Source organism: Helicobacter labetoulli (assembly GCF_003670275.1).
Lineage (GTDB): Bacteria > Campylobacterota > Campylobacteria > Campylobacterales > Helicobacteraceae > Helicobacter_C > Helicobacter_C labetoulli.
Genome location: NZ_QXJF01000018.1, coordinates 1 through 41,592, shown reverse-complemented (window position 1 = coordinate 41,592; position 41,592 = coordinate 1). Strand labels below are relative to the sequence as shown.

At 38.5% G+C, this 41,592-nt stretch carries 40 protein-coding genes, 3 tRNA genes and 2 pseudogenes; 22 read left to right on the top strand and 23 right to left on the bottom strand.

What is annotated here, in order from left to right; all coding sequences use genetic code 11:
- Nucleotides 1–179: 179 nt before the first annotated feature.
- Both EBF12_RS09530 and htpG read right to left on the bottom strand, forming a co-directional pair.
- Entirely contained in the window at nucleotides 180–584 is a 405-nt protein-coding gene (locus EBF12_RS09530) for a hypothetical protein (RefSeq protein ID WP_121727436.1), read from the bottom strand.
- A 276-nt stretch (nucleotides 585–860) separates the two neighbouring features.
- A complete protein-coding gene (htpG, locus tag EBF12_RS09525) occupies nucleotides 861–2,732 on the bottom strand; it encodes a molecular chaperone HtpG (protein ID WP_121727435.1) in 1,872 nt (623 codons plus the stop codon).
- A gap of 319 nt (nucleotides 2,733–3,051) precedes the next feature.
- Here htpG and EBF12_RS09520 point away from each other — a divergent pair, with 319 nt between their 5' ends.
- The 16 genes from EBF12_RS09520 to EBF12_RS09445 all read left to right on the top strand — a co-directional run bounded on the left by EBF12_RS09520 (nucleotide 3,052) and on the right by EBF12_RS09445 (nucleotide 17,338).
- On the top strand, nucleotides 3,052–4,311 hold the full coding sequence (locus EBF12_RS09520) for a patatin-like phospholipase family protein (protein ID WP_121727434.1): 1,260 nt from the start codon (nucleotides 3,052–3,054) through the stop codon (nucleotides 4,309–4,311).
- Nucleotides 4,308–5,264 (top strand): radical SAM/SPASM domain-containing protein, encoded by a 957-nt coding sequence (locus EBF12_RS09515; protein ID WP_121727433.1) that lies wholly within the window; start codon nucleotides 4,308–4,310, stop codon nucleotides 5,262–5,264. Before EBF12_RS09520 ends, EBF12_RS09515 begins: the two co-directional genes overlap by 4 nt.
- 97 nt (nucleotides 5,265–5,361) lie before the next feature.
- Nucleotides 5,362–6,498: an Opr family porin gene (locus EBF12_RS09510; RefSeq protein ID WP_121727432.1), complete on the top strand. Its 1,137-nt coding sequence runs from the start codon at nucleotides 5,362–5,364 to the stop codon at nucleotides 6,496–6,498.
- 19 nt (nucleotides 6,499–6,517) lie between these two features.
- Nucleotides 6,518–7,777 (top strand): hypothetical protein, encoded by a 1,260-nt coding sequence (locus EBF12_RS09505; protein ID WP_121727431.1) that lies wholly within the window; start codon nucleotides 6,518–6,520, stop codon nucleotides 7,775–7,777.
- A 163-nt stretch (nucleotides 7,778–7,940) separates the two neighbouring features.
- Nucleotides 7,941–8,144: a 50S ribosomal protein L31 gene (gene rpmE, locus EBF12_RS09500; RefSeq protein ID WP_002956610.1), complete on the top strand. Its 204-nt coding sequence runs from the start codon at nucleotides 7,941–7,943 to the stop codon at nucleotides 8,142–8,144.
- 4 nt (nucleotides 8,145–8,148) lie between these two features.
- Complete coding sequence (gene rsmI, locus EBF12_RS09495) at nucleotides 8,149–9,015, top strand: 16S rRNA (cytidine(1402)-2'-O)-methyltransferase (protein WP_121727430.1); 867 nt, start codon at nucleotides 8,149–8,151, stop codon at nucleotides 9,013–9,015.
- Nucleotides 9,016–9,018: 3 nt separating this feature from the next.
- Nucleotides 9,019–9,711 (top strand): 23S rRNA (guanosine(2251)-2'-O)-methyltransferase RlmB, encoded by a 693-nt coding sequence (gene rlmB, locus EBF12_RS09490; protein ID WP_121727429.1) that lies wholly within the window; start codon nucleotides 9,019–9,021, stop codon nucleotides 9,709–9,711.
- Complete coding sequence (locus EBF12_RS09485) at nucleotides 9,695–10,819, top strand: hypothetical protein (protein WP_121727428.1); 1,125 nt, start codon at nucleotides 9,695–9,697, stop codon at nucleotides 10,817–10,819. Before rlmB ends, EBF12_RS09485 begins: the two co-directional genes overlap by 17 nt.
- Nucleotides 10,813–11,625 (top strand): hypothetical protein, encoded by an 813-nt coding sequence (locus EBF12_RS09480; RefSeq protein WP_121727427.1) that lies wholly within the window; start codon nucleotides 10,813–10,815, stop codon nucleotides 11,623–11,625. The genes EBF12_RS09485 and EBF12_RS09480 overlap by 7 nt, the downstream gene beginning before the upstream one ends.
- 29 nt (nucleotides 11,626–11,654) lie before the next feature.
- Nucleotides 11,655–12,863 (top strand): LL-diaminopimelate aminotransferase, encoded by a 1,209-nt coding sequence (locus EBF12_RS09475; RefSeq protein ID WP_121727426.1) that lies wholly within the window; start codon nucleotides 11,655–11,657, stop codon nucleotides 12,861–12,863.
- A 26-nt stretch (nucleotides 12,864–12,889) separates the two neighbouring features.
- Nucleotides 12,890–14,206, top strand: a complete 1,317-nt coding sequence (locus tag EBF12_RS09470) for a homoserine dehydrogenase (protein ID WP_208630978.1) — start codon at nucleotides 12,890–12,892, stop codon at nucleotides 14,204–14,206.
- Nucleotides 14,199–14,540: a YraN family protein gene (locus EBF12_RS09465; RefSeq protein ID WP_121727439.1), complete on the top strand. Its 342-nt coding sequence runs from the start codon at nucleotides 14,199–14,201 to the stop codon at nucleotides 14,538–14,540. The genes EBF12_RS09470 and EBF12_RS09465 overlap by 8 nt, the downstream gene beginning before the upstream one ends.
- 149 nt (nucleotides 14,541–14,689) lie before the next feature.
- On the top strand, nucleotides 14,690–16,972 hold the full coding sequence (feoB, locus tag EBF12_RS09460) for a ferrous iron transport protein B (RefSeq protein WP_121727424.1): 2,283 nt from the start codon (nucleotides 14,690–14,692) through the stop codon (nucleotides 16,970–16,972).
- A gap of 99 nt (nucleotides 16,973–17,071) precedes the next feature.
- Nucleotides 17,072–17,149 (top strand) — tRNA-Pro (locus EBF12_RS09455).
- 19 nt (nucleotides 17,150–17,168) lie between these two features.
- A tRNA-His gene (locus EBF12_RS09450) sits at nucleotides 17,169–17,245 on the top strand.
- 16 nt (nucleotides 17,246–17,261) lie between these two features.
- Nucleotides 17,262–17,338: transfer RNA gene (locus tag EBF12_RS09445), tRNA-Arg, on the top strand.
- A gap of 27 nt (nucleotides 17,339–17,365) precedes the next feature.
- Here the strand turns inward: EBF12_RS09445 and EBF12_RS09440 are convergent.
- From EBF12_RS09440 to EBF12_RS09415, 6 genes are all read right to left on the bottom strand, one after another.
- The gene (locus tag EBF12_RS09440; protein ID WP_244196500.1) at nucleotides 17,366–18,184 is read right to left on the bottom strand and encodes a glycosyltransferase family 61 protein; all 819 of its coding nucleotides are present in this window, start codon (nucleotides 18,182–18,184) and stop codon (nucleotides 17,366–17,368) included.
- A gap of 354 nt (nucleotides 18,185–18,538) precedes the next feature.
- Nucleotides 18,539–19,981, bottom strand: a complete 1,443-nt coding sequence (locus EBF12_RS09435; RefSeq protein ID WP_121727422.1) for a hypothetical protein — start codon at nucleotides 19,979–19,981, stop codon at nucleotides 18,539–18,541.
- 74 nt (nucleotides 19,982–20,055) lie between these two features.
- Entirely contained in the window at nucleotides 20,056–20,844 is a 789-nt protein-coding gene (locus tag EBF12_RS09430; RefSeq protein WP_208630979.1) for an oxidoreductase, read from the bottom strand.
- A gap of 171 nt (nucleotides 20,845–21,015) precedes the next feature.
- Entirely contained in the window at nucleotides 21,016–22,383 is a 1,368-nt protein-coding gene (locus tag EBF12_RS09425) for an MATE family efflux transporter (RefSeq protein ID WP_121727420.1), read from the bottom strand.
- On the bottom strand, nucleotides 22,373–23,026 hold the full coding sequence (locus tag EBF12_RS09420) for a class I SAM-dependent methyltransferase (protein ID WP_121727419.1): 654 nt from the start codon (nucleotides 23,024–23,026) through the stop codon (nucleotides 22,373–22,375). Before EBF12_RS09420 ends, EBF12_RS09425 begins: the two co-directional genes overlap by 11 nt.
- A 29-nt stretch (nucleotides 23,027–23,055) precedes the next feature.
- Entirely contained in the window at nucleotides 23,056–23,397 is a 342-nt protein-coding gene (locus EBF12_RS09415; protein ID WP_121727418.1) for a histidine triad nucleotide-binding protein, read from the bottom strand.
- A gap of 210 nt (nucleotides 23,398–23,607) precedes the next feature.
- Between EBF12_RS09415 and pheS the strand changes: the two genes are divergently transcribed.
- From pheS to EBF12_RS09395, 4 genes are read left to right on the top strand one after another with little or no spacing between them, the layout of a single operon-like run.
- Entirely contained in the window at nucleotides 23,608–24,597 is a 990-nt protein-coding gene (pheS, locus tag EBF12_RS09410) for a phenylalanine--tRNA ligase subunit alpha (protein ID WP_167444802.1), read from the top strand.
- Entirely contained in the window at nucleotides 24,597–26,984 is a 2,388-nt protein-coding gene (gene pheT, locus EBF12_RS09405) for a phenylalanine--tRNA ligase subunit beta (RefSeq protein ID WP_121727416.1), read from the top strand. Before pheS ends, pheT begins: the two co-directional genes overlap by 1 nt.
- A 37-nt stretch (nucleotides 26,985–27,021) precedes the next feature.
- Nucleotides 27,022–29,001 (top strand): transketolase, encoded by a 1,980-nt coding sequence (gene tkt / locus EBF12_RS09400; RefSeq protein WP_121727415.1) that lies wholly within the window; start codon nucleotides 27,022–27,024, stop codon nucleotides 28,999–29,001.
- On the top strand, nucleotides 28,998–31,283 hold the full coding sequence (locus tag EBF12_RS09395; protein WP_244196499.1) for a RecB family exonuclease: 2,286 nt from the start codon (nucleotides 28,998–29,000) through the stop codon (nucleotides 31,281–31,283). Before tkt ends, EBF12_RS09395 begins: the two co-directional genes overlap by 4 nt.
- Before the next feature lie 242 nt (nucleotides 31,284–31,525).
- Here EBF12_RS09395 and lpxB read toward each other — a convergent pair whose 3' ends face one another.
- From lpxB to hypA, 3 genes are read right to left on the bottom strand one after another with little or no spacing between them, the layout of a single operon-like run.
- Nucleotides 31,526–32,665, bottom strand: coding sequence for a lipid-A-disaccharide synthase (gene lpxB, locus EBF12_RS09385; protein ID WP_121727414.1), 1,140 nt, complete (start codon nucleotides 32,663–32,665; stop codon nucleotides 31,526–31,528).
- Nucleotides 32,666–32,667: 2 nt separating this feature from the next.
- Entirely contained in the window at nucleotides 32,668–33,096 is a 429-nt protein-coding gene (locus tag EBF12_RS09380; protein ID WP_121727413.1) for a hypothetical protein, read from the bottom strand.
- 21 nt (nucleotides 33,097–33,117) lie between these two features.
- Complete coding sequence (hypA, locus tag EBF12_RS09375) at nucleotides 33,118–33,474, bottom strand: hydrogenase/urease nickel incorporation protein HypA (protein ID WP_121727412.1); 357 nt, start codon at nucleotides 33,472–33,474, stop codon at nucleotides 33,118–33,120.
- Nucleotides 33,475–33,557: 83 nt separating this feature from the next.
- On the opposite strand from hypA, the gene ispG reads away from it, so the two are divergent.
- Nucleotides 33,558–34,628, top strand: coding sequence for a flavodoxin-dependent (E)-4-hydroxy-3-methylbut-2-enyl-diphosphate synthase (ispG, locus tag EBF12_RS09370; RefSeq protein ID WP_244196498.1), 1,071 nt, complete (start codon nucleotides 33,558–33,560; stop codon nucleotides 34,626–34,628).
- Between the two features lie 219 nt (nucleotides 34,629–34,847).
- Nucleotides 34,848–36,089: a glutamate-5-semialdehyde dehydrogenase gene (locus EBF12_RS09360; protein ID WP_121727409.1), complete on the top strand. Its 1,242-nt coding sequence runs from the start codon at nucleotides 34,848–34,850 to the stop codon at nucleotides 36,087–36,089.
- Between the two features lie 116 nt (nucleotides 36,090–36,205).
- On the opposite strand, the gene EBF12_RS09355 is transcribed toward EBF12_RS09360, so the two are convergent.
- From EBF12_RS09355 to EBF12_RS09300, 12 genes and pseudogenes are all read right to left on the bottom strand, one after another.
- Complete coding sequence (locus EBF12_RS09355) at nucleotides 36,206–37,780, bottom strand: pentapeptide repeat-containing protein (RefSeq protein ID WP_244196497.1); 1,575 nt, start codon at nucleotides 37,778–37,780, stop codon at nucleotides 36,206–36,208.
- A pseudogene (locus tag EBF12_RS12285) lies at nucleotides 37,781–37,870 on the bottom strand (type II restriction endonuclease); the annotation flags it as partial. It lies immediately after the preceding gene.
- A 322-nt stretch (nucleotides 37,871–38,192) separates the two neighbouring features.
- Nucleotides 38,193–38,465, bottom strand: coding sequence for a type II toxin-antitoxin system YafQ family toxin (locus EBF12_RS09345; protein WP_121727408.1), 273 nt, complete (start codon nucleotides 38,463–38,465; stop codon nucleotides 38,193–38,195).
- Nucleotides 38,465–38,686 carry a hypothetical protein gene (locus EBF12_RS09340; RefSeq protein ID WP_121727407.1) on the bottom strand — a complete coding sequence of 74 codons (222 nt, stop codon included), beginning with the start codon at nucleotides 38,684–38,686 and terminating at the stop codon, nucleotides 38,465–38,467. Before EBF12_RS09340 ends, EBF12_RS09345 begins: the two co-directional genes overlap by 1 nt.
- 48 nt (nucleotides 38,687–38,734) lie before the next feature.
- Nucleotides 38,735–38,827, bottom strand: a pseudogene (locus EBF12_RS12355) (type II restriction endonuclease); the annotation flags it as partial.
- A gap of 45 nt (nucleotides 38,828–38,872) precedes the next feature.
- Nucleotides 38,873–39,130, bottom strand: a complete 258-nt coding sequence (locus EBF12_RS09330; RefSeq protein WP_121727406.1) for a type II toxin-antitoxin system RelE family toxin — start codon at nucleotides 39,128–39,130, stop codon at nucleotides 38,873–38,875.
- A 2-nt stretch (nucleotides 39,131–39,132) separates the two neighbouring features.
- Complete coding sequence (locus EBF12_RS09325) at nucleotides 39,133–39,357, bottom strand: DUF6290 family protein (protein ID WP_121727405.1); 225 nt, start codon at nucleotides 39,355–39,357, stop codon at nucleotides 39,133–39,135.
- 90 nt (nucleotides 39,358–39,447) lie between these two features.
- A complete protein-coding gene (locus tag EBF12_RS11315) occupies nucleotides 39,448–39,642 on the bottom strand; it encodes a hypothetical protein (protein ID WP_167444801.1) in 195 nt (64 codons plus the stop codon).
- Nucleotides 39,643–39,735: 93 nt separating this feature from the next.
- Nucleotides 39,736–40,110 carry a GIY-YIG nuclease family protein gene (locus EBF12_RS09315; protein WP_121727437.1) on the bottom strand — a complete coding sequence of 125 codons (375 nt, stop codon included), beginning with the start codon at nucleotides 40,108–40,110 and terminating at the stop codon, nucleotides 39,736–39,738.
- 53 nt (nucleotides 40,111–40,163) lie between these two features.
- Nucleotides 40,164–40,436 carry a hypothetical protein gene (locus EBF12_RS09310; protein WP_121727403.1) on the bottom strand — a complete coding sequence of 91 codons (273 nt, stop codon included), beginning with the start codon at nucleotides 40,434–40,436 and terminating at the stop codon, nucleotides 40,164–40,166.
- On the bottom strand, nucleotides 40,433–41,107 hold the full coding sequence (locus EBF12_RS09305; protein ID WP_121727402.1) for a recombinase family protein: 675 nt from the start codon (nucleotides 41,105–41,107) through the stop codon (nucleotides 40,433–40,435). The genes EBF12_RS09310 and EBF12_RS09305 overlap by 4 nt, the downstream gene beginning before the upstream one ends.
- The coding region (locus EBF12_RS09300; RefSeq protein WP_279629431.1) for an SGNH/GDSL hydrolase family protein at nucleotides 41,107–41,592 on the bottom strand (486 nt) is incomplete at its 5' end. The genes EBF12_RS09305 and EBF12_RS09300, both read right to left, overlap by 1 nt.

The following is a 41,592-nucleotide window of genomic DNA, read 5'->3' as shown; positions in this document are numbered from 1 at the left end:
ATCTTGAGCGATAATCTTTAAAGGATTAGGAGCATCTTTTCTTTGATGATTAAGGTATTTAAAAAATTCAAAGAGAGTTTGGGAGATAGCAGATAGAGGCTTTACAAGGGTAAATTTAATAAAAAGTGAAATGATAAATACAATACTTATAAAACTCGCTAAAACAGATACGAGCATACTTATTGTGATTTTTCGTAGTGGTACATAGACTGAAGTTTGCGGCGCAGAGACAAGCACGCTCCAAAATGATCCATTATTACGCCATACTTCAAAAGTGGAAACTCCGCCAATTGTCTCTTCACATCAATGGTTTTATTATCAAGTGTGATTCCTGCTTTAAGAAAATTATTAATAACACCTTGTGTATTCTCTAAAAGCGCGAAGCTTTCATCAAAGATTGGGGCAATATTATTTGCGTGCCGCTTGGCAACATTATAGAGCATAGTTTTAGCTTCTTTATCAAGCGTAGAGCGAGATTGCACAAGAATGATAAGAGCTATAATCCCAATACAAACTAAAACAACAAGGGCAATGACAAGATTCATCTTAGTGCCAAATTTGAGTTTTTTAAATGATGCAAACATACTAATCTCCAACTTACTTCAAAAATATGAGAAATAATTGCGGAATTCTAGCTGAAACAAAAAAAGATTAATGTTTTTTGCTCGTGTTGTTTTTAGGTATTTTGTTACTAAATTATACAATGAAATAAAGCTAGTGTAAAAATGAGCGTGTAAGTTTAAAAAGATGTAATTCATCACAAGAAATGTAGAATATGAGCGGTTAGAATAATGTGCTTAAGGCTATTAAGAGTGAGTAAAAGATATTTACAAATGACAAGCAAATAAGCTCCCAAAGCCTTAAAGGCTTTGGAGTAAAAGGGAGTGGAGTTCAGTATTGAAAGCTTTAGCATTTTCAAGGTTGTTGCCTTCAAGCACCACAGCTGCACCAAAAAGCAAAGTAGCACTTTGAGCGATTTTTTCCGCACTTGCATTTTTGAGCTTTTCAAAAAGCGGATGGGTGATATTAAGCTCTAAGATAGGCTTAGATTCAGGGAGTTTCTGCCCCATTTGTGCCATAAGATTTGCCATCATTGGATTAGAGTCTTCTTTAATCAGCGTGATTGGAGAATCGCCTAGTTGTGAAAGTTTCACTTCAGCAATTTGCTCTCCCAACGCTTCTTTAAAGGCTTTCATAAGTGGCTCGTATGCTTTTTGTGTCGCTTCATCAATACTTTGCTCACCAAGCTCTTCTAGCGCTTCTTTGCTGTTAATACTTTTTAGCGGCGTTTTATCATATTCTCCCACCATCGGCATAACAATAGAGTCAATCTCATCGCTCAAAAGCAAGACATCAAAGCCCTTTTGTGTGTATTTTTCAAGTAATGGTGCGTTTTTAATTGCCTCTTTATTTTCACCCAGCATATAATAAATACTCTTTTGCTCGCTACTCATCGCTTCTTTATAGGCTTTAAGCGAGATAGATTCAGCCTTTACGCTCTCAAATCGCAAAAGTTCTAGAATCTTGTCTTTGTTTTCATAGTCCCCATATAAGCCTTCTTTCAGCACTTTGCCAAATTGTTCGTAGAATTTTTTATAATCCTCATCATTTTTTGCGATATTGGCAATTTCGCCTAGAATCTTCTTTGTGGAGGCGGATTTGATATTGGCTAGAATCTTATTTTGTTGTAAGATTTCACGGCTCACATTCAAAGGTAAATCTTCGCTGTCAATCACCCCACGCACAAAGCGTAAATATGGCGGCAATAGCTCCTTATCATCATCAGTGATAAATACTCGTTTGACATAGAGCTTCACACCTGATTGATAATCCACGCGGAATAAGTCAAATGGTGCTTTGCTAGGGATATAAAAAAGTGTGGTGTATTCTAAATTGCCTTCAACCTTTGTGTGAATCCACCGCATAGGCTCGTTATTATCGTGTGAGAGTGTGGCGTAAAACTCTTTGTAATCTTCATCTTTAAGCTCGGATTTTGGAATCTTCCATAGGGCTTTAGCGGTGTTGATTTGGGATTGCTTGTTTTCTTTGCTCTCTTTTGTAGAATCTCCTTTTTTAGAATCTTCTGTGTTTTCACTCTTGGTCTCTGTGTAATGGAGATAAATAGGGAATGCGATATGCTGGGAATATTTATGGATAATGTTTTCAATCTCCCAACGAGACGCAAAGTGTGCATCTTCCTCTCGCAAATACAGCGTGATTTGTGTGCCTTGAGATTCTTTAATACACTCGCCAATCTCATATTCGCCCTTGCCTTCACTTACCCACGCATAGGCTTTTTCTTCACCTGCTTTCTTGCTTTGCACCACGACACGATGTGCTACCATAAATGCCGAGTAAAAGCCTACGCCAAACTGCCCAATAAGTGCTGAATCTTTCTTTTTATCCCCGCTAAGTTGGCTAAGGAAGCTCTTTGTGCCAGACTTTGCGATAATGCCTAAATGTTCTTTCATATCAGATTCACTCATACCAATGCCATTGTCCTCTATGGTGAGTGTTTTTTTCTGCTCATCAAAGGATATGTCAATGCGTGGCTCAAAGCTTAGGGATTTGAGATTATCCTGTGTGAGCGTGAGATATGAGAGCTTATCAAGTGCGTCAGATGCGTTACTTACAAGCTCTCGCAAGAATATCTCTTTATTGGAATACAAGGAATGTATCATTAGGTCTAAAAGTTGTGTAATTTCTGTTTGAAATTGATGTTTTGTTGCCATTTTTTCTCCTTAAAATTCAAATTGAAGTGGCAATCATAGCAGAAAATATTAAATTATGTGTAAAGTTTATAATGATTCTATAAACTTTAATGAGTGAGTTTATATAATAAAAACTAAGTTTTTTGTATGATATTTGGAATAACAAAGCAAGATTCTAAGAATATTTATTATACAAGTTATACAGGCCGAGTTGTAAGTAATGACAAGCTAGAATCTTGGGATTTTTAGCGTTGGGATTGAAAGGTGGATTCTATAAAATTTTATAGAATCTATGGTGAGATTCTAAGACAAACATAATAAAAAAACATAAAGGAAAAAAGTGAAAGTAGCTATTGTGCTTGGAGGTGGAGGCTCTAAGGGGGCGTATCAAATTGGAGCGTGGAGGGCGTTAAAAGAGCTTGGTATAGAATATGATATAGTTACAGGCACAAGCATAGGTGCTTTAAATGGTGTGCTAATGGTGCTTGGAGACCATGAAAAGGCTTTGGGGCTGTGGCGGGAGATAGATATAGATAAGGTGGTGCTAAATGGGCTAAATCTCCGCACGGACTTGCAGTATTATTATGAGAATAGTGAGAAACTTTTGCCTTTTATCAAAAGCTACAAGGATAATAAGGGTATGGATATTGCTCCGCTTAAAAAGATTATTCAAAAATGCGTTGATGAGCGGTTTTTTAGCTCTAGCGTAGATTATGCGTTAATGAGTGTGAGATTCCCCAGCTTTGTGCCTGTAAAAAAATATAAAAATGAGCTTTCAATGGAGAATCTCGCTTCGTGGATTTTGGCTTCAGCCTCGTGTTTTCCGGCTTTTCCGGTATGTGAGATTGATGGGGAGGGCTATATAGATGGAGGATATTATGATAATCTCCCTATTAGTCTTGCTTTTGAGCTAGGTGCAGAGCAGGTTATCGCCATAGCACTTAATCCAGAATCTCACCCCTTTAGTCATCATCCGCTTGTGAAAAATATTTACCCCCTTAAGCCCCTTGGCGGTATGCTTGATTTTGACAAAATGAGTATTGAAGAGAACTTGGAGCTTGGCTATTTTGACACGCTCAAGGCTTTTGGTAAGTTGCAGGGCTTTACATACAGCTTTTATCCTAACACTAAAGATATGCCACAATATCTTATGGCGATGAGTAGGGCATTAAGCATTGTAATGCAAAAAGAATTGCACAATACAAAGGAATTGCCTTTTGCTTTGCATAAAGCTTTGGAATTTATTATGCCTTTAGAATCTAAGCGGATTTTAGAGCTTTTATCTCATAATGAAATGATGAGTGTGAATCTAGGCGAGATTCACAATGAAAAATCTCAAATGATTTTTAATCGATCAAAACTTGCTGCTATGGTGCTTTGTCTTGTAGAGCTGATGATGGGGCAGTATGACTATGAGCGTAAAAGGATATATCATCTTAATGAGATAATAGATGAGCTTAAGGCTAAAAATACGCAAAGGCAGGAAAAGACGGAGTTTTTTCAGGCTTTGAATCTGCCAAATGTTTATCAACGAGATGAAAAGATTATAGGGGCGTTTTTTCATCTCTTTTGTTTTGAGCTACAAGGTAGCGGAGTGTGAAAAGCTTGTGTAAGAAAGGATTCAATCCGCAGTTTCAAGCAAAATTTACGCCACAATGCAAACTAGAATCTAAGCCAAAATTTGAAAAGATTTATATTGAAATAAGCGATTATTGTGGGCTAAAGTGTGGATTTTGCCCAAGTGCAAGTATGGAGCAAAGACGCGGAGCTATGGATTTGGAGCTGTTTGAAAATATATGCCAACAGATTGAATCTAGGGCAAAGCGAGTGTGTTTGCATATTTTAGGCGATCCTTTGGGAGTGAAACATCTTGTCTCTTATGTGGAGATTCTAAAAAAATATCATTTGGCAGTGGAGCTTGTTAGCACGGGACTTTTCTTGCAGGAGTGGCATTTTGAGCTACTTACACAAGAGCCATTTGTGCAGGTGGCATTTTCTTTGAGTGCATTTTTGGCAAATAAACATCTTTTAAAAAAGCGACATTTGGGGCAGATTCTCAAATTTTGTGCGTTCAATCTCGCAAAAAAATCCCCCATTTTTGTGAATCTGCGTTTGCATAGTGATGATATTGCAGGGCAGAGCGTGGAGTTTATGGAGCTGTGTGGCTTCGTGGCTAGATTTTTTGGGCTAGATTCTAGTGTATTTATAGAAAGTCTTAAAAGTGGGCGAGTGAGACTTGGGGCAAAGGTATTTGCTAATCCTAAGACTTCTTTTGAATGGGAGCAAAGTAGGTATAAGGACAATCAAGCAAGCAATAACTCCCTTCAAGTATTTTGCTATGGAGCGATAAAGCAGTTTGGAATCTTGAGTAATGGTGAGATGGTGCCTTGTTGTATTGATTATGCTGGAAGGGCGAGTTTTGGTAATGTAAAAATGCAGAGTATAGGGGAGATTCTACAAAGTGATGGGTTTAAAAGATTTGCGTTAGAGTTAGAGCGTGGAAAAGCCCCTTGTGCGTTGTGTCAAAAATGTGGATATAGGCTTATTTTGTAGCTAGAAGAAAGAAATGGAATTATTTTTGCTGATAACCCCTTACAAAAAGTAAAGCTTGGTCTCTAAAAGGATTTAGGGATTGGATTAAAGGGATTTTATGAAAAGAATACTCGCAGTTCTATTGTGTATGTGTGGAATCTACGAAGCTGCAAATGCAAACAATATCGCACAATTACTCCTAACCGGGCGTCCAAGTGGGCATATGGGGGTGTATTATCAAGGTATGACGGGTGGAGCGCCGAGCTTTGCTGATGCCAATGTCTCACTTGCCTATCAAACTCAAAGCTTTCGAGGTCTAGCATTTGGTGGTTCAATGTGGGCAGCTACAAAGCTGTATCAGAAACGAAGTGGGGATTTTTCGCAGGTAAAGGAAAATTTTGTGCTTACAGAAGCCTATGCGAGTTTTGTAAATCCCGATCGTTTAAGTATATATGCGGGACGATTTCGAACCAATAGTGAATGGATTAAGCATTATACGCAAGGCGTATCAGCAACTTATGAAGATATAGAGAATCTTAAACTTGATTTTATTTGGGCATATAAGAATGCGTATGTAACAAATTATAGAATGGATAGTTTTGCAAATCCTTTTGGGAGTGTGGGGGCATTGTATCTAGGGGCAACCATCACGCTCCCTGAATCTCCTTTGCAAATTACCCCATATATTTATGCTGCTCCTAATGATTTTACTGCCTTTGGTGCTAAGGTGCTTGTGGCTGTGCCCGTGAATACCGCACTTTTATATGGAAAAATGCACTTTTTGTCTTTTAGTGCTAGGAATGATAAGATTATTGACCATTCACGCACAAAGGGTGATGGGGGATTTGTATGGCTAGAGGGTGGAGCAAAGTGGTTAGGTATGAATGTTGGAGGTGGTGTTCTCTCTGTGGCTGAAAATGGAGCTAGGGGGATTGATTCATTTGGGCAGAGTAGCTATTTTGAAAGACGAGAGGGACTTTTTTACAATAATGCTACATCACTTTATGGATTCTTAGAATATGACTTAAAGCAGTATGTGCAGCTTGATGCAGCGATTAGACACACAAACATAGGAAGCAAGAATATATTTAACTGGGAAGTGGGACTTGTTTCTGAACCACAACAGAATATTAAATTGGGTGTAAAAATTATAGGAATGGTAAATAATGCCGATTTTACGCTTGATAATTCAATTTTTGCCAATGATGGTAGGAATTATCTGCTGACTCGTGTCTTTGCACAAGTTAGTTTTTAATCTTTTATAAGGAGTTTTAATGAAAAAAGTGTATGTTTCACTTGCTTTAGCTTCTGCTATGGCGGTAGGTGCAAATGCGGTAGAGGTAAATCCTTTTGGACATTTAGGAGCATTTTATCATCAAGGATTTGGTGGTTTAGATATAACAAATGATAAGGGCAAAACAGTTCAAGCAGCTTATGGTAATGTTTCTGCACGCGTAGGGATTGATCTAGGGTTGGGTAAAAATGTAAGCATTGGTCTTGGTGGCTGGGGTGCTTACCCATTCTATGATATTTCACAGAATGATTCTATCACTAAAAGGGCATTTCCAAATTATGCTGATGTCTCTGATGCGTATTTTAAATATGATGGCGGGAGATTGAGCTTTGTGCTTGGACGCTTTGATATAGGGCAGTTTTTCCTAGGTATTGATGGCAAAAACTATACAGGTGTGGATTGGATTTATGGCAATGTGCAAGGTGGTGCGTTAAATGTAGATGGTGGAGCTATAAGCTTATGGGCATATTGGAGAAACTCTCAGCTTGGAGCAGGGCAGGCTTATAACAGAATGGGCTATGAGCTTTCAAGCTTTGATACTTATCAACATCAAAAAGACAAGAAAGGTGAGCTCGTAAGCGGTGGTGTGGATATTAAATTTGGCGAAATGTTTAAAGTCTCTCCATTTGTGAGCTATCTTACAGATGATAATGGTTATGTAGCTGGCACACACGATGTGTTAAACGCAGGTGCAAAAGCACAGCTTGATCTTAGCTCTGGAAGTGTGCAGTCAAAGACGACTTTGCGTGCCGTGTATGGTATGGATAATCTCGTAGGCGATGGCAAAAGCACAAATGGTATGACTTTTTGGATTGATGAAGAATTGCGATTTAATGAGTGGCTAAAGCTTGGTGCAGGATATATTTCAAATGGCAAAAACTCACATTTGCTTAACTTTGGAGATAGAGCAAGATTCTATGGCTATCGTGGTGGTATGAGTGGTGCTGGTGTTGGTCGTTTCCTTGGTTATGGCGATACTTGGTATGTCTTTGGTGGAGTTGAATCTAAGCGTCTAGCCCTTGATGTGCTTTACTCTGGCGGTGATTATGAGGAAATCTCTGCAGTTGGCTCTATTGTGCTTTGGCAAGGAAGTGATAAAATGTATTTCAAAGTCGGTGCCGGATATGTGGGGACAGGCAAGGTAGCGACAAACGACACTACACTTGGCAATCTCGTCGGCAATGCGTTTAATGGTAAATGGCAGCATTCCGCCCTTGCGTTTGCTAAATTTGGATTCTAAGAATCTAAATAAAGATTTAAGCAAGGCTAGGATTCTAGCCTTGCAACCCTAGTTTGATACCTTAAAGATTTTTGCTTAAATTTATTGTAATTAAAGCAGGAATTAAACCATTTTCTACTATAATCCACGCTTTTTTACACTATCACACAAAAAAGGACACATAATGAAAAAAGGAATCCACCCAGAATATATCCCTTGTAAGGTAACTTGCGTAACAAGTGGAAAGCAAATTGAAGTTTTAAGCAATAAGAGTGAATTGCGTATTGATATTTCAAGCTTTTGCCATCCATTTTATACAGGAAGTGATAAAATCACTGACATCACTGGACGCGTTGAGAAATTCCGCCAAAAATACAATATGAAATAAGTCTATGCTAACACTTGTGCCAACCCCCATTGGGAATCTTGAGGACATTACTTTGCGGGCGTTGGAGGCAATAAGGTTGGCTGATGTAATTTTGTGTGAAGATACAAGAGTAGCCAAAAAGCTTTTAGAGCTACTCATCTCACGCGATATCCTTGAACTTCCAAATGATATGAATCTAAAGGATTTTTTAGATTCTAAACAAATCAGGTCTTTTCATTCACATAATCAAGATGAGTTTTTCTCTTCTTTACAGGAGAGATTTTTTGATTCTAATGTATTGTATCTTAGCGATGCGGGAATGCCTTGTATTAGTGATCCGGGTGCGAAGCTTGTGTCGTATGCGATAGAACATCACATTGCCTTTGATGTTTTGCCCGGGGCTTGTGCGTTAAATGTGGCATTTTGTGGGAGTGGTGTAGAATCCACACCATTTGTTTTTGTAGGATTTTTACCACATAAAAAGCTAGAGCGACAAGCGAAACTTTTGCAGATTGCTAGGCTCAATATGGGTGGGGCGTATAGTGCGATTTGCTATGAAAGCCCACATAGAATCTTAGAAACCTTGCAGGATATTGCACTCTTGCTTCCACATACCCGTATTGCTGTGCAAAAGGAGCTAACAAAGCTTCATCAGCAGCGATATTATGGCACAGCACAAGAGGTTGGCGATATGCTAGAAGATTCTGTAATACGCGGGGAGTGGGTGCTGATACTTGATTTTTCACACGCTTTAAAGCATAGTGAGAATACACTTGATTATGAAGAGGCACTTATGCTTGATATTCCACCAAAAATTAAGGCAAAGATTTTAAGCAAGATGAGTGGCAAAAGTATCAAGCAATGCTATGAAGAAATCCTAAGCGTGGAGTAAGCGGTGATTATTTATGGTAAGCAGCCTATTTTGTATGCCATAAAAACTTGTCCTTGGAGCATAGAGGAATTTTATCTCGTAAAAGAGTTGCCAAAAGAGCTGTTTTCTCAACTAAGTAAGTTGGATAAGCCTATAAAGCGTGTGGATAACAAAAAAGCTCAAGCTCTCGCACACGGCGGCAATCATCAAGGGATTCTCGCGCAAATCACCCCTCCACAGCCCTCAAGCCTCAAAGAGCTAAAGGAAAAAGATTCACTTTTGGTGCTATGTGAGATTAGCGATGTGGGGAATGTCGGCTCAATTTTTCGCACAGCTTATGCCTTGGGGGTAGGTGGAATCGTGATTTGTTTGCCAAGTCTTAGTCAAAAAGCGATAGAAAGTATCGTGCGTCTTTCAAGTGGAGCATTTTTACATATGCCTTATGGGGTTTTTACACAAGTCTTTGATGTGCTAAATGAGCTTAAAAATGCAAACTTTACCCTTGTAGGTGCGGATATGCAAGGGCAGGAGAGTGTGGAGAGGTATCAAAAATGGGCGTTATTTTTAGGCAGTGAATCTGTGGGTTTATCAGCACGGCTGAAGCACAAACTTGATACAATGCTTTCCATCAAAATGGAACATCACTTTGATTCGCTCAATGTAGCGGTAGCTACGGGAATTTTAATAGATAGGATTAATTATGCAGGGAAACATTAATACACAATTACTTGATGAGGAGCTAGGAAAACTTAAGGCTATTGGCTTAAAGGAGCTAAGCAAAACAACAAAGCTTGCAAGCTCAAAAATTGAAGATGTGTTAGAGAAGCGTTTTGATAAGATTGACAATGTGCGGGCAAAGGGTTTTATTGCAATTTTGGAGCGTGAATATGGCGTTGATTTGCGTGATTGGATTCTCTTTAAAGAGCAGTTGCAAAAGCCTGATATAAATAGTGTGGCAGAGGTGATAAGCAAACAAGACGAGGAGGAACGCTCCCAAAAATTAATTGAGAATATAGCTATTGTAAAAGAAAAAGAAGAAGAAAAAAAGAAAGATTTACAAAAAGATCGTGAGCATTATGTGATTGAACTTGCACTTAAAAATGAACCTACGACTAAATCTCACGCAGAATCTTATTCTTGGGTTTATGTGATTTTGGGGCTTGTTTTTCTTGCACTTATGGGTTATTTTGCATACAAGGCTTTTTTGCAAGATAATGACGGGGCAACACAAGATTCAAAATCAAGTGCAGTATCCCAAAAAAATCAAGAGGTTGATAATGAGGGTTATGATGGTGTGTTTTTTGACGCGACAAAACCATTAGAAGAAACAAAACAGCCAAATCTACAAACACAAGAGATGTATTCTCAAGATGTTTTAACGGATACACAGGCTCAAGATTCTGCTTTGCAAACCCAACAAGACAAACCAACGCAATCTCAAGACAATCAGCAATTAAGCCATCCAGAGCAAAGCTTCTTCTTTAATCCTAAATCTGCTCAAGTAGATTCTCAAGCAAATGCCCAAGAGAAAAAGCAAGTCAGTGATAATATCTTGCATATCCAAGCCGAGCAGGATTTGTGGCTTGGTGTGATTAACCTTGAGACCGGAAGCAAGGAGCAGTTTTCATATAAAAAGGAGTATGATATACCTTTGAATAATAAAATGCTTCTTGTTATGGGGCATAGTGTATTTAAGCTTACACTTAATGGCGAGGAAGTGCCTCACGGCAACAAACATCCTGTAAGAATGTATTTTGATGGTTCAAGTCTTGTAGATGTGAATTATACGCGTTTTAAGCAGCTTAATGGCGGTCTTGAATGGTAAGGTTTGTTTTTATTCTTGCTTGTATTATAGCGAGTGCGTGGGCTGATGCGTTTGATGATAAGATAAAGAATCTTATGGGGGAACAAAGCTATCAAACAAATGCAAATTTCATTAATAGAATCTTTGCTAATAGGAATCTCTACTACACTGGCGGACGACTTGATATTGCTAAGATTGTTTATGCGCTTAAAAGTAATGGTCTGCTTAGCTCACGCTTTGGGCAACCAAGCGAGGTGAAGTTAAGCTTTAGCGCGAGGACTAGTCCTGTTTTACTCACAAAGGTTGGGAACAATATTTTAAGCACAATGGGTTATTCATATTTTGTCGTAAGTAGAGCAGAATTAAGCGGTGGTCTCTCAAGCGTAGAGTTTTCTTTTAACACCGAGCATAGCCCAGATATGGGAATTATTATTGATGAGCTAGGAAAGAGAGGTTTTGTTTGCCTTGATATAAATCGTGTCAATGCACAAAAATGGGAATATATGCTTGAGGTGAATGAGCCGCGACTTCCAAACACAAAGTTTCTTGCAAAATCGGCAACACTCAAATGGCGTGATGCATCAGGAGAGTATTGGGTGAGTGTGAATATGAGCGGAGATTTGTATATCCAAGCTAGTGATTTTCCAAAATGGAATCCACACATTGTGCTGTATGATAAGAATCTAAGTATAATAGATATGCTAAGCAATACAGGCGGCAATGATAGTGTGAAGGTTAAGATTCCACAGGGTGTGAAGTTTGTGATGATTACAGATTATGATGGAGCGGAGAATCTTAAGGGCGGAATTACTGCGAGTTTGAAGTAGATTCTGAATCTAGTGATAAGGAGAGAAGTATGTTTGATGAGATTGAGTTTGATAAGACAAAGCGTTTGCCAAAGTATGTGTTTGCTGCTATTAATGAGATTAAGCTTGAGATGCGTCGTAATAATGAAGATGTTATTGACTTCTCTATGGGAAATCCAGATGGTAAGACGCCCGAACATATTATCCAAAAGCTATGTGAAGCTGCACAAAAAGATAAAAATCAGGGCTACTCTGTAAGTCGCGGAATCTACAAGTTGCGTTTAGCAATTTGTAATTGGTATAAGCGAACTTATGGCGTGGATTTAGACCCAGAATCTGAAGCGTGTGTAACAATGGGGAGTAAAGAAGGCTATGTGCATTTAGTTCAAGCCATTGCAAATCCGGGTGATAACGCCATTGTAGCCGAACCCGCTTATCCTATTCATTATTATGCTTTTATTCTTAATGGGGCGAATGTCTCTACTTTTGGGTTAAAGTGGAATGATGAAATGGAGCTTGATGCAAATGATTTTTTTGCAAATATTAAAAGGGTGCTAAAAGAAGTAATGCCTCGTCCAAAATTTGTTGTTGTGAATTTTCCGCATAACCCAACGACCATTATTGTATATAAGGAATTTTATGAGCGTTTAGTGGCTATGGCAAAACAAGAGCGATTTTATATTATTTCTGATATTGCATATGCAGAGCTTTGTTTTGATGGTTTTAAAACGCCAAGTATTTTAGAAATCCCCGGAGCCAAAGATGTGGCGGTTGAAAGCTATACGCTGAGTAAAACTTACAATATGGCAGGCTGGCGAGTTGGCTTTGTGGTGGGCAATAAGAAAATCATTCAAGCTTTGCAAAAGATTAAAAGCTGGATTGATTATGGAATCTACACGCCCTTGCAAATTGCCTCTACCATTGCCCTTGATGGAGACCAAAGCTGCGTGGAAGAGATATGCGATAAATATGAAAAGCGTATGGAAGTGCTGATTAAGAGTTTTAAAGAAGCGGGTTGGGAGATGAAAAAGCCAAAAGCGAGTATGTTTATTTGGGCGAAGTTGCCTGAATGTGTGGGTGATATGGGTAGCTTGGAATTTTCAAAAAGGCTTTTAAAAGAGGCGAAAATTGCTGTAAGTCCGGGTGTGGGCTTTGGGGATTATGGAGAAGGGTATGTGAGAATTGCGTTAATTGAAAATGAAAAGCGAATCCGCCAATCCGCACGGAATCTCAAGGCATTTTTGAAGCAATTTTCATAAGATTTTATTAAGATTTTAAGGATTATTTGATGTCAAAGCTTGTTTTGGGAATGGTTGGCTTTGGAGTTGTTGGCTCTAGTGTGTTAAAGGCAATTTTAGCAAATGGTGAGATTATTAATGCAAGGGCAGGAAAACAGATAGTCTTAAAAAGCATTGTCGTGCGTGATAAGAAAAAGGCAGAAAAAAAGCTTGCAGAGTTGAATGTCATAGATACGAATGCAAATATAACCCTTAGCACAAATGTAGATGATATTTTACAAGATAGTGAGATTGATGTTGTTATTGAGCTTATGGGTGGTGTGGAGTTTGCATACACAATAGCACAAAGAGCATTGAAAGCAAAAAAAGCTTTTATCACCGCTAACAAGGCAATGCTTGCTTATCATAGAAGCGATATTGCACCACTTGCAAATGGTTTGCCTGTGGGATTTGAAGCAAGCGTGTGTGGTGGCATACCTATTATACGCGTTTTAAAAGATGGCTTGAGTGCTAATCATATTTTGGGAATCCGCGGGATTTTAAATGGCACGAGTAATTATATCCTAACTCAAATGCAGCAGTTTGGCAAAAACTTTGCCACAGCCCTCAAAGAAGCACAGAATCTTGGCTATGCGGAGGCTGATCCAAGCCTTGATATTAATGGTGGTGATGCGGGACATAAACTTTTAATCCTTGCTTCTCTTGCGTATGGAATCCACGCTATGCCCGAAGATATATTGATTGAAGGTATTGCTGATATAACGCCCGATGATATGGAATTTGCCAATGAGTTTGGCTATGTGATTAAACTTCTAGGCATTGCTAAAAAGCAAGATGATGAAGTGGAGTTACGCGTTCATCCAAGTATGATTAAAAAAGAATCTATGATTAGCAAAGTTGATGGCGTGATGAATGGCATTAGTGTGATAGGTGATTATGTAGGGGAGAGTATGTATTATGGAGCGGGAGCAGGAGGGGAAGCAACAGCAAGTTCGGTGATAAGTGATATTGTCGCTATTGCTAGGGGGGAGAGTGCGGCAATGCTTGGCTTTAGCCGACCTTTGGAAGAGGGTAAATTGCGACTGAAAGATAAAGAAAAGATTCACTCACGCTACTACATACGCCTTTATGTGAGAGATAAGCCCGGAGTGTTAGGGGAGGTAGCACAGATTCTAGGGCGACATAATATTTCTATTGGTGCATTTTTGCAAAAAGAGACAGATGAGAAAAATATCGCCACAATGCTATTTTCTACACATCATTGCTATGAAAGGGAGATTAATCACGCTTTATGTGAGTTGGAACAGATAGATTCTATCACGCAAAAGCCCTTCAAAATGCGACTTGAAGATGAATATGAGTAGGACAAAGGGTAAGCAAGCAGAAGACAGAGCGTGTGCGTTTTTATCTCAAAATGGTTTTGAGATTTTGGAGCGAAACTTTTTTGCACGATATGGGGAGATTGACATCATTGCTCAAAAGAATGGAATCTTGCATTTTGTTGAAGTTAAAAGTGCGAGTGTCGGGGCTAAGAGTGGCTTTGAGCCTATTTATAATATCACGCCAAGCAAGATTGACAAGCTTATATCCACGATAGGATTCTATCTTTCAGCACAGAATCTCACACAAGAATATTGCCTTGATGCGTTAATCATCAAAGGCGAACACATTGAGCTTATAGAAAATATCACTTTGTAGTGAGAATTCATCTATTATCATTTTTATTGTGGCATAAGCCATTTAAGTATAAGTAAGAATAAATACTAATTTTATTGACTCTGCGTTTTGAATCTAGCTACAATTCCAAAAAATCAACACTATCTTACATTATCAAACAAGGAATTATAATGAAACAAATTACCATAGTATGCGTTGGACAGCCAAATGTTGGCAAAAGCTCGCTTGTGAATAAGATTTGCGGTGTGCATTTAAAGGTGGGGAATTTCACAGGTGTTACGATTGAGAAATCAGAAGCAAAGATTGAATACAAGGGCTACACTTTGCGTATTATTGATTTGCCCGGCACATATTCCTTAAATGACTACTCTTTTGAGGAGCAAGTAACAAAGCAATTCTTAGAATCTCAAGAATATGATGTGATTTTAAATGTGCTAGATTCTACAAATTTGGAGCGTTGTTTGCTACTCACTACGCAGCTTATGGAGCTTCAAAGTAAAATGTGTCTTGCACTCAATATGAGTGATGAGGCAAAAAAAGAGGGGATTGAGATTAATAATGCGTCGCTTGGCGAGATTCTAGGTGTGGAGTGTGTGAGCGTGTCTGCGTTGCGCGGGGAGAATCTTGAGGCTTTGCTTGATAAGATAATTTTTATTGCAAATGAGCCACTCAAGCCAAACAAGCGAGTATATGCTGATTTTTTAGAAAATGAGATAGCTAAGATTCAGAGTTTTTTGACACAAAAGCGTTATGATGAGATTGAGCGGCTTTTGGCTGAAAATCATAAGGGGCTTGTGAGCTTAAGAGATATTGCAATTAGGCTACTTATGCAGGATAATTTTCTTGCTAAGAGTTTGCACGATAAGGGCTGCTGGGCGGAACTTAGCGAGTTTGTCAATAAATGCATACAGCAGCTTTATAAACAATCCCAAAGCCAAAATGTGCGTGATATTTTTAATGATGATAGTATTAGTTTCGCAAAGGGTGCAAGTATGGAATCTAGCCGAACTCACGCTAAAAAGCAGCTCTCCACAACTCAAAGGCTTGATGCGATTTTACTTAATACTTATCTTGGGATTCCTATTTTTTTATTGTTGATGTGGCTTTTGTTTCAGCTTACTTTTTATCTTGGAGAGTTTCCTAAAGTGTGGATTGAGGAGGGTATGGCTACTTTTGGCTTTTTTGTGGAGGAGCATATAGGTAATGAATTTTTAGCGTCTTTGCTTTCGGGTGGGATTATTGCTGGTGTTGGAGCAGTGCTTAGTTTTTTGCCTCATATTTTGATACTTTTTTGCGGTATTGTGCTGCTTGAAGGCACGGGGTATATGGCGAGGGTAGCATTTTTGCTTGATGGTTTTTTTCATAAGTTTGGTTTGCACGGCAAGAGTTTTATCCCACTTGTTACGGGGTTTGGTTGTTCTGTTCCGGCGTATATGAGTGCGAGAATGCTGAAAAATCGCAATGATAGAATGCTGACACTTTTTATTATTAATTTTATGAGTTGTGGGGCGAGGCTGCCTGTTTATACGCTTTTTATTGGGGCATTTTTCACTCCAAATGTGGCTGGGAATGTGCTGTATGGAATCTACATCTTTGGAGCATTGGTGGGGCTATGTATGGCTAAGATTCTAAAGCTTACTGCTTTTAGGGGTGAAGATGAGCCATTTGTAATGGAGATGCCAAAATATCGGCTGCCAAGTATGCGTTTAATTACTTTTAGTGTGTGGCAAAAGGCAGTGAGCTATGTGAAAAAGGCGGGAAGTTTTATACTCCTTGCTTCTGTGATTATTTGGGTGGGGACGCAGTTTCCCCATAATGAGACCTTAGAGCAGCAGACAAATGAGACAGTGAGTGCACTAGAATCTAAGATTGTGGAATTGGAGCAGCAAAGGGGCAAGAAAGAGTGTGTGCAGGAGTGGGAACATAGGAATGCTGATGGTAGTGCAAGGTGGGGTGTTTCTGTCGTGATGTGTGAAGATGGGTATATAGATAGACGCATAGAGTCTATACAAGAAGAGATAGAAAATATTCAGCATACCTACCAGTCAAGTAAAGTAGAGCAAAGCTATTTGGGGCGGATAGGGAAGTTTATAGAGCCACTTTTCACGCCTATGAATTTTGACTGGAAGTTGTCTATTTCGCTTGTCAATGGGCTTTTGGCAAAGGAGACGATAATCTCAAGTATGGGTGTTTTGTATGCGTTGGGTGAGGGTATTGATGAGAATAATGATATGCCTTTGCGTGAGATTCTTCAAGAGAATGTTAGCCTGCCTAGTGCTATTGCTTTTATTTTGTTTATTATGTTTTATAACCCTTGTTTTGCAGCGAGTATTGTATTTGGCAAGGAAGCGGGTGGAAAGCGGTTTATCGCGTATTTGTTTATTTTTACAAGTGTGGTGTCATATATCTTTGCACTTGCGGGACATAAGATTACGCAGTTGATTGTTGGGTAGTATATGTGGAATTGGAGCATTGAATCTGTGTAGAAGTAATGTAGTTTTCTTGACAAAAAAGCGATGTTATACTATAATTACGCCCTTTTAACTTCGTGTCGGGGCGTAGCGCAGTCTGGTTAGCGCACTTGGTTTGGGACCAAGGGGTCGAAGGTTCGAATCCTTTCGCCCCGACCACTTCTTAAATCTTTTTATGGTGGGTGTAGCTCAGTTGGTTAGAGCATCAGGTTGTGGCTCTGAGGGTCGTGGGTTCGATCCCCATCACCCACCCCATAAATTCTTAGACTTTGCGTTCGTAGCTCAATTGGATAGAGCACCAGACTTCGGATCTGGGGGTTAGGGGTTCGACTCCCTTCGGGCGTACCACTTTCTTAAAATGCTAGATTCTACTGATTATTCTTGCTCAAATATTTGCAAGGCGAGTTTGAGCTTTTCTGGATTGATATAGACATTTTCTTGTTGAGGATGCATTGATGTATCGTGTGTTTCTCCCACCATATAGGAATATTTACAACCTCTTGCTAGGGCCATATAACATTGTGCTGGATCGTGATAGTATTGTGAGAATATTTCAAAGATGCGTGTATTTTTTTTGCAAAAAGCAATATTAACCAATGCTGATCCATGCATACTGCCTATATGTGTTGCTGAAGCAAAGGTATAGATCTGCTCCTTGATGTTCATAGTATCGGGTAGGATAATTTCATATCCAAAATTTTTAAAAACATACTCCACTTCAGTTTGATTTTCAATACTACGATTAGAATTGTGTGGGCGTACAAGAAAAATCTTCCTCTTTGGTATTATATTATTTGGTAAAAGATCATCATACATTTTATAGACAAATAGTGGCATCAGGAAAGAGCGAAAATGCAAGTGTCTGCGGTACTCAACAATCTCATAATCAGCCATTAGGGTTGGGATAATAAGTTGTTTTGCTTGAATGAGTGTATTTTTGGGACAAGATGGAATGATGCATTCTCTAGGAATGCCTAGTAATTCATACATTTGTGCTTGGAATGGTGTGTTTAGTGGAAGAATATAAAAGTCTGGAGTTATGTTAGCCAATTTAAGTTGATAAAAAGCACCTATTACATCTCTTATAAAATGTCCATATGTTTCACTTACTTCATGGCGGGAAAGTAGGGCAACTGAAGCCTGATATTTTTTTACAAAAAAAGAGTCGAAATAAAATTTTAACCATTTTTGCATACTTCTACAAAGAGATGTAAAGTACTTATATTTGGTTGATGTTCGTATGTGCTTCATAGGATGATTGCGATGAAGAGTATAAGAGATTAACACTTTCTTGCTTTTTGTCCAAACGATTTCATTGTTTGTGTAGCAGTACGCATAGGGTAATAGTCTAACTTTACATTCCAATGTATTGTGGGTATATGGTCGGAAGAAATAATGAAAGTTGCCAAAAATATCCGTAAGTGGAATAGAGTTGTTGCAACCAGATTGACCGACAAAGCAAGTTTGGGTGGGATAGACTGTGATTTCTGCATATATTTCCCCATCTTTTTGTGCATCTTGGTATGTCGTAACATTGAACATAAAAATCTACCTAGTTATTTCCATATTTTTTAAATAGTCATGTATTCCGTGCAAAATGATTTTTGCATACATAGGTGACAGATAAGTTGTTGTATAGTCTTTCAAATAAGACAAACACTGAAAAAAATTTTCGCTATTATCAAATACACATGGCTCCTTTGAAAGTTTTTCTAAGCTACTCTGCAAATCTGTAAAGTTTTTAACATAGATCATATTTTTTGCACATTGGAGAAGAATATTTTTTCCTCCAAAAACAATGCATGGTTTATTGTTGAATAGAGACTCTAGATGTATTGTGCCATTAATTGTGGCAATGGCTTTAGATTGTTTTATAAGGAGTTGAGACGATATGTTAAAATCAATAAAAGAAAGATTTTCTAGCTTTCGGAGTTCTTGGTAGAATTCCACTGATTTCCACCATTTAAGATTATAGAGATAATAACCCATTTCTATATTGTTGAACATAAATTGATGTGGATGTTCTTTGACATAGAGCTTCCAACCATTTGGTAAAGCACTATGAAGCATTTGGATGATCGTGAGTTGATTTTGCAGTGGTACACATACGGTCGTTCCACCCTCTGGTTCAAAATGCATAGCGTAAAATATGAAGTTTTCATTTTCCTGTGGTTGAACCGATAGTGATGTGTAGAGGCGTTTCATTTTCTTGAGATAAAAGAGAGAATAAGCCTTATGCCAAAATGGAAAATGATAAATTCCTGCAGCTGTTTTCATAGTGGTGTTAAAATCTTTATGTATAAGACAATTCGCAAAATCTACAAGAATTTGCCCAAAGACGCTAAGCATAATGTTTGCTAACTTTCTTTTTATTTTTTTTGATACAGAAAGCTTTTCTGTAGAATACCTCGTTGTATCTGGTTCAAATTTGTAAAAAAGAGAATTTTCTATCTCCGTATCACTTGTTTGTGATAAAGGAAGTGGAATGTAGGTGCCATAATTATGATGAAGTATTGAAACATGGCTGCACGTTGATGATGTTACAAAGAACGCTGGAATACCTCTGTGTTTAGCAATATGTGCAGGAATATCATAAGTGTAGCCATGTTCTAAATTATCGATTAGCACCAAATCAATATGAAAAGTGTCGAAAATATGATTCCACCAACATAGAGCATTAATAAATCTATTGGTTGCCAACATACCATCATTAAGCCAACGATGATACGCAAACTCTATTTTGTATTGCGTCTCTCTGAAGGTTTGAAGCAGCTCATAATCGAGATAAGGAATTCCATTCAGTTGTTCTACATCATGCATAGAAAGGATGTGAGTAATTCTCGTATCACATTCATATTGTTCTCTCATACTGTTTGCAATTGCATCTGTTGTAACAATAAGAACAGCAATATGATAATTAGCTGCAAGTAGCTCAGGAGGGAGTAGAGGTTTGTCATAAGATCTATCAAATATAATAACATTTTTTTTCATCATTGTCCTTTTCTTAACTTTAAATCAATCTAAGAGTCTAATCAGTACTCCATTGTAGCATTCCTATTTCTAGTTTATAACCCCCAGCCATCATCAACAATAAGAATCTGTCCGTTGATATATTGACTTGCATCGCTGAGTAAAAATACAAGTGTCCCACTCAAATCCTGTGGGTCAAGCATACCCTTACTTGTGCAATGCCCCCTGTAACGCTCCAAAAAGCTTTGCGGCTGATTATCCAAGATTCCACCTGGGGCAATGGCATTAGCACGAATCCCAGTATTGGCAAGGTATTTTGCCATATATCGTGTCATATGGCACACCCCAGCTTTGATAATGCTGTATTCAACTGGGCTATCCATTTGTGTGCCAATATATGTGTCAAACTTTGGGGCATACACACCCTGAATACTGCTCATTGAGATAATATTCCCAAAACCTTGCTGTTTAAAATATTTGGCAAATTGCTGAGATGTAAGCAGATAACCACCCATTTGTATATTCATATTGGCACAAAAATCATCATATTCTACTTCAAAGAAATTCTTTTTCCCCCACATTGCCGTGCGTGGATAGGCATTATTAACTAGGGCATCAATTTTGCCAAAGCGTGAATGGAGCGTGGAGATAGCATATTCTAAACTCGCTTTTGAAGTGATGTCAAGCTCAATGCAAAAAATAGAATCCGCACTCAAATACTCATCTTTGAGATTTTCATAGATGGCATTTTTAGCAGATTCAGCAGCACTAAGATTAATATCAGCGATGACGCCAATCCCTCCGTGGCGGATAATAGATTCTACGAATCCTTTGCCGATAAGCCCTGCTCCACCTGTTACAACAACGACTTTGTCTTTTAAAATCATATTGGTCCTTAAGAATAGTTTAATTGTAAGATGAAAATATTATAACAAAGAGCGGAATTATAAGTAAGAATATCTAATAAAAATCTTAAAGTATGCCCAAACTCCATTCCCAAGCAGTTTAATTAGAATCTTCAAGCTATAAGATTCTAACAAATGACTTGCAAATTCTCATATTCTCACAATATGTTTTTTCCAAATGCCCTTGTAGAAAAGTAAGCCAAAAAGTCCTGCACGCAGGTATGTCTCGCAACAAACAATGGCAAAAATCCACACCACATTGATTTGAAAATACACGCATAGCCACATCGGCAAGATTCTAAGAATCCAAATACTTCCCGTATTTACCCAAAGTGAAAGCTTTGTAGCTCCGCTTCCACGCAATGCTCCATCAAGCACAAAGATACAAATAAGTGGCACTTGAGAAAGCCCAACTGCCACAAGATAGGCAAATGAATAATCCACCACAGCAGATTCTGTGCTAAAAAGCGATGAAAGCTCCACGCCAAATACACAAAGCAAAAGCCCCAAAATCCCCATAGTAACGCTAGAGATAAGCAAAATTGTGCGGATAAACTCTTGAGCTATATCCAGTCGTTTTGCTCCTATCATTTGCCCCACTAACGCCATTGTCGACACTTGAAAGCCAAAGCCGGGCATAAGGATAAAGCTCTCCACCCTTGAGCCAATTTGGAATCCCGCAATCACTTCTAGCCCATAATCTGTCATAAACTTTGTGATAAGCACGAGCGAAAGGATAGTGAGAGCGCGTTCAATCCCAGATGGAAGCCCAAGCTTCAAGCCAAAAAACAAAATTTTGCTCCTAAAGCCAAGGCTTAAGCGTAAATATTTGTGTGTCTTGCATAGAATCCAAAATAACACGAAGCATTCAAGATAGGTAATTGCCATATTTGCAATACCCGCTCCCATAATGCCAAGAGGCGGAATGTGCGGCAAGATATGCAAGGGTTGTGTGCCAAAAATAAGGATATAGTTAAGAGCGATATTAAGGCTTGTGGCGATGATTTTAATATAAAACACACTTTTTGTATCGCCAACTCCAGCAAGTGCGGAGATAAAGATTGTTTTGAGTAAAAAAGCAGGAATACTATAAAAAATAAAGCTAAGATAGAGCATTCCTAAAGTTTTTGTCTCCCCACTCACATTCATCCAATCAAAATAAAATTCATTACTCACATTTGCAATAAGATAAATGGGGATTGAAAAGAGAGCTGCTCCAAAACTCATCGTGCTTAGAATCTTACTTAACTTAGCGTGATTCCTTTCACCAAAGGCACGGGAGATTTGTGCATTTGTGCCAACATAAAAAATTGTTGTAAGTGCAAAAAGAAACATCCAGCAGCTCATACCAAGCCCGAGTGCGACAATATTGTGCTTAATAGTTTGTGTGTCATTTGAGATATGAGCGATAAAATACATTCCTATACTGATATTAGCAATATCAAGTAAGGAGTTGCCACCAGAGGGCAGGGCGATTTTGAGAATCTTATAAGTGCGTTGTTTAAAGCTATAAGTCATAGGTATTTCTTATGGGGTTAGATTCTACTTTGGGCTTGTATTGTGCGATAAGCTGAATGATATGTCTATATGCGGATTCTGCCCTTGTGTTTTTGTAGATGTGAAAATGCAAAGTCTCAAAGTGATTGTGCGGGCTAAAAATTTGTTCTAACTCTCCCATATACAAGGCTTTATCGTGTTGTGCGGAGCTAGAATCTATGTCAATAAAAGTTTCAAAAAGCACAATGCCATTTGGATTAAGTGCGTTTATTATAGGCATAAATTGCCTTCTATCAAGGAAGAAACTATTTAAAATCACATCATATTTTTGCGTTATGCTAAAGGTATCTAAATCAGCACAGATAGGCGTGATATGTGGAATATGTGAGAGGTTTTCTAGGGCGATTTGAGATATATCTACACTCTCTACGCAAAATCCAAGAGATGCTAGAATCTTGCTGTGGCGTCCATTGCCACAGGCGATGTCAAGGGCTTTGAGCTTTGTGTTTTTGAGAGAGTTTTTTGAATCTAGTTTGTCTAAATCCACTTCAAGAGAAAAAATGTCTTTTAGCACATCACAAGCACTTATCACAAACGCACTAGGCTCACTTGGCATAAAGCCTTGCTTGTAGCGTTCATTCCATTTTATCGCATCTTCACGCATTGTTATGGTTAAAAATAGAATCTAAGATTTTACACAAGCGGAGGGAATTTAAGCTTTGTCCCACCAAGTATATGCAAATGCAAATGTGGCACTTCCTGCCCACCATCAACGCCGATATTTGTGATGATTCTATATCCGCTTTTGTCAATCCCCACTTTTTTTACAACCTCTTGAGCAAAGCCACAAAGCTCCCCTAGAAGATGAGAATCTGCACAATCAAAGTCTTTGATACATTCCTTAGGGATAGCCAAAATATGCACAGGAGCCTTTGGGCTAATGTCATAAAAGGCTAAAAACTTATCATTTTCAAGCACTTTTTTGCTTGGAAGCTCCCCACTTACAACTTTTTCAAAAATCGTTTTTTCTGCCATCTTATGCTCCTTTTTGATAAAAATAAGGGATTTGTTCCCATAGATTTGCAATGGATTCACAATTTTTCATCATTTAAAAAAATGTGAGAAAATCTCAAAAAATCCACGCAATTATAACTTTTAAATCTCAATAATAACCCATAATGTGTTACAATGTCGCTTTTTTATCTTCAAACAAACGCACATAAAGGATAGGTATTGGAAGCACAGATGGAGCAAATTATTGCAAAAATATCGCAGTTGCAAACCTTGCAGGAGGTTGAAAGTCTTCGTATTGAGATTATGGGTAAAAAGGGCATTTTAACACAGCAATTTGCCGAGCTAAAGAATCTCCCCGATGAGCAAAAAAAGATACAAGCAAAGATTCTAAACACTTTTAAGCAGGAGTTTGAATCTAAGCTTACAGCAAAAAAAGAGAGTTTGTTTGTAGCTCAAATGAATGAAAATCTTTCTAAAGAAGCCATTGATGCAAGTCTTTTTACCGCTTTGCGTCCAAAGAGTAATGGACACCCAATTTATCAAACAATGGATAGGATTATTGACTTTTTTGCAAATATGGACTTTTCTATTGAAAGTGGTCCGCTTGTGGAAGATGATTTTCATAATTTTGAAGCACTCAACCTTCCTAAATTCCACCCCGCACGAGATATGCAGGATACCTTTTACTTTAAAGATTCTATGCTGCTTCGCACTCATACTTCGCCCGTGCAGATTCGCACAATGCAGAGAGGCTCACTGCCTATCCGTATGATAGCACCCGGTAGCGTATTTAGGCGGGATTATGACTTGACACATTCTCCTATGTTTCATCAAGTAGAAGGCTTGGTGGTGGATAAAAAAGATACCATTAGCTTTTCACATTTAAAGTATATTTTAGAGGATTTTTTACACTTTATGTTTGGTGATGTAAAAATCCGCTTTCGCTCAAGCTTTTTTCCTTTTACAGAGCCTAGTGCGGAGGTAGATATAAGCTGTGTATTCTGCAAAGGTGATGGTTGTAGGGTTTGCTCTCACACAGGGTGGCTTGAAGTGCTAGGCTGTGGCATTGTGAATGATAAAGTCTTTGAATCTGTGGGTTATAAAGATGTGAGCGGATATGCTTTTGGGCTTGGGGTAGAGAGGTTTGCTATGCTTATTCATCGTGTAAATGATTTGCGTAGTTTTTTTGAGACAGATTTACGAGTATTGGAGCAGTTTTAATGATTTTTACAAAGTATTTGCTATCACAATTTGTGGATATTTCTCATCTTGATATAAATGAAGTTTGTGTAAGGCTAAGCAGTATCGGCTTAGAGGTAGAATCTGCCTATGCTTTGAATGTGTCAAAAAAGGTTGTCGTGGGTAAGATTCTCTCCTATGAGGCACACCCAGATGCGAGTAAGCTTAATGTGTGTAAGGTTAGCATTGGCACACAGGAGCTTCAAATCGTATGCGGAGCAAATAATCTCAAGGCTGAAGCGTATGTCGCAGTGGCATTAGAGGGTGCTAAGATTCCAAATGGCAAGAATGGAGGGATGCTCATACAGAAAACGACTCTGCGTGGTGTAGAATCTTGTGGAATGCTATGCTCTAGCACGGAGCTTGGACTGCCAAAAATCAATGATGGCATTATGATTTTAGATAAAACAGCAGGGAGCTTGGAGCTAGGTAAGGAGATAAGCGAACTACCGCTTTTTGATGATTATGTGATTGAAGTGGGCATTACGCCTAATCGTGGAGATTGTTTAAGTGTGCTTGGTATCGCAAGAGAGCTTGCCGCTTGCTATGAGTTGCGTTTAAAGCGTGAGGTTGATATGGATAATGTTATCACACTTGGGCTTGGGCGGGTGCTGCAGATTCTTACCGATGAAAAGATTAACGCACATTTGCTCTATCGTGTTGTGGAGATTAAACAAGCCTACCTACCGCTAGATATTGCTTTAGCTCTAGCGAGAAATGGGAGTTTGAGTGAAGATATTGTGTGTAATTTTCTAGAATTTGGCACTTATATGACAGGGGTTATTTTAAATGCCTATAAGCTTAGAGAGTGTGAAAGCAAGGATATTGTGCTGGATAATGGCTTGGCAGCACAGCTTAGAATCAAAAAAGATGAAAATGGTTTAGAAGCAGTGTTTGCAAACTCTAAGCTTTCAGTCATTGGCGTGTCCTATGGAGAGCGACATTTTGGGACGCGTTCAGAAATTCTTATCATTGAAGCAAGTTATGTGAATCCAAACTCACTCGCAAAAGTTTTGTGTGATAATGCCATTATGGGCGATACACAGCTTACTTATCGCACAACGCGTGGGAGCAACCCGGACTTAGAGCAAGGGATTGAATTTTTATGCACAAAAATGGTTGGCACTTCAGATGTTCTGGTGTATTCTGGTTCGCACAATATTGCTCAAAGCACAGAGGAGATAAGTATCAAAACAACTTTTGGTGCGATTAATCAGCTTATTGGCACACAGCTTGAAAAAGAAGAGATTGCAATGATTTTAAAACGGCTTGATTTTAAGCTTGATGCAACTTGTGATGAAAACTTTTTTATGATTTGTGTGCCGCCTTATCGCCACGATATTCAGGGGATTCAAGATGTTGCAGAGGAGGTGATGAGAATCTACGGGATTGATAATGTCCCCTCAACGCCGCTTTTTTGTTTGCAAACACATAATGCCAATGCGACTTATTTTGCCTATAAACACACGCGAGATTTGGCTCATAGGCTTATTGCTAATGGCTTTGTGGAGTGTATCCACTATGTTTTTGCCTCAAGTCAAAAATTGCAAGAGCTAGGATTTGTGCGTTTGGAAGAGGAATTAGAGCTTATAAATCCTATCACAAATGATCTTGACACACTTCGCACAAGCCTTTTGCCCTCACTCTTAGATTCTATCAAACGCAATGAAAATTTTGGATACAAGAATCTTGCTTTGTTTGAGATTGGTAGCGTGTATGATGATAAACGCAATGAATCTAGTAAGCTTGCCTTTGTTGCAAGTGGCTATAAAGAGGAGGAGTGCTATCCGCATACCAAGCCAGAACAATGGGATTTTTTCTCTTTTGGGGCAGTGTGTCAGCGTTGTTTAGGTGAAGTTGGCTTTAAAAATATCCGTGATGAATCTAACAAAGATGAGCTGTTGGCTTCTTTTGGCTTTGTAAGTGAGAAAATCTTGCATCCTTATCAAAGTGCGTTTGTGTATGTCAAAGATAAGCCTATTGGCATTATCGCAAAGCTTCATCCGCAAATAGATGCTGATATTTTTATTTGTGAAGTGCAAGTTGAATCTAATGACTTTGCTCTCACTCAAGCACAAGAATTTTCAAAATACCAAAAATCTATGCGTGATTTGACAATCCTGCTTGATAGGGATATTCCTTTTTATTGTGTGCGAGAGGCGATACAAAAGGCGGAGTTTGCATATTTGCAAAATGTGTATCCCATTGATGTGTATTTTGATGAGAGTTTGGAGGGCAAAATGGCTTTAAGCATAAGAATGGTGCTACAATCAAATGATGGGACATTAAAAGATACGCAATTAAACGAAGTGGTAGAGAATGTATTGAAGCTTTTGCAAGATACATTTGAGGCTACTCTGCGTTCATAAGCTTTAAAATTTAGAATCTAATCTTTAAGGAGAGTATATGCAAGGACAAGTTTCCATCACAAATGAAGATGTGCCATTATTACAAAAGATGTCTCACACGCTAGGCTTTTTGTGTGCAGATATAGTGCAAAGGGCAAATAGCGGACACCCCGGCGCACCAATGGGACTAGCTGATATAGCAAGTGTATTAAGCTTTCATCTTAATATTTCGCCTAAGAATCCAACTTGGCTTAATCGTGATAGGCTTGTTTTTAGCGGTGGGCACGCAAGTGCATTGGTGTATTCATTATTGCATTTGTGGGGATTTGATGTAAGTATGCAGGATTTACAATCTTTTCGTCAGCTTGGGTCAAAAACGCCCGGACATCCTGAATTTAAGCATACACAAGGTGTTGAGATCACCACAGGTCCTTTAGGGCAAGGTGTGGCAAATGCTGTAGGCAAGGCGATGGCAAGTAAATATGCGACAAATCTTTTTGGGCGTGAGATTTTCTCACATTTTGTATATTGTTTATGTGGTGATGGGGATTTGCAAGAGGGTATTAGCTATGAAGCCGCCTCGCTTGCTGGACATCATAAGCTTTCAAATTTGATTGTGATTTATGATAGTAATAACATCACTATTGAGGGACAAACGCATATTGCGATGAGTGAGGATATAAGAGGGCGGTTTGAATCTCAAGGCTGGGAAGTGCTAGAATGCGATGGACATAATTTCTTGCAGATTCACGCTGCATTAGAATCTGCTAAGGCTTCTTCAAAACCAAGCTTGATTATTGCTAAGACTATTATTGCTAAAAATGCTCTAGGTTTGGAGGGTAGCCATAAAGCTCACGGCGCACCACTAGGTGAAGAGATAATCCAAAAAGCTAAAGCAAAATTGCAATTCCCGCTAGAATCTTTTCATATTCCTAACGATGTAGCCTTTGCTTTTGGAATGATAAAAGAGCGTGGAGAGCTTTTAGAATTACAATGGCAAAAGCAAGTGGATAATCTCCCGCAAATTGCAAGAGAGCGATTTGAATCTATGGTAAAAATGGATATATCACATATTGTTTATCCACAATTTGAGATAGGGGAGAGTATAGCAACTCGTGTGAGTAATGGCAAGATTCTTAATGCTATTTCTGCTGGAGTGGAGGGCTTTATTGGAGGAAGTGCGGATTTAGCCCCATCAAATAATACAACCCTTGAAAATGAGGGTGATTTCCCACAGGGTAAAAATTGGCATTTTGGTATTAGAGAACACGCTATGGGGGCAATTTGCAATGGTGTAGCAAACTATGGCTTATTCTTACCATTTTGCGCCACCTTTTTTGTGTTTAGCGATTATATGAGTCCTAGTGTGCGTGTGGCAAGTCTTATGAAAGCAAGGGTGTATTATATTTGGACTCACGATTCTATTGGCGTGGGTGAAGATGGAGCGACACATCAGCCCATAGAGCAGTTAAGCCATTTTAGGGCAATGCCAAATTTGTTGGTCTTCCGCCCTGCTGATGCAAATGAGAATGTGGCGTGTTGGCAAGTGGCATTAGATTCTGCTTTGCCTTGTGCGTTTGTGCTAAGTCGTCAAAATCTCCCCGTGCTTATGCCCTATACTGCGGATTTGAAAGAAAAAGTAAAGAAGGGTGCGTATGTTTTGCAGGAGAGGTCAAATGCTGATATTACGCTTATGGCAAGTGGCAGTGAAGTAAGCCTTGCACTCAAGGCAGGTGAGGCGTTGGAGAAAGTGGGGATTCAAGCAAGAGTGGTAAGTGTGCCTTGCTTTGATTTACTTATAGAGCAGCCAAAAAGTTATCTTAAAGAGCTATGCGGGGAGAGCAAGATTGTAGCCATTGAGGCTTCAAGGGGGCTAGAGTGGTATCGCGTGGCAGATGAAGTAATAAGTATGCAGGGCTTTGGGGCTTCGGGCAAGGGTGATATGCTTTTTACACATTTTGGATTCAGTGTGGAAAATATCATCAAAGTGGCAAGAGAACTTTGTAAAAAACAATGCTTACATAAGGGTATTTTTTGAAAACAGCACTTAAAGTTTATAGCTCAAATCGTGCCTTAATGCAAAATCTTAGCCCAGATGAGCTGCTTCCTCCGCATATGATGATGGGTGAGTTCTTTTCACAGCTTGTCATTATTAATGGATATAGGGCGTTGCCTAAGTCTATGCGATTGCCTTTGGCTATGTCTATTTTGAAAGAATGCAAAGATAAGCTACTTGGTGCAAAAATGATTTTTGAAGAGAGTTTTTTGGGGTTTTTGGAAACTTCAAATTTTTTGTTTGCATTTTTTGATGAGTTGGCTCAAGCTCAAGTGGCGATTGAGCAGATTCCATTTTTTGATACTTATGGGGATTATGAGGACCATTTGCATTTGCTTGAGTGGATTGAGGCTCGTTATAAGGAGCGTTTAGAGGAGCTAAAGTTTTATGATGGGTTTATTATGCCCAAAAGTGCAAAAATCCGCTTGAATGAATCTTTTGTAAAGCATTTTAGTGAGATTGAGATTTTTATAGAGGGTGTGATAAATCCACGACATCAAGAGCTTTTGGGACAGGTAGCAAGTGTTGTGCCTGTGAAGGTGCATTTTTGGCTTGATGATTATAATGCGGATTTAAATATTTTGCCTTTGCATATTGTGCAATCTTGCAAGCCACATTTTGCGTATGTGGCTGATTATGGCAGTGGAGAGATTCTAGAATCTACCCCGCTTTGTATATGTAAGCGGATTGATGCGTATGCTTTTGGGCTTGGGATTAGCCAAGTGGCGTTGGTGTTTGCTAAGATTCAAGAGTGGCTAAAGCTTGGTGTGAGGGAAGAGGAGATTGTCGTTATCCTCCCAAATGAGAGCTTTGCAAAATATCTTTCCTTGCTTGATACAAGGCATAATTTTAATTTTGCGATGGGAATGGATATAAAACTAAGTCCAGCTTTTCAATCTTTGGAGAAGCTTTTAGAAGGAAGTAAAGATTCTAAAATGTCTGCTCAAAAAAGCTACAAGCAAATGTGCGAGGTGATTCAGGAGAGCATTTTGCCCTATGAGGATAGGCAGAGTAAGAAAGTGCGTGAGTGTGTGAGTGAGCTACTTTTTTTATGGGAGCTTTTAGATTTAGACTTTTTAGAGATGAGTGATATTCTCTCCTTTTTGCTTGAGGAGTTGGCTCAAAGAAGTATTGATGATATTCACGGCGGGAAAATACGCGTTATGGGAGTGCTTGAATCTCGTGGCTTTGCGTATAAAAAAGCTGTGATTGTGGATTGCAATAAAGATGTGATACCAAATGTGAGTGAGGGTGATTTGTTTTTAAACTCACGGCTAAGAAGTGAGCTAAAAATGCCAACAATTAAGGATAAAGAGCAGCTTCAAAAGCATTATTATTATGGGATTTTTAGCACAGCGAACGAAGTGGCAGTGGCATTTGTAGAGAGCGAAGATAAGCAAAAAGCCATCTTGCTTGATGAGCTAGGACAGAAGACAAAACTATGTTATTATAATGGTGATTTGCTCTATGGGCTTTTGCCAACGGGTAGGAAATTAGCGTATTGTGAGGATAGGTTTTTTGGGAGAATGCCAGAGGTGCTAACACCAAGTAGGCTTAAGACATTTTTAGAATGTCCGAGGAAGTATTATTTTCTCTATGAAGAGCGTATGAGTGAGTTTAGTGAGAATGGTGGCAATGCGTTTTTAGGCAATGTTTTGCATACTTGTTTAGAATCTGTGTATAAACCATTTATCCATAGGGCAATGCGTTTTGATATGCAAGAGATTATAAGAAGTGCAGAATCTTGGCTTGATGATTTTGCAAAACAAACTCAAAGTGCTTTGAATCTTGCTGAAATTGAGCTGCTCAAATGTGAGTTGAGAAGGTTTTTTACACAAGCGAATTTGAGCGAAAAACAAGCTGAAGTGGAGATTTTGCAGCTTGAGGGTGAAAATATGAGACTAGAGCTTGAAGGCTTTAGCTTTTATGTGCGTCCTGATAGGATTCAGAGAGTGGGCGAGGCTGTGGAGATTATAGACTATAAGTATCGCAAGAATCTTAATATCAAAAGCGATATGGCAAATGATTTTGCGATGATTTTGTATGATTTTGCTTTCAAGCAAAGTGATAGTGCATATAAAAATCTGCCTGTTTGTATGTATTATTGGGATATATGCGGTGGAGTGCAGCAAAGTGAGCAGCAAGAAAAGAGAGAGATATTGCTTGAAAAACTTGTAGCATTAAAAGGCGATGTTGAATTTAGCAAGGCTAAGGATAGGCAACCCTGCCGCTATTGTGAGTTTGTGGATCTGTGTGATAGGTAGGTTTCTAGCTTATCCTTAAGTGTTTGATAGACAAGTTTGTGTCCAAATTTTGAAAGATGATGTCCATCTAGTATTGTAATTTCTCCCGCATCGTGTCCTGTATAAGGGTCGCCTATTTGAAGACAAACTCTGGGAAAACAGGTAGCGGTATGCCTGTGGTAAGAAATCCGCAATTTTATTTTAGAGAGCCTTTAAGTTGATTTTAAACTCGCAATTCTAACAGCACAAAACTAAAAAATATGTTAATCAAGGAGAGTGTTGATGAGGTTGGCGGTTTGCTTGGCACTGCCGTGTTTGAGATACCCTCTTAACTCTTTAGCTTTTGTATCAAAGGCTTGTGTATCCGTCTGTTCAAAGGCTTTGAGTAGATTCTCCGCTGTGAGTTGAGACTGGATAAGCTCGGTGTGAATCTCTCTTATCTCGCCTTTTGATGAATGCAGGGCGTTGTATAAAATATTAGCAAGTCCTATGTGTTTAAGCCTTACAAATGCCCGAGCAATCAACACTTCAATGCCTCTTGTCTTGTATCCTAGCACGAGCGGTGTGCCTATGAGTGTAGCTTGCAGTGTCGCTGTGCCAGAGCATATAAAGGCAAATCCAGATTCTAGCAGGGCTTTATTGGCTTCAAAGCTTATATCAAATGCCTTAATCTCATCGCCATAAATGTCGTTTAGAGCTTGTGAATCTAGCTTTTTAAAATGTTCAGGCAAAATAAGAATCTTCTTGTTTGGCAAACTTTTTGCGACTTCAGCAAAAATAGGAAAGATTCTTTTTATCTCACTTTTTCGGCTACCGGGCATAAAGGCGATAGGAGAAGTTTTGTGAGGTAATGGCTCATTTTTAAACTCCGTGATTTCATCAAGCAATGGGTGTCCCACATATAATGCCCTTTTTTGTGCTAACGCATTTTTATACATCTCTAGTTCAAAAGGCAAGATTCCACATAAATAATCGCAATTTTGCTCTATACTCTTAGCTCGCCAAGGCTTCCACGCCCATATTTGTGGCAAAATATAATACACAATAGGCACTTTAACACCGCATTTTTTCAATGCCTTGGCAATAGGGAGATTAAAGCTTGAGCTATCCATTAGCAAAACACAATCAGTACTTTTTGCTAACTCACTCATTTGTGCTATGGCTTTTTTAAAAAATGTTAGTTTTTTTATCACATCAAAAAAGCCCATCACCGCAAAGTCTTTAAGCGTGAAGCTGGGCGTGGCTTTCTCAAAATCTATTAAAGTCTCTCTATCAAAAACCCCGCAAATCTCTAGCTCTTTATCAAAATGCTTGGCTAAGTGCTTTAAATGCACATTTGAGCTTGGCTCACACGCACTGACAAAAAGGCGTTTGTATTTTTTTTGTGTTATGTTGCTTGGCATTTTTATTCTTTATGAGATTCTTTGCTAGATTCAGCTTCAAACTGCTGGAGATTTTCTTCTAGTTCAAACTCACTGCGTAAGTCTCTTAGCTCCACGCGTAGTTTGGAATTTTCTAATTCAAGCTCGGTAATTTTTTGTAGCATTTGAGTGTGCTTTTCATTTTCTGGAATCTGTGGAGCTTGGCTTAGTTGTTGCTCTAGGGAATGAAGTGTTTGTTTGGTAGCTGTAATTTCAGCGCGTAAGGCTTTAAGTGTGCTTTGAGAATCTTTAATATCTTGGTGGTATTGTGCCACTTCAAGCCGCAATTTCTGCCGCTCATTTTCAAAAAGCCCGACAATATCCCAAAGATTTTGTGTGTTTGGATTATATTTCAAAAGCTGCTCAAAAACGCGTTCATCAAGTTTTTGAGCTAAGGGTTTATCTTGCTGCATTTTCACTCCTTCTATACATAACTAGGATTCTACACACATTTCAAGAGATAAGAGATGAAGCTCTTTGCCTTGTATGATGTGGGTATTTTGACTTTGACATTGCGGACATTTGGCAAGGTTTAAGCCTTTTATCTCAAAGCTTAAAGCACAATCCTTGCATTCTAGCACCACGCTTTGAATCTTCACGCAAAGTTTGGCATTTTGACACACACTAGATTCAAGCTTAAAGCTTTCAAAGGCACTTTCAATCAAGGCTTTTTCCACTCCGCTTCGCTCCCCAATGGCGATATGCACTTCCTCTACGCTTTTAGCATTGTGGGCTTTGGCTTGTTTTTCGCACATTTCAATAAGTGAATTGACAATAGAATATTCGTGCATATTTGCCCTTAAGTCTTTATCTTGTGTGGTGGAATTTTACCCAAGAGTGATAAAATAAACAAAAAATGCGAAAGGATTTTTATATGCAAAGGGTAAAAACAAAACAAATTTATGTAGGCTCGGTGGCTGTTGGGGGCGATGCACCAATTAGTGTGCAGAGTATGACTTTTAGTAAAACCTGTGATATACAAGCCACAAAAGAGCAGTTAGATAGATTGTATTTTGCTGGGGCGGATATGGTGCGTGTGGCGGTGAGTGATCCAAAAGATGCCAATGCACTAAAAGATCTTAAAAAAGTCTCGCCACTGCCTTTGATTGCCGATATTCATTTTCGCTATAAGTTTGCCTTGATTGCAGCTGAATCTGTGGATTGTATCCGTATTAATCCGGGGAATATCGGCTCAAAAGATAGGATAAAAGCCGTGGCAGATGCGTGTAATGCTTGTGGGATTCCTATCCGCATAGGGGTTAATGGCGGGAGCTTGGAGAAGCAGTTTGATGAGAAATATGGTGCAACGCCTAAAGGTATGGTGGAATCTGCGTTGTATAACATTAAGCTTTTAGAGGATTTTGGATTTAATAATATCAAGGTTTCACTCAAAGCAAGTGATGTGCTACGCACAATGGAAGCCTATAGAATGCTCCGCCCATTAGTAGAATACCCCTTTCATCTAGGCGTTACGGAGGCGGGGACTTTGCCGCACTCTATGGTAAAAAGCTCAATGGCATTAGGTGGGCTGCTTATGGAGGGTATAGGCGATACGATGAGAGTGTCTATCACAGGGGAGCTTGAAGAAGAGATAAAAGTAGCGCGTATGATTTTGCAATATTCTGGGCGGCAAAAAAGCGGTGTAACTTTGATTTCTTGCCCTACTTGTGGGAGGATTGAAGCGAATCTTGTCAAAATGGTGCAAGAAGTAGAATCCCGCATAAAACATATCAAAACGCCATTGCAAGTAAGCGTTATGGGCTGTGCAGTAAATGCCTTGGGTGAAGCAAAACACGCTGATATTGCCATTGCCTTTGGGAATAAAGATGGGCTGATTATTAAAGAAGGCAAGATTCTATGTAAGCTCAAAGAAGAGCTACTTTTGGAGCGTTTTATCGCTGAGGTGGAAGCCCTAGCAAAAGAGCGAGAAGAGATGGAATCTTAATTTTTAAGCAAATTTGGGTGCTGGGTTTAAGGGTGTAAAATAGAATCTACAAACTCAAAATGCCCCTCCCCACTGCGGAAGTATTTTTGAGTAATTTCAAGGGTTGTGTAGCGTGTTTGTGCGAGAAGCTACCTTTTGTCGGTAGTGCCCAAGCACAAAACGCAAACTCCCTTGAAAGTAAAAAAAAGACGACGCAGATTTTTACAAAAAGGAAAAACTATGCAAAACCTAGAAAAACAACTTGCTCAAACTAAACAAAGCTCAAGGATTCTAAACACTATGCAAGATAGTCAAAGGAATGCCGTGCTGCTATCTATGGCAGAGATTCTAGAATCTCAAAGTGAGTATATTTGCCAAGAAAATGCTAAGGATTTAAAGTTAGCTTCTGCCTTGCCCCAAGCTATGCAAAAGCGTTTAGAGCTTAATCACAGCAAGATTCTAGCAATGGCTCAAGGGATAAGGGATATTGTGAGTTTGCCTTGTGTCGTTGGCGAGATAATGCAGCAGTGGCAAAGTAAAGCGGGATTAAATATCTCAAAGATAAGTGTGCCTTTGGGCGTTGTAGGCGTGATTTATGAATCTCGTCCTAATGTTACAAGCGATGTGGCTGCCCTTTGTTTTAAAAGTGGGAATGCCTGTGTGCTAAAAGGTGGCAAGGAAGCTTATCATTCTAATATGGCAATTCATTCTGCTTTGCAACAGGCTTTGCAACAGCACAATCTCCCAAAAGAGTGTGTGAGTATGATACAAGATACTTCGCGAGAATCTGTAATGCAGTTTGTCAAAATGGATAAATATGTGGATTTGCTTATCCCGCGTGGTGGAGAGGGGCTTATAGAGTTTGTAAAGCATAATGCGAGTATTCCTATCATCAAGCACGATAAGGGCGTGTGTCATACTTATATCCATAAAGATGCGGATTTGCAAAAGGCAAAAGCCATTGTGCTAAATGCCAAGCTTAGCTATCCTGCGGCGTGCAATGCGTGTGAATGTGTGATTGTAGATTCTGCGTTTTTGGAGCAGGGTTTAGGCGAGATAGTGGAGAGTTTGCATTCACATAAAATCAGCGTGAGATTTGAAACACAAGCTTTGTTAGAATCTCTAGGCACAGAGCTTGATGGCTTGGCGGACTTCACTAAAGAATGGGGGGATAGGATTATTAATCTTAAGATTGTGGGGGGCTTTGAAGAGGCGTTGGAGCATATATCACGCTATGGCTCGGGGCATTCTGAATGTATTGTGAGTGAGAATAAGGCGGTGTGTGAAAAGTTTTTAAGCAGTGTTGATGCGGCGTGTGTGTATGTCAATGCTTCAACGCGATTTAGCGATGGCGGGGAGTTTGGCTTTGGAGCGGAGATTGGTATCTCTACTTCTAAGCTCCACGCGCGTGGTCCTATGGGGATAGAATCGCTGCGAAGTTATAAGTATTGCATTGTAGGCAATGGGGAAGTGCGAGAGTAGGGCGAAGTGCTGTTGGCGATTTGAAGCTTGAGAGAATCTTGCGTTGCTGTCTGTTTAGATTCTATTTGTGGCTTTGAGTTGTTGTTGAGAATCTAAGATGTGGCATATTAGTATATTTAGCTTGGCACTATGGAGTTTTTGCGTGCGGTTTTTTGAAGTGAAAAGACAACCAGAAACATCATTATTGTATAAGTTACCATTACGATATTTTCAAAACTATTGAAACAAGAATTGCCTAGAATATTTACCACACCAAATATTAATTTTGGATTGTAACAAACTAACCATAGAGTAGCTACTAGATTCAAACAAGCAAAACCACCTAATAGCTTTAGATAGTCAAATAAATATAACAACACTATTATTATGCACGATGAAGCAGTTAAAGCTATACCATAATGATTTAGATTCAAAAAATGATTTAGATTCAAAATTTCTTTGCCTTGAATAATCTTTGAAGCAAAAAATAGTATGGTAAATAAGCCTATGGTTATCACTAGCCATTTTAGATTTAATATCAAATCTGTGTGATGGTTGCAAAGCTTACGATAGAAACAAAGTTGTAATTTGTCTATTTTATCTTGCAAAGTTTTAGAATCTTTAGATTTTAGCTCTATTTCTTTGCAATAGAGTTCATATTTATGGAAGTTTGAAGCGTCTAAGAGATTATTATCTTTTATCAAAGCATTTTTAATAATCCTAAAAGAATCTCTAAAGTCGTTAGCAAATTTATCTAAATTTTTCTTGCTGTCCTGCTCTTTTTCTTGTTTGATTCTCTCATCTAGTTTCTCAAACTCAAAATCACATTTCACATTTACAAAGTTTAGATTCTCTTTGAAAATAGCTTGTGAAAAATTAAGAATTGTTTTATTATGAAAAGTTACCCCATAAAAACAGGCGGTTTTTTCAAATTCGCATTCGTGAAAATCAGCAGAATCATAAAAATGGGAATTGTTAAAATAGACATCATTACAAAACTTTGCATTAGAAAAATCAACTCGTTTTTTAAAAATGCAGTTTTTAAAATTAGTTTCTCGTTCATTGTTGTGATATTTATGATTTGGTAATGGAGTCCCTGATACAAGATTCCTAAACTCCACTTCACCATTAAAAATACAATTTTCAAAATTCATTCCGTTGTGGAATTCTATCGCTTCATTACTGTCCTTAAGACGATATAGAGAAAGTTTATCTTCAAACTCGCAATGAGAGAATATTACTCTCTCCAAGCAACCATAATTTATACACACCTCTTTTTTAAAAATGCTTTTGTAAGCCTTTCTCTCATAGCCATAATCTTTTATAAGCTCTGATAGTTCATCTTGTGGAATAGCATTGCTATCACCTATAATGTCATACGAAAAGTAGATAGAATTTATAAATGCCATTTCCTTTTTTGTGTGTTCTAAAATGACTTTATTTTCTTTATCCACAAAAATATTTAGTATTAACCCATAATTAAAGCGGTATTCTATGAAGTCGGGGGTTTCAATTTTCTCTATAATCTTGGTATTGTTATAAGTATTTTTTCCCTTATTTTCTAAAGTATTGTAGATGGTATATGGATTCAGTGTTTTGTTTGTGTGTGGAGCATTTTGTGGCAAATTTAGAGCAATAACTAATACATCATTTTCCAAACCCACTATCCCAGTATGACTATTTTCTATTTCTAAGCCAATATCAATTCGCATTTATTTCCTTTCTATGATTTCTATCTCATCGTTTGTGAGATTGTAGAGTTTATAGACTAAAGAGTTAATTTGAGATTCTAGCTTGCTTGTGTCATTTTTAGCATATTCTACTTTGTCATTTTGAGCCTTTGAAAAAGGCGAAAAATCTTTTTTAGATTCTGCGTTTTTTAGATACTTCGCTACGCTCAGTATGACAAGCTTTAGATTCTGTATTTTTAGATTTTTCGCTATCGCTCGTGCAATCCGCAAGGATTTCACACACACTTGCAAAAATGACAAGTTCAGTTTCTATGTTTTTAGATACTTCGCTACGCTCAGTATGACAAGCTTTAATTTTTAGGATTTGCTCTACACATTTTATAATCTCATCACATAAGGGGTTTATCGCTAGATTCTAGTCTTTCATACCTTACTATTTTTTAAATAATTTGCTATGGCTTCCCACACGCAAGGCATTAAGCTGTAAAATATCATCGCATAGCTCATAAATTAGTAGCAAATCAGGTTTAATATGGCATTCTCTAAAGCCCTGTAAATTGCCGTTTAATGCGTGGTCTTTGTGTTTTGGCTCTAGTTTCTCTCCTTTAGCCAGTGTGTCTATAATCTGCATTGATAGGATTCTATCTGCTTGGCTTAGGGCTTTTGCGTCTTTTTTAAAACTTTTTGTCAAATGCACTTTATACATTAGAGTAAGCCCTCTTTTTCAAACGCTTCTTTCGCACTAGCGTAAGTCTTTAGTGTGCCTTCCCTTTTCTCTTTTTCAAGTTCTGCTTTTGCCTTTAGAATCTCTTTTTCAAACCTTGTAAGCTTTGGCTTTTGCACCTTGCATTTTGCGTTATCAATCTTTGCTAGACTTTTTATCGCAGTGTAAAGTTCTTTACTAGCATTTTCTATAATCAGTGTCATTGGCTCTCCTTTGGGCTTTTGTATTGCTTAATTCTAGCATTAGTTTTTTTATGTTTTGGAATCTATTATTTCTATCTCATCGTTTGTGAGATTGTAGAGTTTATAGACTAAAGAGTCAATTTTAGATTCTAACTTGCTTGTGTCAAAGGTAGAATCTTGTTTTAGATTGTGTGGTGCTTTGGGTGGCTATTTATAGACTTCTTTTCTATGGGCGATGTGGATAGCATAGATCAGTAGCTCATTGTCATTTATCTCGCAGATTATGCGATAATCCCTCACGCGATACTGCCAAAGTCCGCTAAGATTGCCCACCAATGCTTCGCCCTTGCTTCGTGGATTTTCTAGGGTCTCTAGCTCTTGTGTTAGGGCTTTGATACGCTTTTGCGTGATTGTATCTAGCTTTTCAAACTGCTTTTTTGCCTTTTTGGCATAGACAAACCGTATCGCTAAAGCCCTAGCTGCTCATAAAGCTCTTTTGCGCTTACTGCCCCCTCGCGCTTTTCATCGGGGCTTTTCATATGCCACTCTAATGCCGCGCTTAAATCCTCCAAATCCTCCATATACGCCGCTAGAGCCTTTTGCATAAGCTCTTCTTGGCTGATGTTTTGCTCCTTAGCAAAAGCCTTGTAGGCATCTTGTAGCTCTTGTGAAATGTTTAGAGTGATACTCATCGCACGCTCCTTGCTAGTGGGTTTGTATGATTGCTATTTCATCATTTGTGAGATTATAGAGTGTATAGACTAAAGAGTCAATTTGAGATTCTAGCTTGTGTTAAAGGTAGAATCTGCTTTTGTGTTGTCATTTTTAGCCTCTTTTACCTCGTCATTTTCTAAAGAAACATCGCTTCGCTTGTTTTCTAAAGAAGCTACGCGTTGCTTGCTTTGAATCTCTTTTCTCCTTGTCATTTTGAGCCGTAGGCGAAAAATCTCTTTTAGATTCTGTTGTGGATTCTGCATTTTTAGATACTTCGCCTAAAGGCTCAGTATGACAAGGGGGAGAGTCGGTATGACAAAGGGATTGAGTGGGACAAAGTTTAGATTCTTTTCTTATCATATCATATCCCCTTTTGTTGCAAATGCGGTATCTAAACCTAAACATTCGCTTAGGTCTTTATATTGTAGATTGATAGATTCTATAAGCTTATTTTTAAACTCTCTTTTTTTGCCTTTTAGATATTTTTCTCGTTCAATGGCTTGTGAAATATTTTCAAACGCTTCAAAATATACAAGCCCCGTGCAGTTGTATTTTTGGCTAAAACCTTGCATAAGTTTATGTTTATGCTCATAAATGCGTTTTACTAAATTGCTTGTAACGCCTATGTATAGTGTAGAGTTTGTAGCATTACTCATCATATAGATATAGGCTGGGTATTTGGCTAGGCTTAGTTGATTGTGTGTCAATGTGATTTGTGGGCTTTGTGTCATCTTAATTATCCTTTTTGTTGTTTTATATTGTTCCTTGTTTATCATTTTGAGACTCATTCCCCCTTGTCATTTTGAGCTTTTGAAAAAAGCGAAAAATCTTTTTTAGAATCTCTTTTAGATTCTATGTTTTGAGATACTTCGCAAGGCTTAGTATGACAAACTAAAGACGCTTTATTGTTGTATTGAGTTATTTCCCCATTGTGATTTTGAACCTCTTTTACCTCGTCATTTTCTAAAGAAACATCGCTTCGCTTGTTTTCTAAAGAAGCTACGCGTTGCTTGCTTTGAGCGTTAGCGAAAAATATAGATTCCCCAATCCCAATCAATATATCCCCCTAGCCTTTCTCGCTCTGCCTTTTGCATTGCCATTTCTCCTTAAGTGATGATGTGGCTCTCGTATCCCAGCATAAAACATATACCTATACAATGTCCCCCTTGCTACGCCTATCTCTTGGGCTAGTTTGGGTAAGCTCCCTTTGGCTTCATACACTGCCACAATCTTATCGTGGTTTTTCACACATTTTTCATTAAAAAAGTCATTCCTACTCCCTCTTGGTCTGCCTATATGCACTCCCTCTGCCATAAGTCTATGCAATGCTTCCTTTGTGCGTTGGGATATAAGCTGTCTTTCTATCTCTGCACTTAGACTAAAGGCAAAGGCTATTACCTTGCTTTGTATATTATCGCCTAGTTCAAACTTCTCTTTAAGGCTTATGAGTGAAATCTTTTTCTTTATGACATAGTTTATAAACTCTAGCACATCAAGCATACTACGCCCTAGCCTTGAAAGCTCTGGCACAATGAGTGTATCGCCCATTTTTAGCTTCTTTTTTAGCTTACCTAGCTCTCTGTGGTCTATGGCTATTTTGCCACTCATTTTTTCTTGCACGATTTTATCTATCGTAATGCCCTTAAGCTCGGCATACTTTTTGACTTCATATTCTTGGTTCTCTAGGTTCTGTTTATCGGTGCTAACCCTTAAATATGCGTAGGTCATTATTTGCTCCTTTGTGTGATTTTAATGATAATGTCAAGTATCTCAAAACATTTTTGACTTGCACATTCTGCCAAAATGGTATTGTAAAGCTCAATGTCTTTGTGAATGGCATATACTTTTGATATAAGAGATTTTCCTGGAGGTGCAATTTTAATCCATATAATTTTTGCCCAAGGATTTGCCTTGTAAATATCATCACAAATGGATATGACATTGTTTTGAAAACGCAAAGGAGAGACATAATGAAAATTATATAAACGAGTAAGTTTAAGCCTGAAACGAGAGGCAAGTTTTTTATATAAGCGACCAATAATAGGCAAAGATTCAAGACACCATTCCCAACTTCTTTTCATAATGCGTCTGCTTGCATCTACGATACCAGCTTGAATTATAACAATATCAGATTTTTGATAGAGGAGTAGATCCACTCTATCATTAAGAATGTCTTGTGTATGTAAGCCGCGTTTGGGAAAAAAATATGTTAT

Coding starts and splice junctions, on each gene's coding strand:
- EBF12_RS09530 (WP_121727436.1), bottom strand. CDS start 584: ATGTTTGCATCATTTAAAAAACTCAAATTTGGCACTAAGATGAATCTT.
- htpG (WP_121727435.1), bottom strand. CDS start 2,732: ATGGCAACAAAACATCAATTTCAAACAGAAATTACACAACTTTTAGAC.
- EBF12_RS09510 (WP_121727432.1), top strand. CDS start 5,362: ATGAAAAGAATACTCGCAGTTCTATTGTGTATGTGTGGAATCTACGAA.
- EBF12_RS09505 (WP_121727431.1), top strand. CDS start 6,518: ATGAAAAAAGTGTATGTTTCACTTGCTTTAGCTTCTGCTATGGCGGTA.
- rpmE (WP_002956610.1), top strand. CDS start 7,941: ATGAAAAAAGGAATCCACCCAGAATATATCCCTTGTAAGGTAACTTGC.
- rsmI (WP_121727430.1), top strand. CDS start 8,149: ATGCTAACACTTGTGCCAACCCCCATTGGGAATCTTGAGGACATTACT.
- EBF12_RS09485 (WP_121727428.1), top strand. CDS start 9,695: ATGCAGGGAAACATTAATACACAATTACTTGATGAGGAGCTAGGAAAA.
- EBF12_RS09480 (WP_121727427.1), top strand. CDS start 10,813: ATGGTAAGGTTTGTTTTTATTCTTGCTTGTATTATAGCGAGTGCGTGG.
- EBF12_RS09475 (WP_121727426.1), top strand. CDS start 11,655: ATGTTTGATGAGATTGAGTTTGATAAGACAAAGCGTTTGCCAAAGTAT.
- EBF12_RS09465 (WP_121727439.1), top strand. CDS start 14,199: ATGAGTAGGACAAAGGGTAAGCAAGCAGAAGACAGAGCGTGTGCGTTT.
- feoB (WP_121727424.1), top strand. CDS start 14,690: ATGAAACAAATTACCATAGTATGCGTTGGACAGCCAAATGTTGGCAAA.
- EBF12_RS09440 (WP_244196500.1), bottom strand. CDS start 18,184: ATGCAAAAATGGTTAAAATTTTATTTCGACTCTTTTTTTGTAAAAAAA.
- EBF12_RS09435 (WP_121727422.1), bottom strand. CDS start 19,981: ATGAAAAAAAATGTTATTATATTTGATAGATCTTATGACAAACCTCTA.
- EBF12_RS09425 (WP_121727420.1), bottom strand. CDS start 22,383: ATGACTTATAGCTTTAAACAACGCACTTATAAGATTCTCAAAATCGCC.
- EBF12_RS09420 (WP_121727419.1), bottom strand. CDS start 23,026: ATGCGTGAAGATGCGATAAAATGGAATGAACGCTACAAGCAAGGCTTT.
- EBF12_RS09415 (WP_121727418.1), bottom strand. CDS start 23,397: ATGGCAGAAAAAACGATTTTTGAAAAAGTTGTAAGTGGGGAGCTTCCA.
- pheS (WP_167444802.1), top strand. CDS start 23,608: ATGGAGCAAATTATTGCAAAAATATCGCAGTTGCAAACCTTGCAGGAG.
- pheT (WP_121727416.1), top strand. CDS start 24,597: ATGATTTTTACAAAGTATTTGCTATCACAATTTGTGGATATTTCTCAT.
- tkt (WP_121727415.1), top strand. CDS start 27,022: ATGCAAGGACAAGTTTCCATCACAAATGAAGATGTGCCATTATTACAA.
- lpxB (WP_121727414.1), bottom strand. CDS start 32,665: ATGCCAAGCAACATAACACAAAAAAAATACAAACGCCTTTTTGTCAGT.
- EBF12_RS09380 (WP_121727413.1), bottom strand. CDS start 33,096: ATGCAGCAAGATAAACCCTTAGCTCAAAAACTTGATGAACGCGTTTTT.
- hypA (WP_121727412.1), bottom strand. CDS start 33,474: ATGCACGAATATTCTATTGTCAATTCACTTATTGAAATGTGCGAAAAA.
- ispG (WP_244196498.1), top strand. CDS start 33,558: ATGCAAAGGGTAAAAACAAAACAAATTTATGTAGGCTCGGTGGCTGTT.
- EBF12_RS09360 (WP_121727409.1), top strand. CDS start 34,848: ATGCAAAACCTAGAAAAACAACTTGCTCAAACTAAACAAAGCTCAAGG.
- EBF12_RS09355 (WP_244196497.1), bottom strand. CDS start 37,780: ATGCGAATTGATATTGGCTTAGAAATAGAAAATAGTCATACTGGGATA.
- EBF12_RS09345 (WP_121727408.1), bottom strand. CDS start 38,465: ATGTATAAAGTGCATTTGACAAAAAGTTTTAAAAAAGACGCAAAAGCC.
- EBF12_RS09340 (WP_121727407.1), bottom strand. CDS start 38,686: ATGACACTGATTATAGAAAATGCTAGTAAAGAACTTTACACTGCGATA.
- EBF12_RS09325 (WP_121727405.1), bottom strand. CDS start 39,357: ATGAGTATCACTCTAAACATTTCACAAGAGCTACAAGATGCCTACAAG.
- EBF12_RS11315 (WP_167444801.1), bottom strand. CDS start 39,642: ATGCAGAATCCACAACAGAATCTAAAAGAGATTTTTCGCCTACGGCTC.
- EBF12_RS09315 (WP_121727437.1), bottom strand. CDS start 40,110: ATGACACAAAGCCCACAAATCACATTGACACACAATCAACTAAGCCTA.
- EBF12_RS09305 (WP_121727402.1), bottom strand. CDS start 41,107: ATGACCTACGCATATTTAAGGGTTAGCACCGATAAACAGAACCTAGAG.